Annotated in this window: 32 protein-coding genes (2 of these 32 cut by a window edge); 25 read left to right on the top strand and 7 right to left on the bottom strand. The window is 44.7% G+C overall.

Features of this window, described 5'->3' with window-relative positions; genetic code table 11:
• From HMPREF0868_RS06730 to HMPREF0868_RS06715, 4 genes are all read left to right on the top strand, one after another.
• Positions 1-2,652 carry the 3' portion of a thioester-forming surface-anchored protein gene (locus HMPREF0868_RS06730; protein ID WP_012993981.1) on the top strand. It extends 825 nt beyond the left edge of the window, so the window shows 2,652 of its 3,477 coding nt (coding positions 826-3,477); the start codon falls outside the window, past its left edge; it ends in the stop codon at positions 2,650-2,652.
• 261 nt (positions 2,653-2,913) lie between these two features.
• Positions 2,914-4,020, top strand: coding sequence for an ABC transporter substrate-binding protein (locus tag HMPREF0868_RS06725; protein WP_012993980.1), 1,107 nt, complete (start codon positions 2,914-2,916; stop codon positions 4,018-4,020).
• 120 nt (positions 4,021-4,140) lie between these two features.
• Positions 4,141-5,280: an ABC transporter ATP-binding protein gene (locus HMPREF0868_RS06720; RefSeq protein ID WP_012993979.1), complete on the top strand. Its 1,140-nt coding sequence runs from the start codon at positions 4,141-4,143 to the stop codon at positions 5,278-5,280.
• Positions 5,267-6,931, top strand: coding sequence for an ABC transporter permease (locus HMPREF0868_RS06715; protein ID WP_012993978.1), 1,665 nt, complete (start codon positions 5,267-5,269; stop codon positions 6,929-6,931). Before HMPREF0868_RS06720 ends, HMPREF0868_RS06715 begins: the two co-directional genes overlap by 14 nt.
• Positions 6,932-7,216: 285 nt before the next feature.
• Here HMPREF0868_RS06715 and HMPREF0868_RS06710 read toward each other — a convergent pair whose 3' ends face one another.
• The 4 genes from HMPREF0868_RS06710 to HMPREF0868_RS06695 all read right to left on the bottom strand — a co-directional run bounded on the left by HMPREF0868_RS06710 (position 7,217) and on the right by HMPREF0868_RS06695 (position 9,902).
• Entirely contained in the window at positions 7,217-7,855 is a 639-nt protein-coding gene (locus tag HMPREF0868_RS06710) for an ATP-binding cassette domain-containing protein (protein ID WP_012993977.1), read from the bottom strand.
• A 3-nt stretch (positions 7,856-7,858) separates the two neighbouring features.
• Positions 7,859-8,644: a hypothetical protein gene (locus tag HMPREF0868_RS06705; protein WP_012993976.1), complete on the bottom strand. Its 786-nt coding sequence runs from the start codon at positions 8,642-8,644 to the stop codon at positions 7,859-7,861.
• Between the two features lie 4 nt (positions 8,645-8,648).
• A complete protein-coding gene (locus HMPREF0868_RS06700) occupies positions 8,649-9,422 on the bottom strand; it encodes a hypothetical protein (RefSeq protein ID WP_012993975.1) in 774 nt (257 codons plus the stop codon).
• Positions 9,423-9,503: 81 nt separating this feature from the next.
• The gene (locus HMPREF0868_RS06695) at positions 9,504-9,902 is read right to left on the bottom strand and encodes a hypothetical protein (RefSeq protein WP_012993974.1); all 399 of its coding nucleotides are present in this window, start codon (positions 9,900-9,902) and stop codon (positions 9,504-9,506) included.
• 450 nt (positions 9,903-10,352) lie between these two features.
• On the opposite strand from HMPREF0868_RS06695, the gene HMPREF0868_RS08090 reads away from it, so the two are divergent.
• The 17 genes from HMPREF0868_RS08090 to HMPREF0868_RS06605 all read left to right on the top strand — a co-directional run bounded on the left by HMPREF0868_RS08090 (position 10,353) and on the right by HMPREF0868_RS06605 (position 39,830).
• Entirely contained in the window at positions 10,353-12,455 is a 2,103-nt protein-coding gene (locus HMPREF0868_RS08090) for a histidine kinase (protein WP_180978043.1), read from the top strand.
• Positions 12,456-12,492: 37 nt separating this feature from the next.
• Positions 12,493-13,272: a response regulator transcription factor gene (locus HMPREF0868_RS06680; protein ID WP_012993971.1), complete on the top strand. Its 780-nt coding sequence runs from the start codon at positions 12,493-12,495 to the stop codon at positions 13,270-13,272.
• A gap of 216 nt (positions 13,273-13,488) precedes the next feature.
• Positions 13,489-14,358, top strand: coding sequence for an AraC family transcriptional regulator (locus HMPREF0868_RS06675; protein WP_012993970.1), 870 nt, complete (start codon positions 13,489-13,491; stop codon positions 14,356-14,358).
• Between the two features lie 317 nt (positions 14,359-14,675).
• Entirely contained in the window at positions 14,676-16,565 is a 1,890-nt protein-coding gene (locus HMPREF0868_RS06670; RefSeq protein ID WP_012993969.1) for a carbohydrate-binding protein, read from the top strand.
• Between the two features lie 11 nt (positions 16,566-16,576).
• A complete protein-coding gene (locus tag HMPREF0868_RS06665) occupies positions 16,577-18,784 on the top strand; it encodes a glycoside hydrolase family 3 N-terminal domain-containing protein (RefSeq protein ID WP_012993968.1) in 2,208 nt (735 codons plus the stop codon).
• Positions 18,774-21,089, top strand: a complete 2,316-nt coding sequence (locus HMPREF0868_RS06660) for a glycoside hydrolase family 3 C-terminal domain-containing protein (protein ID WP_012993967.1) — start codon at positions 18,774-18,776, stop codon at positions 21,087-21,089. Before HMPREF0868_RS06665 ends, HMPREF0868_RS06660 begins: the two co-directional genes overlap by 11 nt.
• Before the next feature lie 44 nt (positions 21,090-21,133).
• On the top strand, positions 21,134-23,953 hold the full coding sequence (locus HMPREF0868_RS06655; RefSeq protein WP_012993966.1) for an extracellular solute-binding protein: 2,820 nt from the start codon (positions 21,134-21,136) through the stop codon (positions 23,951-23,953).
• On the top strand, positions 23,950-24,846 hold the full coding sequence (locus HMPREF0868_RS06650; protein WP_012993965.1) for a carbohydrate ABC transporter permease: 897 nt from the start codon (positions 23,950-23,952) through the stop codon (positions 24,844-24,846). The genes HMPREF0868_RS06655 and HMPREF0868_RS06650 overlap by 4 nt, the downstream gene beginning before the upstream one ends.
• Before the next feature lies 1 nt (position 24,847).
• Complete coding sequence (locus HMPREF0868_RS06645; RefSeq protein ID WP_012993964.1) at positions 24,848-25,720, top strand: carbohydrate ABC transporter permease; 873 nt, start codon at positions 24,848-24,850, stop codon at positions 25,718-25,720.
• A gap of 4 nt (positions 25,721-25,724) precedes the next feature.
• A complete protein-coding gene (locus HMPREF0868_RS06640) occupies positions 25,725-27,776 on the top strand; it encodes a tetratricopeptide repeat protein (protein WP_012993963.1) in 2,052 nt (683 codons plus the stop codon).
• Between the two features lie 2 nt (positions 27,777-27,778).
• Complete coding sequence (locus tag HMPREF0868_RS06635) at positions 27,779-30,040, top strand: DUF5696 domain-containing protein (protein ID WP_012993962.1); 2,262 nt, start codon at positions 27,779-27,781, stop codon at positions 30,038-30,040.
• Positions 30,041-30,042: 2 nt separating this feature from the next.
• A complete protein-coding gene (locus HMPREF0868_RS06630; RefSeq protein WP_012993961.1) occupies positions 30,043-31,017 on the top strand; it encodes a carbohydrate ABC transporter permease in 975 nt (324 codons plus the stop codon).
• Positions 31,018-31,021: 4 nt separating this feature from the next.
• Positions 31,022-31,993, top strand: a complete 972-nt coding sequence (locus HMPREF0868_RS06625) for a carbohydrate ABC transporter permease (RefSeq protein WP_012993960.1) — start codon at positions 31,022-31,024, stop codon at positions 31,991-31,993.
• Between the two features lie 203 nt (positions 31,994-32,196).
• On the top strand, positions 32,197-33,567 hold the full coding sequence (locus HMPREF0868_RS06620) for an ABC transporter substrate-binding protein (RefSeq protein ID WP_012993959.1): 1,371 nt from the start codon (positions 32,197-32,199) through the stop codon (positions 33,565-33,567).
• Between the two features lie 21 nt (positions 33,568-33,588).
• Positions 33,589-37,599, top strand: coding sequence for a carbohydrate binding domain-containing protein (locus tag HMPREF0868_RS06615; RefSeq protein WP_012993958.1), 4,011 nt, complete (start codon positions 33,589-33,591; stop codon positions 37,597-37,599).
• A 195-nt stretch (positions 37,600-37,794) separates the two neighbouring features.
• Complete coding sequence (locus tag HMPREF0868_RS06610; RefSeq protein ID WP_012993957.1) at positions 37,795-38,631, top strand: hypothetical protein; 837 nt, start codon at positions 37,795-37,797, stop codon at positions 38,629-38,631.
• Between the two features lie 14 nt (positions 38,632-38,645).
• Complete coding sequence (locus tag HMPREF0868_RS06605) at positions 38,646-39,830, top strand: M20 metallopeptidase family protein (RefSeq protein ID WP_012993956.1); 1,185 nt, start codon at positions 38,646-38,648, stop codon at positions 39,828-39,830.
• Positions 39,831-40,339: 509 nt separating this feature from the next.
• Here HMPREF0868_RS06605 and mgtA read toward each other — a convergent pair.
• Together mgtA and HMPREF0868_RS08490 are read right to left on the bottom strand one after the other, a co-directional pair.
• Entirely contained in the window at positions 40,340-43,102 is a 2,763-nt protein-coding gene (mgtA, locus tag HMPREF0868_RS06595) for a magnesium-translocating P-type ATPase (RefSeq protein WP_012993954.1), read from the bottom strand.
• Between the two features lie 279 nt (positions 43,103-43,381).
• Positions 43,382-43,522 (bottom strand): hypothetical protein, encoded by a 141-nt coding sequence (locus HMPREF0868_RS08490; RefSeq protein WP_012993952.1) that lies wholly within the window; start codon positions 43,520-43,522, stop codon positions 43,382-43,384.
• Positions 43,523-43,838: 316 nt separating this feature from the next.
• Between HMPREF0868_RS08490 and HMPREF0868_RS06585 the strand changes: the two genes are divergently transcribed.
• The 3 genes from HMPREF0868_RS06585 to HMPREF0868_RS08565 all read left to right on the top strand — a co-directional run bounded on the left by HMPREF0868_RS06585 (position 43,839) and on the right by HMPREF0868_RS08565 (position 49,808).
• Positions 43,839-45,854 carry a hypothetical protein gene (locus HMPREF0868_RS06585; protein ID WP_012993950.1) on the top strand — a complete coding sequence of 672 codons (2,016 nt, stop codon included), beginning with the start codon at positions 43,839-43,841 and terminating at the stop codon, positions 45,852-45,854.
• A gap of 500 nt (positions 45,855-46,354) precedes the next feature.
• Positions 46,355-46,963: an ECF transporter S component gene (locus tag HMPREF0868_RS06580; RefSeq protein WP_034574907.1), complete on the top strand. Its 609-nt coding sequence runs from the start codon at positions 46,355-46,357 to the stop codon at positions 46,961-46,963.
• Positions 46,964-47,042: 79 nt separating this feature from the next.
• Positions 47,043-49,808 carry an ATP-binding cassette domain-containing protein gene (locus tag HMPREF0868_RS08565; protein WP_012993948.1) on the top strand — a complete coding sequence of 922 codons (2,766 nt, stop codon included), beginning with the start codon at positions 47,043-47,045 and terminating at the stop codon, positions 49,806-49,808.
• 537 nt (positions 49,809-50,345) lie between these two features.
• On the opposite strand, the gene HMPREF0868_RS06565 is transcribed toward HMPREF0868_RS08565, so the two are convergent.
• Positions 50,346-52,196, bottom strand: a complete 1,851-nt coding sequence (locus HMPREF0868_RS06565) for a DUF438 domain-containing protein (protein WP_012993946.1) — start codon at positions 52,194-52,196, stop codon at positions 50,346-50,348.
• A 312-nt stretch (positions 52,197-52,508) separates the two neighbouring features.
• On the opposite strand from HMPREF0868_RS06565, the gene HMPREF0868_RS06560 reads away from it, so the two are divergent.
• A protein-coding gene (locus tag HMPREF0868_RS06560; protein WP_012993945.1) for an InlB B-repeat-containing protein crosses the window boundary here: on the top strand, positions 52,509-57,671 show its 5' portion. Its footprint extends 2,193 nt past the window's final position; 5,163 of the gene's 7,356 nt are visible here — the first part of the coding sequence; its start codon is at positions 52,509-52,511; its stop codon lies off the right edge, out of view.

The raw sequence follows: 57,671 nt of genomic DNA, 5'->3' as shown, positions 1-57,671 counted from the left end.
ACGGACAAAAAACCGGATACGTATGTCAGACTTTTGAACGATAGAAAACCGGTCATGGTCACTGATCCAGGCACCGGTAAGCAAAAGGAAGCAGTCCAAAAAATAGACAGCGAAGCGGATCAGGCGGTGTTTGAAGGCGAGTTTAATCTTGACTCGGGAATTTGGGAAGTTGAAGAGGTGATGCCGGACGGCAAAGGTGGATGGAAGCACTGGGAAGTGCCCGGATATACTTCTGATAATCTGGTAAGATTTGACGGCAGACATTGCACTATAACGAATACGAAGCAACCGAATCCTAAAGTAGTCAAGGTGAGGAAATTCTGGTTCAATATGGGCGAATCAACCGCTGTGCCGGATGATGTCTATTTCACTTTGTATAAAAATGGCACGAAAGTTGCAGACCCTAAAAAGTTGGAAAAAAATGCAGTTAGTGTAGAATTCCCAATAGACAATTCGGCTGATATTAAGCAGTATACGGTCAAGGAAACTGATGCAACTGGTAACCCATGGAAAAAAGACGGCTATGACGAGCCGGTCATAACAAAAGTCTTGGATGGGGTATTTGAAGTTTCCAATGAAAAAAAAGATCCGCCTAAAATTAAGGTTAAGGTAAAAAAGGTAGATAAAGATCAACCCGATAAATTGCTTGTTGGGGCGAATTTAATGATAGAAAAAATATATAAACAGGATGTTCCAAGTAAGTATCCGGATGCGGACTGGCAAACGACAGGCAAAGTGGATGAAGTTGAACTTCCCGTCGGTGACTATAAACTTTCCGAGCAAGAACCTCCTTTGGGGTATAAAAAAGCCGCAAATATTTATTTCAAAGTTGATGATCAGGGTAAAGTCACCGTTTCAGGAACTGATCCCAAAGGCCTATACGTGGCAAGCATTGACAAAACGATAACCATGGCGGATGAAAAAGATACAACAACTGGATCAAAATTAACTGACGTTACGCTGTCGAAAAAGGCGGTTAATGGTACGGATGAACTGCCTGGGGCTAAGCTGCAAGTAGTGCAAATTGTATCTAAACAAGGTCAAAAGCCATACAGCAAATTAGTTGCGGAATGGACGTCTGACAAGGACAAGGGTGCTAAGACGATTAAATTGCCGGAAGGCGAGTACATGATGGTAGAAACGACTGCGCCAAATGGTTATGAAGTGGCTGAAAGTATTACTTTTAAAGTGGATGCTAAGGGCAAAGTTTCGGTACGCGGGGAAAACGGCAATTTTGTTAATCAGGGGGACTCTACTGTAACGATGATAGATAAGCCCAAGCAGCCGGAAAACACTTTCTTTGTCAATCTATCAAAGAAGGCGGTGAACGGTACGGCCGAACTGCCGGGTGCTAAGCTAAAAGTCCTCAAAGGATATAGCGAGAATGGGCAATTAGTTGAAAAATGGACTTCCGGTACTCCCAGTAATTCCAGTAAGAAAATACGGTTGGCACCGGGTGTTTATACGATGGTAGAAACGACTGCGCCAAATGGTTACGAAGTGGCTGAAAGTATTACTTTTAAAGTGGATGCTAACGGCAAAGTTTCAATAAAGAGCGCGGACGGTAAATTTGTTACCGCGGATAAAGCTGAAGTTGTGATGTTTGATAAGCCCAAGCAGCCGGGTGGAGAAAACCCGCAACAGCCTGGCGGAGAAAATCCGCAGCAGCCGGGGAAAAAATACAAGGTTACCTTCCCGAAAGGCGCAGAAACCAGCGAAGATGACCCAGATGGTAAGAACACAACGTTGAAAATAGTTGAAGGTGAAGATCCGAACGGCCAAACAACCGTAGGAAATCCATGGAACCCGGGAACCGAAGACAAAATTACCGATCTGAAACCGGGAACATACACCTTGGTGAAGGTTGTCAAAAAGGATGGCGGGAAAGATGTAACTGAAACTGTTACTTTCAAAGTAGACAATAACGGTGAAATTTCGGTAAAAAATAAAGATGGCGATTTTGTCAAAAAAGATGACAAAACCATAACGACAAAAGATAAGGAAAAAACGACTCCGCAGCAGCCGGGCGGAAAACACAAGGTAACCTTCCCGAAAGACGCAGAAACCAGCGAAGACGACCCTAAGGGCGAGCACACAACGCTAAAAATAGTTGAAGGAGAAGACCCAAACGGTAACACAACCGTAGGCGAAAGCTGGAAACCGGGAAAAGAAGACAAAAACGTTGATCTGAAACCGGGAACATACACCTTGGTGAAGGTTGTCGAAAAGGATGGCAGGCAAGAAGTAACTGAAAGCGTTACTTTCAAAGTAGACACTAACGGTGAAATTTTGGTGAAAAATAAAGACGGCAAGTATGTCAAAAAAGATGGCAACACCATAACGACAAAAGATAAGGAAAAAACGACTCCGCAGCAGCCGGGCGAAGAACCGAGCCAAAATCATGGCACCTTGTTCCCACCGGTGATCCTACAGCAGCCTGGCAGTACTGACACTTCCCAACAGGCTGAAGTGACAAAGAAAACGGCCAAGCTTAGTTCAACGCAAGGTGAAGTGACGCCGCAGGCCGACGTGCCCAAGACGGGTGAAGCGACGACACAGCCCATCTTGCCGGTGTTCCTGACTTTGGCCGGCCTGATCCTGGTAGGCGTAGTTGTCCGCCGCCAAAAGAAGCAGGCACCGACAAAAGATTGAGACATACCGTATAAAACACGGCCTTAGACGACAAAGTCAATACGGCGCTACAAAACGATGCCCCCGCACCTTATAAAGGAAGGGGACATCGTTTTTTTTTTGCGTAAGATAAGACAGACGGGCTAGTGTGCGGTATTTCGGATATTTTAATCGCTAAATTATGTTACTTTTGTGCATAATAGCTGCTATATTGGAGATGAAATAAGGTAAGTTGCACAAATAATTATGAGTTCAATATTTACGCGATATAAGGAGGCATGTATGAAAAAAATATTAGGATTAGTATTGGCTGTGGCTACCACACTGACAATGGTTGTCGGTTGCGGCTCCGAAACGGCAAATCCGAAAGCAGAGACAAGTAAGGCTGAACAGACAACTGCCGCTGATAAGAGTGCCGGTGAGAAAAGCGATTCCAAGGCTGGACAAGCAGGCAAGGTTGTCGTGTACACGGCCCGTAGCGAAAGCTTGAACAATTTGGTTATTCACGCCTTTGAGGCCTCAACGGGGATTAAAGTTGAAACAGTTGTTGCCGGTACCGGGGAACTGCAAAAACGGGTTGAGTCCGAAAAAGATAATCCGCTGGGAGATGTCCTTTGGGCTGCCGATGAAACCATGCTTTCACCTTACCGTGATTTGTTTGAAAAATATGTTTCGCCGGAAGACAAGAATATGCAGGAAGCTTTCCGTAATAAATCGGGTTACTTTACCCCGGCTTTTTCCGATCCGACCGTTCTTATTGTGAATAAAAACCTGATCGGCGATATTAAGATGGATTCTTGGGCTGACTTGCTCAATCCGGCACTTAAGGGCAAAATCGCTTTCGGTGACCCGGTGAACTCTAGCTCGGCATTCCAGTCTTTGGTAGCAATTTTGTATTCGATGGGCAATGGCGACCCGATGTCAGATAAAGCTTGGGATTTCGTGGACAAATTTTTGAAAAACGTTGATGGCAAAATTATCGGCAGTTCCGGTCAGTTGCACAAAGGTGTAGCGGACGGTGAATTCCCGGTCGGTCTTACTTGGGAGGATCCGGCTGCCAACTACATAAAGAACGGCGCCCCGGTAAAAGTTGTTTTCCCGAAAGAAGGGGCTATTTTCCCCGGCGAATCGGTACAAATTATTAAAGGTGCCAAAAACATGGAAAATGCTAAAAAGTTTGTCGATTTCATGTTGTCGGAAGAAATTCAGTCGAAAGTTGGCGCGGAATTAACCGTACGGCCATTGCGTAAGAATGTAAAACTGGCGGATTATATGACACCGCAAAAAGATATTGTTCCGGCACCTAACTACAGTGAAAAATGGGTTTCTGAAAATAAAGATAAGATTACCAAGAAATTCACCGAACATTTGGAAAATTCGATGAATTAACCGCGGGGCGGAACGCAGCGTGGTAAGACGACGTTCGCAAGCAAAATGACGGCAGAGTGAAGCAGCTGAACGGAGGAGAGGACACTCTCCTCCGTTCATATAGTCAAAGGAGAAGGGTTAATGAGTGTTCCTATATCAATAAAAAATGTCAGTAAAAATTATGGAGAGACTAGGGTTATCAACGGCTTGTCTCAAGAAATTAAAGCGGGTGAGTTATTTACGTTACTCGGCCCTTCCGGCTGCGGCAAAACAACTTTGCTGAGGATGATTATAGGCTTTAATACAATTGACGGCGGCGTAATTGAGGTTAACCAAAGCCCGATTAACGATATTCCGATAAGTAAGCGCAACATGGGTATGGTCTTTCAAAACTACGCGGTTTTTCCTCATTTAACCGTGCGTGAAAATGTGGCTTACGGCTTGAAAAATCGTCATTTGGGGAAAGAAGAGATAAGGCGCAAGGTTGATCACATGTTGGAGGTAGTTAAAATCAGCGATTTTGCCTCACGCAAGCCGGAACAACTTTCGGGTGGGCAGCAGCAGCGGGTGGCTTTGGCCAGAGCGATTGTTATTGAGCCGCAAGTTTTGTTGATGGACGAACCTTTGTCAAATTTGGATGCGAAATTACGGGTCGAAATGCGTGAGGCGATCAAGCAGATTCATGATGAGATAGGGATCACAACGGTTTATGTCACTCACGATCAGGAAGAAGCTTTGGCAATTTCCGATCGCATCGCCGTCATGAACAAAGGTGTAATTCAGCAGACAGGCACGCCGGAAATGTTGTATCGGCGCCCCGCCAATGTGTTCGTAGCGAATTTTATCGGCAATACCAATAATATTGAAGCCATTTTGGTTGAACAGCGTAACGGACTGACGACTTTGGCGGTAGGGGATTACCAATTTAGTGTGCCATCTTTGCAGCCGGGCTTAAAGAAGGGCGAAAAGTATAAATTGTGCGTCCGTCCGGAAGATTTTTGCTTCAGTGATGATGCTGACGGAATCCCGGCAGTGGTCAGGGACAGTGTTTTCTTGGGTCTTAATATTCACTATTCTATTGAACTGTTTAACGGTACTGCCATACATGTTTTGCAGAGCAATGACGTCAGACAGCGTCTGGTTAAAGGCGAACATCTAAGTTTGAAAATTAAAGGCGACAAGATTAATGTTTTTGATCCGGTAACCGAAAAGAGCGTGGTAATGGAAACTTGCGTGCTTAAGGTTGGCGGACCGGAGGAGGCAGAGCATGAAGAAGCGTGAAAAAGGAACAAGTGGAGTTTGGATCTGGGTTTCTCTGGCAGTTCTGCTTGTTTTTCTGATTTTTTTGCTGTATCCGTTGGTTTTGATTCTCTACAAGAGTTTTGTCGATCAGGGGACGGCGCAGGTCACCTTAAGTAACTTCGCGCGCTTTTTTGCCAAAAAGTTCTACTGGGTGAATATTTTGCACAGCTTTAAAGTAACGTTGACGGCTACGATAATTTCTGTGCTCATTGGTTTGCCTATGGCTTATCTGACAAGGATGTATAAGATAAAGAATATCAGTTTGATCAACATTCTTTGCATCATCGCTTATCTTTCGCCGCCGTTCATCGGGGCTTATGCTTGGATTCAGTTGCTCGGGCGTAACGGGATAATTACGCGTTTGCTGAGCAGTGCTTTTCACATACATTACGGGGGTATTTATGGGTTCGCTGGCATCGTTTTGGTCATGTCAATGCAGTCATTCCCGCTAGTGTTCATGTACATTTCGGGGGCTATGAAAAACATGGACAGTTCGCTCAGTGAGGCGGCGGAAAGTCTAGGAAGTAGCGGCCTGAAACGGTTCTTTACGGTAATCGTTCCCTTGGTCATGCCCAGCTTGTTAGCCGGAGCGTTGTTGGTGTTTGCTCGAGTATTTGCCGATTTCGGTACGCCTATGCTCATTGGTGAAGGTTATAAAACCATGCCGGTTTTGATTTATAACTCGTTTATGAGTGAGGTCGGCGGCGATGATGGCTTTGCCGCAGCTTTGTGTGTGATTGCAATTATTGTTGTCGGGGTAATATTTATTGCTCAAAAGATTGCCGGTAACATTTTTTCCTATTCGATGACGGCTTTGCGGCCGATTCAGCAACGTAAATTGCACGGAATCTCGAATGGCGTGACTCACTTGTTCGTGTACTTGCTGACTTTTATCGCCATCTTGCCGCAGATTGTCGTTATCGTCACTTCTTTTTTGAAGAATCGCGGCGGTCAGGTGTTTTTGCCCGGTTTTTCTTTGCAAAGCTATCGAAATATTTTGGGCTCAGGGCAGGCTTATGTTATAAGAAACACTTATTTGTTTGGCTTGGCTGCGATAATTCTCATAATCGTTTTCGGTGTTTTAGTCGCATATATGGCTAAGCGGAAGCGTAATGCGTTGACGGGGGCTTTGGATACGATATCCATGTTGCCGTATATTATTCCAGGCTCAGTTTTGGGTATTTCTTTTATTTTCGCGTTCAATGCGCCGCCGATCATGATTAGCGGCACGGCAATAATTATAATCATCAGCTTAATGATGCGGCGGTTGGCTTACACTATTCGTTCAAGTTCGGCGATTATAGCGCAGATCAGCCCAAGCATGGAAGAAGCGGCAATCAGTTTGGGATCCGGGGAGTTCAAAGCTTTTGCGGATGTTACCTTGCCGATGATGCTGCCGGGAGTTATTTCCGGGGCCTTGATGAGTTGGATTACGGTAATCAGTGAGTTAAGCTCGTCCGTTATTTTGTACACTAGCGGTACTAAAACGCTCACCGTCGCTATTTATACTGAGGTCATCAGGGGTAATTATGGCAATGCCGCCGCTTTTTCGACGGTCTTGACCTTGACATCTGTCATATCTTTGCTGTTATTCTTTAAGTTATCAGGACGTAAAGAAATCAGTATTTGAGCATACATAAGCATATGATAATATGTTCGTACGGAAAGGATGGAGCGGGCAACAGGGGCGTTCGCGGTCGCGTTCGATGATTCTGACTCTCTGATGACTCACGCCGCTAATGAAAACTATGCGACAAAAACACACGTCAGCCTCATTCCCAGCTCCCCTTCGGCCCACGTTCGGGCAGGAGGTCCAGCGACTGTTTCTCCTAGTGGGAAGAGAATCAGGTAACAAAAAATCCTCCGGCGGAGCGAAGTAGATGTGGGAAAGAGATGAATAATTCAGCTTATATCGTTAAACAAGCTGATGATCACGAATATACACAATTTTACTATTGAAAAAACGGATATCATCCTCGTTATGAGAGGTAAGCAAAATTGTGGCATCATATTCTTTTTGATAGTTGAGAATTACTTGGCGCAATTCAGCAACGCCTTCCTTATCGATGCTATTAAAGGGTTCATCAAGAAGTAAAATACGAGGGTGCTCCAATAAGGCTTGTGCTAACGCCAAACGCTGCAACATTCCCAACGAATAATTTTGGGTTTTTATATCCATGGATTCAGACAAGCCAACTTTTTCAAGCATTTGCTTAATATCACTGGCACCAACTAAGCCTCTAATCCCAGATAATATCTCTAAATTTTTAAAACCGGAGAGTTCAGGTAAAAAACCGGGATTCTCAATTATGTAGCCAATACTCTCTGGCAAAGAACCCAATACTGCTATTTGTTTTCCTTCAACAAAAATTTTACCTAATGTTGGGAGTGTTAAACCGGCAATCAGTTTAAAAAGTACGCTTTTACCGGATCCATTAGGACCAACGATTCCGTAGCTTTTCCCAGTCTCAAAAGCATATGAGGTGTTTTCAAAAATGTTTCTTTTCCCATAGTTCTTAGATAATCCCTTGAGCTCAATTGCAAAATTATCCATCGTTCACTCCGTTTCATAATTTTTGTTAGACTTTGGTAGAACCAAGTCGCGCTTACAAATTAGCAAGATGTTAAGGCTTAGCAGTAGTAAGATTCCACATATACCTATCAGTACTTCTAGACTGAAATGATGTGTGCTCTGTAGAGGAAGTAGGAGAGCAAAGAGATTGGCATTACTAAAAATATTGCCAAAAAAGCCAAGACAAGCAAAAGCGTTTATCATGATGGTTACACTGAAAACAGCAAAAATAGCTGCGCCATTTAATTTGGTCTGCGTTAGTAACAGGAAGAATAAGACTAAAATTATTATCACCATCAGATAAGCAAGTCCACTCTGTAGAGCGGTTGAAAAAACACTTTTAGAGATAGTGGCAGGCTTGGTTGTAAAAGTTTTCGCTAGCTCTTGAAATGCATCAGATGTTTTGCTATTAAACAGTGAATTGCTAATACACGATAAGATTGACAAAAACAATATGATCGCATAGTATTTCAAAGCAATAATCGAGCAATTACTTATTCGTTTAAGAATATATACTATACGGCTTTTATACCTCGACATAATAAAATAAAGATTTGACTCTTTTTGCGTTTGATTAACTAGCAAAGCACCCAAGCAAAAGGGAAAAGTGAAAAATCCTGTATAGCTATCATTTAAAAAATAGGCAGTTAATTCGCCATATGAGAATTTACCATACTTGCTTATAATTCCAACAACTTGGCTTAAGCTAAATAACAAAACTAACCCGGTGAAGCTATAGATCAGGAATGAAAATACCTTTTTGCTTTTCATGATCTTACTCTCCTTGAATGTTCTTGGTTGTCATGAATTTTAGCCAAGCGAGAATGACGCTAGCTAAAATGATGATTAACCAAGAGCACCACACTAAAACTGCATTAAGATGCCCAACCTTGGTAAATGCAAACATCACACTGGGCTCAAAGTGAGTCAGGTGTAAAAACATGGCCACCAATGATAAAAAGATGGAAATTAAGGCGGGTGAAACCCAAGCAACAAATTTTTTAGGCACGTAAAAAGTCAACGCTAGAGCCAGTGTTGCAAATACGGCACTAAAGATTGACCCGTGTAGAATGGCCATCAATACATACATAGTAGGTGAAATCAGATAGAGAGAGGCGTAAGTATATTGTTGCGTATGGTTCAGTTCCAGATCTAAATTAGGCTTCCCTGTACACAACAGAACTGAAATAAGCACCCAAATAGAGAATGCTATAAACAATGCTACAAAGGCACATATGGCATTGATGAGAAAAATTTCTATGAAATAACGTTTCCTCCCTGTTCTAGTGATGAAATACCGTAACATCCCAGATGACTTGTGAGATGCGTATATGTCAGCTGCCGGAAGAGCGCAAGCAATGAAAACCATAAACGGAAGTAAAGAGTTAAAGTAACCATCACTAAAGGCTATAAAACTAGTCTTATTTTTGAAATATTCTTGCCCGGCATTCTGGAAAGAAACAATGCTCATTGATAATAAGCAAAGAATGATACTGAGCAACATTCTAAATCCAAACAAATGCTTAAACATCAACTTCTTGTTTTTCATGTAATTCCCCCAAAAAACAATATGGAATTAAAAAGGGGAAGGTGGAAGCCTCCCCCTTTATGTACTATTGCTTGCCCGTGATTAATTCTCATCAGGGCTCCAAGAACCACTTGCTGCAACTTTTACATAAGTCGTTAAACCAGTCCACATGCCAAGCTTTACATTGCTATCAACAAAGTTATATGCTTCATTGTAAGGAATCAGAATGCGTGATCCGGATGTTAATGAGTAATCCTCAGTAATCTTGTCACTTCCCCAATAAACCGCACAGTTCATTTTGTAACCACCACCAATAGAACCATTGTTATTTACCGCACGACTTTGATTTGTTTTGGTAAGTGTGTCAGTATAAGTGGCACCACCAAATCTTGGCATCACCACGTCATATTCAGCTATGTTTCTAGCAGAAACAAATGTTGCTCCACCGATAAATAACATCAGAGCTAAAGCTACAGCTGAGTACTTCATAAGCCTTTTCATAATGAATCTCCTTTCCGCATTTTGAACATGTTGTACTCTTGAACATGTTGTATAACTGAACTTATTGTACTGCTGTAATTTCTAACAGTCAAGCATTTGATTAATCAAATCAATAAAAGGTTTGAATATCGATTCAAACTACGTGCATTCCCAAAAGGTGATCCATCCACTGTTTCACCTCCTTGATCTGTTTCTGAATTCTCTGCCTTTTGTCCGCTTCTTCGGCGATTACACATCCAGTTTGGAGCCACTTTTTTGACGGTTTTGACCTTGACATCTGTCATATCTTTGCTGTTATTCTTTAAGTTATCAGGACGTAAAGAAATCAGTATTTGAGTACAAGCATATGATAATATATTCGTACGGAAAGGATGGAGCGGGCAGCAGGAGAGTTCGCGGTTGCGTTCGATGATTCTGGCTCTCTGATGACTCACACCGCTAATGATAACTATGCGACAAAAACACACGTCAGCCTCATTCCCGGCTCCCCTTCGTCCCACGTTCGGGCAGGAGGTGCAGCGACTATTCCTCAAGTATGTGAGCGCGGCGATTGCTGCGGCCATGCTGATCTATTTTTCCGTCAGTGCTTTCTTTTACTTCAATGAGTTGCAAAGCCGCTTACAAATCAGTAATCAAGCGTCGATTGCGGCCTTGACCCGGGCGGCAACCGCTCAGGTAACAGCTGGGAAGGTAGCGGCGGCCAAGATAGCTCCGAATATTTCCCAATACGCTTTAGCAGCGCCCGGAAGCAAGGCTGAGCGGGAAGCGGAGCATCGGCTATATAATCTGATGTATGATTTTCGGCGGAACAGTGGACTCGACTGTAATTTTTATATTTTGGATGGACACAAGCAGGTTATCGCTACGAATTTGTTTGAGGCGGTGCATCGAAAATTCCCCGAAGGTTTAACCGGGGCGGATATCGCACGCAAGGCCGAAAACTTTTCTGGCACTTATTATAGGGAAAATTTGCCCGTGACCGTGCAAGCGGTGCCGCGTTCTCTGCACGCCTCACTTCCGGTCGAACGCCGCGAAACGGATGGCTACGCGGCAAGACCTGGCCTGCTATTGTTGCGTTTCCCTTGTGGGCAAGGAGAGCTGATTTTGGAACCTTTGGCCGGTACGGTGATCGAGCAAGTCCGCGCCGCCAAAGTCGATCTCCTGCTTACCGACCGTTTCGACAATGTGATCTTTTCCTCGGATCAATCGGCAACAGATTCGATCGGTAAAGCGCGCCTTGCCCACCAGCAGTCTGGCAACCGTATTTGGCGGCATTTGACTACCGTGCGCAGCAGTTTTACTTTGGCCGATACTCGATTGCAAATTCTCAGCTATGCGGATATTGCCGAATACGCCGGTAATTTAAAGGTCGGATTGTTGCTGATGACCATATTGGAGATTTTATTAAGCTTACTTACCTTCTTTATTTCCCGCCGCCTGTCCCAGAAACTTACCGAACCGATTCGCGAATTGAATTTGGCTTTGCACCTGGGCGGTAAGTCCGGTGATGGAGATGCCTACCATATTACCGCGGAAACTTATCCGGAATTTCAAACTTTGTTTAATGCGTATAATGCGATGGCCGGCGAGATCAAGACCCTTCTTGAGCGCAATTGTGCTTTGGCGGAAGTAAAACGGGCGATGGAGATCAAAGATCTTGAGGCCAAATTTAGCCCGCATTTTTTATTTAATACTTTGGAAACTATAAGGTATGAAATAGATTTTGACCCGGCAAATGCGGTGGTGATGATGGGGTGTTTAGCTAGACTTTTGCGCTATTCGGTCAATTATGGGTTGGCGGAGGTCAGTCTTTCTACCGACATGGGTTATATTGAAGCTTATCTGCAATTGCAAAAAATGCGTTTCGATGAGCGGCTGGATTATCGCATAGAGTTGCCGGCCGAGCTGTCGAATATCGAAATTCCTAAATTATTGATTCAGCCGTTGGTGGAAAACGCGATTACTTATTCGATTGATGAGGTTGACCGAGTGCTGATAAATATTTCTGTAATGGTTGAATCTGAATATCTTATAATAAGGGTGGAAGATAATGGTCCCGGCATTTCGCCGGCGAAACTTGCTCAGATCTGTTCGCTGGATATTCAGAGGGATACGCGGCCGGAAACCGGGTGGGATACGTCACCGGACATCCGGTTAGCTCCCAGAGCGGACACGCAGCAGGACGCCGAGACGAATATGCGGACAGAACCCCGACCGGAAACCGGGATAAATACGCAGCCGGACATACGTCCAGCTCCCGGAGCGGACAGTCGGCCAGCTCCCGGAGCGGACAGCCGGCCAGCCTCCGGAGCTGACACGCGGCAGGATATCCGGCCAGACAACGTGGCAGACATGCGCCAGGCAACCTCGCCAGCATCAGCGCAAGAAAAAACCGTCCCCCCCGGAAAAAATGATGGCAAACATTTGTCCTTCGGGCTTTATAATGTGTTTAAGACAGTTGATTTGCGTTACGGCCGGCGTGGACGGGTTCAAGTAAACTCATCGCCCGGCAAAGGCACAACAGTGACCATATATTTACCTCTGTCCGATTGAACGACGGGAATTGTCCTGAAAGGCGGTAACTTGATAAATGTACAAAGTTATTGTGGTGGAAGACGAAAAAATTATTCGCAAGGGCATAGTGTTTACGCAAAACTGGGCTTTGCACAACTGCATAGTTGTCGGTGAAGCTGGCAACGGGAAAGAAGGCTTAGATTTAATCAGAAGCGAAAACCCCGATATAGTAGTTACCGACATTCGTATGCCCCACTTGAGCGGCGTGGAAATGCTACGCTTGGCACGGGAAGAAAATCGCTGCTTTGCCGCGATTATCCTGACCGGTTATTCTGAATTTGAATATGCTCGCCAAGCAATTAAGCTAGGGGTCGCCGATTATTTGCTCAAGCCGATCGACCATCAGGAACTCTCGGATTTGCTGGCCAAAATTGTGTCCGGTCTTGACCTACAACGGGCAGCGGAGATGAAGTTGGCGGCCGTAGACACTAACCCGATCCCGGATTTGCTGCCGGTTGAACATGAAGCGCGAAATAAACTGGTCAAGCAAATTATTTTGTATATTTCCAAGAATTATATGAAACCGTGCGGTTTAAATGATCTATGCCGAGAGTTCAATATCTCAGACACATATATTAACCGCCTTTTCAAAAAAGATACCGGCTACACAGTTAATGATTACCTGAATCGTTACCGTATCAGCGTAGCCTTGCACTTGCTGCGCAACACAGATATGCGCGTCTACGAAATAGCCGAACTTACCGGGTTCAGTGACTATAAATATTTTTCCGCCGTTTTTCGCAAGTATCTTGACATTTCACCGTCATCTCTGCGGGAAGGCACTCGAAATCGGTGAATTTATCTTTACGGGGTAACATTATTGAGCATGAGATATTGCGCGAGGTATTACGCACTATTTGTAATATATGTTGCTGCGCTATTATATCTAGGCCGCTTGTACATTTGTTGTAATGGTATAGAATTAAGGTTGCCGGGATATGTGATATGCTTTAAGTCAATGCCGAATTACCGGATGAAAGGAATATAGCAAATTAAGTTTAAAGGTACAGCCATGGCCAAAAACTCTAGCTTTCAGTTGCATCAAAACAAGAAATCAATACCGTACTGCCTATTTTATGACACATTAGGTAGCTATGTTCCTTATCATTGGCACAGGGAAGTTGAACTTATTTTGTGCAAAAAAGGCAGAGTCAATATGATTATTGACAACAAGCCTTATGAAGTTACGGAAGGAGATATTGTAATTATTCCTGACGGCAGCAGTCATCTTTACATGGCAAGCGAATGCAACGAACGCTTAGTTATTCTTTTCGGTTATAAATTGTTCGAAAAAGGTGACAATTTTCTTGGTGTAAATGCGCAGGAATTGCACAAAAAACTTATTAACATTCCTTATTCAAGCCGCGAATGGAGCACAGCCGACTATAAGCGCGTCCGGACGTTGATCGACGAGCTTGAAGAATTGCGATATCCTGATGTATTTGCCTGGGATCTAGCGGTGCGAGCAAGAATATTTGACTTGATATTTTATCTATGTAATTACGTAGAACCTGCCGGGAGTAAAAACATAAAGACGGAAAATTTAGACATGATTATTAAGTTGGATGATTTTTTTGCTTATATTGAAGAAAATTACAAAAAACCTCTCAGCTTGCAGCAGGCCGCTGAAGCATTCAACTTCAGTCCGGGCTATTTTGCCCGATTTTTCAAGAAGTATTCTGGTCAGACATTTTTAAGCTATCTCAACACCTATCGTATCAATAAGGCTCGCGACCTTTTGCTGGCCGGCAGCGACATGACCATAGTCGAAATTAGTGAGACGGTAGGGATAAATAATGTTAAAACCTTTAACAGATTGTTCAAACAGATTAACGGTGTGTCCCCGGGTCAATATTGTAAATCAAGCATCGTTCAGAAATAATTATATAAGTGTATGCGGTGAGGCATAGGACGAATGACGTAGCCTAATCAAAGTTAATATAATTTGTATGTTTCTAAATATATGATTTTTAATTTCTCGCAAGTGAAGTCAGTATTTAAAAAATTGGGTTAGTATTATAAATTCCCTAAAATAATGGCCCAACTGTAGCTCTCTCACTAACTATCCCAATAACTCTGTCGCAATGTCAATATTTGAGAATAACTGAGCGATTTTAATAATTGTTAAGCATATTCACACTATCTATAATCGAAACGTATGACAGTAAACCCTGTTATCTCAAAGGAGAGGGGCGTAATATGAAAAAAATTATATTACTTGTGTTGATTATGGCAATGATTTTTACAGAAAATAATTATGTTTCAGCTTTAGTTATGACACCGTATAGGCAACAGGTAAATGCAGATGAATTTGTCTGTGGTGCCACTTTCGTTTTGGAAAATCGCGCGGATTATGCGGCTTGGTTAAACCGTGAATTGAGTCGGGCGAAAAATACTTATCATCTTAACACGATTACGGTTTACGGTTTGGAAAGTTATGATCCGGCCTACCGAAGCGCGTTGTTTGACCTTTTGAACAAGCTTGATATAAAAATTGTGGTGAGAATTGAAGGTTATGACAAAACATTCGCTTTTTCCAAAGACGATGTCGGTAAAATAATAAAAAGGCACGAAGATCTGATTCGTTTCACCTGTAAGAAGGAAAATAGGGGAACTGTTTTGTATTATGCGCTTAATATGCCCATTGATGATCCTGTCGTTCAAGCGAATCTTGGTGGTGTGAATTCAGATTTGAGTAAAGACCGACAGAAAACTTATGCCGAAGAATTGATCAGGCGGATGCGTGAAATAACTGCAGCTGAAGGGAATTCCGGTGCCAAACTGTATTTGAGTGTTTTTTACGGTTGGGACGATTCCTTTGAGATACCGTCTTATGTATCCGCACATGCGGATGGCTATTTTATTAATAACTACGCATATCCTGCCGGGAAGAAATTGCCGTCTGTTTCGGAAGGCGCAGAAAATGTGTTCAATTTAGCAAGCCTAAAAGGAACTATGGATCGCTTTTTGAAGGATTATCCCAATAAGCCTAATTTGGTAGTTGAGTGCGGATTCCATACTTTGGAATACAACAAAGGTGTTTGGCCCGATCAGACAGCCGGATTGGTTTTGGACAGGGCAGCCAAAGAAGCCGCTATGAAAGGGACGGTAGATTTTTATCGCCGCAATTATCCTTTTGTACGCGGCATAATGTATTTTGGCTACAACCTTTTTAAAGAGGAAGGAAAACCGCTTACGGTGCTTGACTGGGCTATGCAATATCCGGCTCAAAACGGGGAAGAAGCGGAACAGGCTGCGGAAAGCGAAAATGATATTGTAAGTGATAAGACGGCAAGCCAAGGCGAATCGGTCCGGCTTTCCAAGGGCCAAAGTATATTTTTTGATAAATGCAAAATGGCCCAGCAACTTGTTTTGACCTATAAGGCAGACGTAAAGGTTGAAATTGAGCTGAAATCAGGCGATCGTTCTAAAGGTAAGGTGGTTTTGCCGGCAACTTCAACTTATCGGGGCTATGGTATACCTTTGATTCTAGCAGAAAACAGTGAGTTGGAAATCAAGTGTAATGCAGGAGAGCTTTTGCTGGACAAGATTGCGCTAAATGATCGACTTGAGGCTGAATGGGCGCAACTTGTTGGAGATGCTAAGGTAGTTGATTCTCAAGGGGCATCTGGCTGCAAAATGGTTACGGGCTTGGCTGGTGCGGGAAATAAGCTGTGTTTCTCTGGCGTGCGTGGTGGAAACAAGATGGAAATCTGTTATATTAGCCCGAAAGGTTCTGAATTGCATTTGATATTAAACGGGGAAGAATACAAAGTCAATTTGCCGGCGAGCAAAAATATGAGGGAAGCAGACTTATCTTTGGCCTTGCCAGATGAGTCAAGTATAGAAATATATGAAAACCAGCCCGGCGACTTGAAACTTGATTACTTGAGGTTGAACGGTACTCCGGCGGTAAAAAAAAAGGACAGCGCGAACAGAGAAATAGCTGGCGTAAATAATGGTGGACACTCATATTTAGCTATTAAGATTTTGTTGCCTGTCTTTGCTGCTATTGTAGCGGCGATTGTTACAATGATTACAAAGTTGCTGAAACGCCAATCTGCTAAAGAGAAAAATGAAAGAAATTAAGGATGATAGTCGTGAATTATAAAAAAAAGCCTAAAAATGATCGAGAGATTCAACAAGCAGTGCAGGAATTGCTAGCGAAAATGACTTTGTCGGAGAAACTAGGACAAATGACTCAGGCGGTTGGTGCCGAGATAAGTTACATCGGAAGCACTGGTAAAGGAGAGCCGGTGGAGCAGCGGATTAGAGAAGGAAAGATCGGCTCAATGATTCTGGTTGACGAGCCTACCGCATTGGCAGCAAAAATAAAACATTTCCAGAAAATGGCGGTTGAGGAGTCTCGCTTGGGCATACCTTTGCTGTTTGCACAAGATGTAATACATGGCTTTGAAACTGTGTTTCCTATTCCATTGGCATGGTCTTCGAGTTTTGATCTGGAGTTAATTCAGGGAGCGGCTGAGATTGCGGCTAAAGAAGCTGCTGCCTGCGGTATAAATTATGTATACTCCCCGATGGTTGATCTGGTACGCGACCCGCGTTGGGGCAGGGTGGCGGAAAGTGCCGGAGAAGATCCGTTTCTCGGTTCAGCTATTGCGGCCGCATTGGTGCGAGGGTACCAAGGTGAAAAGATTGGTTGTACAAGTCATAGCGTGGCGGCGTGTTTAAAGCACTTTTTAGGCTATGGGGCTGCTGAAGCCGGGCGCGATTACAATACTGTTGATTTCAGTCCAACAACTATGTTTAATCATTATTTATTGCCTTTTAAGGCGGGAATTGACGCGGGGGCAGCTTCAATTATGGCTGCTTTTAACGTGGTTGACGGAGTCCCAGTGACAGCAAATTATAAGCTTCTTACTGAGATCTTAAGAAATAAACTTAATTTTGCCGGTGTGGTGATTTCTGACTATAACGGCGTTTTGGAATTGATTGCGCATGGAGTTGCCGTGAACGAGAAGGAAGCGGCGGCTAAAGCGTTAAAAGCCGGATTGGATATTGAAATGACAACGAACTTCTTTACCCGTTTTGGTGAGGAACTATGCCGTGCGAGCCAAGCTATTACGGATAATGTTGATCGGGCCGTGACAAGAATTTTGACACTAAAATATCAACTCGGGTTAATGGATGATCCATTCCGTTCGCTAAACAGTCCCGAAAAAATCAAATCCACGGTTTTTTGCCGAGAATATTTGGCTTACAGCCGAAAATTGGCGGAAAACAGCGTTGTTTTGCTGAAAAATGATTCTATCTTACCTATTAAAGCAGAGCAAAAGGTCGCGCTAATAGGGCCTTTTGCCGAAAGTAAGGATCTCTGCGGCTGTTGGTCATTCAGTACGCGCAAGAATGAAACGACAGATCTCAAATCTGGTTTTGAATTATTGGGATGGAAAGTTATGACGGAAGCCGGTTGTGCGGTAAATGAAAAGATAAATGGCGGTTTGCAACGGGCGAAGCTGCTGGCTGAAAAATCGGACCTGGTAATTTTAGCCTTAGGCGAGAATGATGTTATGAGTGGAGAAGCATGCAGCCGTATGTCGATTTCTTTGCCAGCCGTACAGCAGGAGTTGGCGGAATCTTTGGCTGAAATTGGTGTTCCATTGGTGCTTTGCCTTATGAACGGACGACCGCTACTGCTTAATTGGTATGCTGAGCATTGTCAGGCAATTCTTCAATGTTATCAACTTGGAAGTCAAGCTGGATTGGCTATTGCTAAAATTTTAATTGGCCAAGTTAATCCTTCCGGTAAGCTGACAATGAGTATTCCATATGCGCAAGGACAGATCCCAGTTTATTATAATCATTTGTCTACAGGCCGACCGTTGCTTGACGAAAGCAGCGAAGAACATTTCCTTTCACGTTATTTGGATGGGCCGAATCATCCGCTATATCCTTTCGGTTTTGGACTGTCCTACACTGAGTTCCGGATGCAAGAAATTGAGCTGGATAAACCGACGATAGCGGTTAATGAAGAGGCTGAGGTGGCGGTGACCCTAGCTAATATCGGCAAGTATGAGGGCAGTGAAGTTGTACAGCTTTATATCAGAGATCCCTCAGCATCAATTGCTCGACCAGTTAAAGAATTAAAAGGTTTCAAGAAAATCAGCTTGCTACCGGGACAGAAAAAGCAAGTTAACTTTAAGGTCAATAGAGAGATGTTGAGCTTTTATGATTCTGATGGGGAGCTGCGGTGCGAGCCCGGGTTGTTCATCCTCACTCTGGCTACATCTTCAGATGACGCGCACAGTTTAAACATTAACTTGGAGGTTGTCGCAGATGAAAAATGACAATACGGGGGCTGAATTTAATGATGATTTATCGTCAGTAAAAATTGAAGAAATTTTGCGAAAAATGACGATCAGTGAGAAGGCCGATTATCTTTCAGGCAAAAATTTTTGGGAAACTATGGATTTCCCTGCTTACGGTCTACCGTCTATGGAAGTGGCTGACGGGCCTTACGGCCTGCGTAAACAAGAGGGAATTTCGGATCATATGGGTTGGAACAAGAGCCGACCGGCTGTGGCATATGTTTCCGGTCCAGGTATGGCGGCGACTTGGGACAGAGACCTTGTCAAAGAAGCTGGGCATCATCTGGGCATAGAGGCTAAGGCCAACGGCATCTCTATACTTTTAGGTCCGGCCGTAAATATTGTGCGCACTCCTTTATGCGGGCGTTGTTTTGAATATTATTCAGAGGATCCTTTTTTGGCGGCTGATATTGCCACTGCCTATATTCAGGGCGTCCAAGGGGAAGGCATAGGGTGTTGCATAAAACACTATGCTGCAAATAATCAGGAAACAGATCGCGAATTTATTGATGCCGAGATTGATGAGCGAACCTTACGCGAGATATATCTAGCTGCCTTTGAAAAGCCAATAAAGATAGCACAACCATGGTCGGTAATGACGGCTTTAAACAAGGTCAACGGTAGCTATTGTTCGGAAAATAAATATTTATTGGAAGACGTCTTGCGAAATGACTGGGGATTTAAGGGCTTTACCATGTCTGACTGGTCCGGGATAAACAATCGTGTAAGAGCTATTAAAGCTGGATTAGATTTAGAAATGCCTTGCAGTCATGGAGTATCTCATGAGCGCATTATGGCGGCTGTTGCTTCAGGTGAATTAACCGAAGAGGATTTGGACAAGTGCTGCCGGAGAATTATGCGTCAAGTATTCAGAGCACAGGCTCAGGCCGATCCGCAGGCGAAATGGAACGAGCCGAAACACCATGATTTTGTCCGTAAATTATGCGAAAACTCGATGATTTTATTGCAAAATGAGGACCATATTCTTCCACTCGACTCCAAGCAAAACATTGCAGTTTTCGGTGAATTTGCGTCAGAGCCACGTTTCCAAATGGATGGTAGTGCACTGGTAAATCCTACCCGCCGAGATATTCCGATTGATGAAATTAAGAAGCTGGCTTTCGGCAGAGTCGATTATATTCCGGCTACGTCAGATTCCTTGGATGATCCGGAGGAACTTGAGAAAATTATCAATTTTGCAGGTCGGGCCGATGTTGCCTTGGTAATGGTGGGGCTACCAAAAGGAATAGAAGCTGAGGGACACGATCGTAAGGATCTAAAGATACCGGCTTATATGAACAAATTAGTTACTACGGTCGCTGCCGTTCAACCAAATACAGTCGTTATACTCTCTAACGGCTCACCTGTGGAGATGCCGTGGCAGAAAAATGTTAAGGCCATTGTTGAATGTTTTTTGGGTGGACAAGCCATGGGATCTGCTTTGGCGAAACTGCTCTACGGTGCAGTTAATCCGAGCGGTAAGTTGCCGGTTACTTTTCCGAAAGCTCTTGCTAACACGCCAGCGTATTTTAATTATCCTGGTCAGGGTGGCAAGGTTACCTATAAGGAAGGTGTGTTTATTGGGTATCGCTATTACGATACGAAAGAGATCGAGCCGTTATTTCCTTTTGGACACGGACTGAGTTACACGGAATTTACTTACTCTAATCTTAGTTTATCAATGGAGGAAATTAGTGATTATGACGTGGTTACAGTAACTCTTACGGTTACAAATTCGGGTGAACGTTACGGAAGTGAAACGGTACAAATTTATGTGGAAAATCCTTGTGGAGAAGTACTTAGGCCGATCAAAGAATTGCGCGAATTTACTAAGGTTTCTCTGGCTCCGGGGCAAAGCAAAACTGTAAGATTTGAACTTTCGGCGCGTAGCTTCTCTTATTACGATAAGGATCTGAATCGGTTTTATTCCCCGGCCGGCGAATATCAAATTTTGGCAGCGGCTTCTAGTCAAGATATCCGGTTGAAAGCACCGATCCGGTTCAAACCCACCTTTGTTAAAAAGAAGGAAATAACTGGTTGGTCGACCATAGGGCAATTAAGAAGCAGCGAGGCTGGCCGGGAAATGTTTGAGAAAATTAAACGTTTTTTGATTTCCACCGGCAAAGAGCAACTTTTAACCTTGCCGATCTTTGATGAGAGTGAAACCAATCGGGTTAGAGTGAACGATCTGCCATTGCGTATACTTACCCTACTGAGCGAAAATGTTCTTAATAATGATATTTTGGACAGGCTGATTGCTGAATGCAATCAAAAATTGCACTGAAGTAAAAGATAACTCGGTAGGCGTTAAATAAGCAGACGGGCAAAATGAAGGAGATGAAGGATTTGGCCAAATTAAAGCAATGTATGTCAAGACATAGACTGTTGTTTAATTGTGTGCTGGCATCACTTGTATTTTTGACAGCGCTCGTATATTTGGATTTTGGCAGCATTAAGGTATTTGCTTCTGATTCCGATATAGTCTTCGATCTCTCAAAACCGGTTGCTGTCCATGGCAAATTCAAGGCAGAGGCGAAAGGACTTTACTGGGAAAGTGAGTTGCGTGACATTACTTTTCAGGCTGATGTAGGTAAAGCGGGGGATTACGCCCTTGAAATAATTTATCAAGCCGAGGAATCAGTCAATGAGGTCATTCAGCTTAAAGCAACGTTGAAGTTTGGCGCAGAAAAAAAAGGCGTTTTTTTGGAATTGGCGCGACCGGTAAGCTACGGGGCAATCAGAACTGACAGCAATGGTGACCAAATCAGACCGGTTTGTAAGATATCGCAACGTGAGAATAAATTGATATACCGTCTTAAAAATAACGTAAGCAACGATCCCTATCGACTGGCGTTGCCGGCCGGTAAGATACAACTCACTCTTGAAGGGATTCGCACCGATTTCCGCTTAAATGGTTTACGTCTAGTTGCCTATCCTTCCTATCAAACATACAGTGATTTGCGCAATAGCAAACGCTATCGCGAAGCCGCTCCATACACCGGATCTTCGCTTTACTTCCAAGCTGAGCATTTGACAGCATCCTCTTCAGCTTCGCTTGGATCAATGTACAGCCGTTCTGATCCCTTATTACAACCCGTAAGTCCAGAAAAAATGCTGCTTAACATTGCTGGTGGTCTGAATTATAGCAATGATGGGCAATGGATGGAGTGGGAACTCGATGTACCGCAAGACGGGCTTTATTTGCTTGATTTTAAAGCCAGACAGTCTTATAAAAGCGGGCTAAGTGTCAACCGGAGGATTTACATTGATGGACGGCTGCCTTTCAAAGCTGCGCAAAATTTGGCTTTCCCTTATGCATCGGACTGGCAATTCATATCGCTTAAGGACGAAAAAGGCAATCCTGCTCAGATCTTTTTGACCAAGGGCAAGCATAGTTTAACCATGGAAGTTGTACCCGGCCCTGAAGCTGCGGTGATTGTTGGATTAACCGATTTAGTATCGGAGTTGACTGATACATATCGGAGCATAATGATGATCACGGGCATAAACCCGGACCATAACCGAGATTATTTCATCGAACGAGACCTCCCGGATTTGCATGGCAGATTAAAAAAAATTAAAGAAAGGCTAGTAATGCAAAGGAATTGTCTAGAAAACAGTGCTGCCGGGCAGGGGGCAGGCAGTGATAGTTCAAGGAAAAAGGATGGTGATACTCATAGCGGCGAAGCGACTGCGATAACTAGCCTTGAAGTTCAACTGGACTCTTTCCTAAAAAAGCCGGACTCAATTCCGGCCCGACTGGGGAATTTTAAGAGTAATATAGACGCTCTTTCAGCCTTTATGCTTAATATCAGCAATCAACCTCTTGATTTAGACTATATTATGCTCCGTTCACCGGCTGGTAAAGTTCCCATGGCTAACGGTAATTTTTGGCAAAAATTATGTTTTGAAAGTAAAGCATTGCTTGCGTCATTTATTCCCAAGAAATATGATTCTAAGGATGGTTTAACTGTGTGGGTGGCGGCCGGCCGTGAGCAGTTACAGGTGATAAAAGATATGGCCGATAATGAATATTCCGGAAAGAACGGCAAGAAGAAAATCAATTTTAGTCTGGTTCAGCAGGGAATCACCGAAGCTATTCTTGCCGGTAATAGTCCAGATGTCGTTCTTTATGTTCCAAACGGGGAAATTGTTAATTTGGCAATGCGCGGCGCGTTGTTTCCTTTGGATGATAATGCTGCTTTCAAAAAATTGAAAACTGAGTGCCAAAGCCAAGCCTTCCGACCTTATTATTATCAAAACAGGTGTTTCGGCCTACCATTGACCCAATCTTTTCCTTTGATGTTTATTAGGACCGACATATTTACTGAATTGGGGCTGAAAATTCCCCGAACCTGGGATGACCTTTACGCGCTTATCCCAAATATTCAGCGTAAAAATATGCAAGTTGGAATACCGTCAGGAGACAGCAGTTTTGCTACTATGTTATGGCAGCGCGGCCAGTCTTATTACAGCGATAATTTAGAGCATACCGATTTTAATAATCAGACGGCAATTGAAGTCTTTCATCAATATACTAGGTTATTTACTGATTATGATTTGCCGGTAGCTTATGATTTCTACAACCGTTTTAGAAGTGGCGAAATGCCTTTGGCCTTGGCTGACTACACAGAATACAATCGCCTTTTGTTGGCAGCACCGGAAATAACCGGTAAATGGACAGTATATCCGATCCCAGGTAACGAGAGTTCTGGGAGGATCGATAACAGTGTTCAGGCGTTGTCCGGTTTGGGAACCTATGTGCTTAATTCCAGCAAGCATAAGAGTGAAGCAGCTGACTTTGTGTTCTGGTTCGCATCTGCCCGTCAACAGGCTGAATACGGCAAAAAAACTGAGGACCTTCTGGGGGCAATCGGGCGATACGCTCCGGCTAATCAAGTCGCATTCGCCTCTTTGCCGTGGCTGCCAAAAGAGCAGAATGTTATTTTATCTCAATGGAATAAAGTCAAAGAGCAAGCGCAAATGCCTGGCTCATACTATACGGCTCGCAACCTGACCAATGCATTCAGAGCTACAGTTTACGATCGCATAAACCATCGCGAATCTCTTTTAAAATATGCGGCGGAAATTGATCGTGAGCTTGAGCGCAAACGGGAAGAATACAGGGGAAGGGGTTACAGCAAATGAAGAAGACAACTGTTTATTATTTGTTACTTTTACCTTTTGGCCTACTTTTTCTGTGCTTTCTTGTTCTTCCCATAGTTTCGTCTATCGTGTTAAGCTTTACTGATTTCAATATGGTCCAATTCCCAAATTTCAAAGGCCTTGACAATTATATACGAATGTTTTTTGACGATAGCGTTTTTACGATTTCTTTGAGTAATACAATTGTTTTTGCTTTGATTACTGGCCCGCTGAGCTATGTGACCTGCCTTTTTTTTGCTTGGCTGGTTAATGAACTTAAACCGGCCATAAGATCAGCGTTTACATTTATGTTATATGTACCTTCGTTGTCAACAGCGGTTTATACTGTATGGGCCTTCATCTTCAGCGGTGATCAATATGGCCTTCTAAACAGCTTCCTAATGCCCATCGGTTTAATAAATGAACCGGTTCAATGGCTTACGGATCGCAGATATATCATGGCTTGTATCATTGTTGTTCAGTTGTGGATGAGCTTGGGAACGTCGTTTTTGTCATTCATAGCTGGATTTCAAGGTATAGATCGGCGACAGTATGAAGCTGGAGCGATAGACGGAATTTCTAATCGCCTTCAGGAACTAATTTACATAACTTTGCCGAATATGAAGCCGCAATTGCTTTTTGGGGCGGTTATGCAGATTGGGGCAAGCTTTGCGGCGGGAACTGTCGGACAAGCCTTGTTAGATGTTGCCGGAGCGACAGCAAATGGGGTGTCAACTGGTTATGCCGCCTCAACATTAATCACTCACATGAATGACATGGCTGGGGTGCGAAATGAAATGGGTTATGCTTGCGCTATTGCCGTTTTACTCTTTTTTATGATGCTGGTTTTCAACGGAGTGGTTCAAAAACTGCTAAAAAAAGTGGGGGATGATTAGAATGAAAAAAATCCTGTTATCAGACCAAAGAACCAGAGGAGTAGGATCCAAAACCGGCACATTTTTTATCTTTTTGATTTTGTTGGCAGCCGGTATATTTTCTATCTTGCCGCTAGTGTATTCTGTTCTGCAATCTCTAAAACCGGTGGAAGAACTTTTTATTTTCCCTCCGCGCTTTTTCGTACATCATCCTGTTTGGGAAAATTACCGTGAGCTTTTCCGTTTGACGGATACGCTGTGGGTCCCCTTTTCCAGATACCTGTTCAATAGTATTTTTGTTTCGTTGGCCGGGACTGTGGTATACGTGATTATCGCTTCTATGGCGGCGTACGCGCTTGCCATCGGACGATTCCGTGGTAAGAACGTGCTGAATCAGATAGTGGTTAAAACATTGCTGTTTTCTTCTCCAGTTCTTATGGTTGCTCAATATTTAATATTATCTAAGACGGGTATGCTTAATACCTACTATGCTATGATTTTGCCCGGTTTGGCGGCACCGTTAGGCTTATTCCTGATGCGGCAATTCATGGAGCAGATGGTACCAATGTCTATAATCGAGGCCGCCAGAATAGATGGTTGCTCGGAATGGCAGATAATATGGCGGGTGGTTATGCCAATGGTCAAGCCGGCTTGGTTAACTTTGAGTATTTTTAGTTTCCAGGGGTTGTGGGCAGGTGCCGGCGCGGCATACATATACAAAGAAGAATATAAGGTTTTGCCCACGGTCTTAAATCAAATTGCTGCCGGAGGTATTGCTAGGGCCGGGGTGGCTGCCGCTGCTGCCGTTGTTTTAATTATTCCGCCGGCTTTTTTCTTCCTTTTGGTTCAAAGCAAGGTAATTGAAACTATGACAAGTTCGGGAATAAAGGAGTAAAGTTGTGAAAAAATCCTTGGTTGTTTTTTGCCTGTCATTGATATTTTTATTGGCATGGCCGCTTGAAGTGACGGCTACATATGGTCATTCGCAAAGCTATACCTACGACCGTAACAAAAACGAACAGCCGTCACCGGATTATTATGTTCCTGATTTTGCTAAAAATTTCGGATGCAGCGAACAAAAATCCGATTTGACCGATATTTTTTTCTATGAAGAACAGCTGTACGGACTTGATGCAGCCAAGAGCCGGGTTATCATACTTGATCAGGCATTGAATATGAAAGGGCAAATAAATTTTTACGATGCTTCAGGAAAGCGCATGAGTTTTGCTTCTGCTGGAGGTTTTTTCCTCTGCCCGGCAGGAATTTACATCGCTGACCGTCAGGAAAGATGCGTTTATCGTTTTACTTGGACTGGTAAGCTGATAAAACGGTACGAGCGGCCGAATTCACCGGCCTATGATGCAGCCGTTCCATTTGCCGTCAACAAAGTTATTGTGGACAAGGCACGAAACGTCTATGCCTTGGTTGATGGACTTTATTCTGGGGCTGTAATGTTGTCTGAAACCGGAGATTTTCTTGGCTTTTTCGGCCCGAACGAGGTGGAAATGACCTTGGATATGTTGATCGATCAGAACTGGAAAAAACTTTTGACGGATGAGCAAAAGAAGGCGATGAACCGCTTTGTTCCTATAGCTTATACGAACTTCGATATAGATACAGAAAACTTTGTTTATACATGCTCTGCTAACTGCATCAGAGAAGCAAGACGAGTACGCAAATTGAATCCGTCTGGTAAAGGCTTGTGGGACGGCAGGGATCTTTTATTCGGTGATTTTATCCCGGAAGAGCAACAAATTGACGGCTTGGCGAATTTGAGCCGAATTGTTGATGTCGATATTTCCGATACAGGCGTATTAAGCATTTTGGACGCGGCACGGGGGAGAATTTTTCAGTATGACCGTAACGGGCAGCTGTTAGGCATTTTTGGCGGAAGCGGTAAACAACTCGGTTGTTTTACCAAGGCGGCAGCTATAGAAAGTATTCGAGAATATGTATATGTGCTTGACGGCAAAAATGGTATGATTACTAGGTTTTCAGTAACAGAGTACGGGCGTTTGCTTAAGCAGGCTGATCGTCTTTATAACGACGGCGAATACGCGGTGGCCCAACCGATTTGGGAAGAAATAATTGCGCGTAATTGCTGTTGCCCTCTTGCTTATATTGGCCTAGGGAAGGCGGCGGCTCAGCAAAAAAATTATGCTGAGGCCTTGAAATATTTCCGCTTGGGCGACAGTCGGGAAGATTATTCTGCCGCTTTCTCGGAACTGCGTTTCTCTTTTATGCGGACGAATTTTCCTTGGTTGATACTTATAATTTTGATAGTGATGATGTTGATAAAACTTTATCGTTTGAAATTCAAAAAGCATGGAAAATTTATGAGAAATCTAAAAAAGCATCTAGTTGTGGCACTGTCACCCTCAGACGGTGTAGACGAGCTTATCTATACGAAGAGCTTATCTTACAAATTTTCAACGGCAGTGGTCGTGTTTTGCTTCCTACTAGAAGTAGTCAAATATTTTGCTGCTGGTTTCCCGTTTAACCCTAATAATCCGGCTGAATTCAATGTTTTCCTACCACTTATGACGACAATAATAATTTATTTAATATTTGTTTCGGTCAATTGGAGTGTGGCTAGTCTTTCATACGGCCGAGGCACCGCTGGACAAATATACTGTGTTTCCGCCTATGCGCTTCTGCCGTACTTGGCGACGCAAGTTTTGATACTGCTGCTAAGCAATGTCCTTAGCCTAGAAGGCAGGCCGTTTTTGCTGATGTTGTCTGTGGTTGGCTATATTTGGTCCTTAGGCGTACTTATCGCGGTTATCGGTCGTTTGCACGACTTTACTCTCAAAGCAACTATAGCTAACTTGTTCTTGACCTTGGCAGGAATAGTTATTGTATATTTCCTTTTGTTTTTATGCGTGATCCTTTTTGAGCAAGTAAGCAAACTAGTTTTGATTGTATATAATGAGTTAACTTTGAGGTCGTAATTATGAAACATAGAAAAAATATTATCCGTTTAAGCGTTTTGCTGATATTGACAGTGTTTTTGACTACAGGTTCTAGTTGCCGTTCAACAGTGGCCAAACAGAAGGTGGGGATGGCTTACGATTCATCTGAACAAGTTGCCAAATCTTGTGTGCCAAGTGCAAGTGAGGCTGTTGTTGCTTCCCAGACGGCAACGGCCGGTAACAAAGCGGCCCTGAGTTTAAAAAATGATTCTTTGGAACTTCATCTGACTCCAGATGGTAAAAATTTTTATTTGCGAGACTTTGCTAATGGTAGTGAGTATTTTTCTTCTATAACTGATGAAAATATGGCCGGACTTAAAGGAGTAATGAAATTAAAGCTGAAATCAATAATTTCCGGTTCTTATTACGATCGCAAAATGAACAAAGAAACGGAGTTTTACAGTGCCGCTGAAAATGTTCAGATAAAAACTGAGCTGACTAAAAAGGACGGCCGTGATTTGCTCCGTTTGCGTTCCTCTCTTCCAGTTGGGTTGAGTTTCGCCATGGATATTGAACTTGTACGAGATCGTCTGTTAGTACGAATTGATCGCACTTCAATTAATGAAAATGATCGGTTTGTATTTAAAAAATTCACTTTGATGCCAAACTTATTTGTCGCCGATTCGAGAGATAACGGATATTTTTTGTTGCCAGACGGCTGCGGCGGATTGTTACGTTTTAATAATGGCCGCAAAGGTATTTATAATGAGCCTGTTTATGGTATAAACCGCGCCTTTGTCTATCCCGCCTACGCTGGAAGACGTGAAAAAATTTATTTGCCGGTTTACGGTATGGAGAGAAATGGCGACACTGCTTTGGCTGTGATCAGCCAAGGAGCCGGTTGTGCCGAAATTTTTGCTTCTACCGCCGGGAACAGAAGTAAATTCAATCAAGCCTATGCCGACTTTGTTGTTCGGGCGTCGGACAAACAATATATAACACCGGATAGTTTTCAAACGATTTTGGAAAGAAGCTTGAATTTGAGCTCAGATTTAGAAATAACCGTTTTGTTTTGTCCACGAAAAGGTGGTTACCCAGCTATGGCCAAACGATTAAAAAACGAGATTGATCCCAGCAGTAGAAAAACAGCTATTACGAATCCGATTTTAATCAGCATTTATGGTGGCGTCGCGACAAAAGGAACCGTACTTGGCGTGCCATTGTATGAAAAAATTGAAAAAATTTCTTTGCCGAATGCAGTAAATGAGATAGTTGATAATTTTACTGATTGGTCAGGATGCCGCCCTCAGCTCAGGCTGGCTGCTTGGGATAAAAATACAATTCTTGGGTATTCGGCAGGGGAGTTTTGCCCGATTCAACCGCAGAGAGAAATGAAAAAATTTTTAGCTGACTTAAAACTAAAACAAATAAATACCTATATGTCGTTGCCACTACTTTATTTTTCCCGTTCAGGCCGAGGCATAAGAATCAAAGGTGATGCTATTCGCAATTTGGCGAATGAGCCGTCCAAACAATATGAGTATTATCGAGCAAGTAGTGTGGCAAGGCAAGATAAAAGCGAAAAATATTTGCTGAATGCCGCGAAACTAGAGGCAAGAATGGCAATTTTGCAAAAATCTTTGGATAAATGGAAGGTTGACGGTATAGCGAGTGAAGATCTGGGTGGCATGGCTTATTCTGACTATCGGAAAGACTACACCATAGACCGAGACAGGGGAATTTCTTATTTCCAAAATGAGTTGACCAAGCTGAGTGAAAAACAAAAACTGGCGGTTGCCGGCGGTTGCTATTATAGTATTGCTGCCGCAGATCTAATATACGATGTGCCGATTAGCGGAAGTCATTATGAGATAATGGATGATGAGGTTCCGTTTTACCAGATGGTATTGAGCGGAATAAGGGCTTATTGTGGGCCGAGCATAAATCAAGTCGGCAATCGTAAAAAAGTTATTTTGCAGGCGTTAGAAACCGGTTCTTGTTTACAATATTCTTTGGCTGGAGAAATCAGCCGCCCGGATTATGTAACCGTGAAAGAATTATTGTATGGTGGCAATTGGTTGACCTGTCGGAAGCAAATAAAGGATGAACTTAGTCGATACGGGCGTGATTTACAACGTGTAGCAGGCGTTCAGATAGATAATCATGAGATTTTGCCCTCAGGTCTGCATCGGACGACTTTTGCCGGTGGTGTGGTTGTTCTCGTCAACTATACTGACAAAATCATAAACTGGGGAACGCGTGAATTCGCTCCTTTAAGTTATGTTATAGAAGGAGGGAAGTAGCTATGAAATTTGTGCGTGTTTTTAAAACTACCAGGTATGAAAGTGAAAACCGGCCACGGAGACATTTTATCTGCTTACGATGTGAACACAGTAAAAAACTTTCTTTTACCCGGCGTCAGGCAAGAACGGGATTAAAATTTTGTCTACCGTTCCTCTTGGGATTTATATTATTTTTTTTCTTACCGATGGTTCAGTCAATAACTTACGCTTTTTCGGCTTTGCGTATAACAGAAAATGGCATGAAGCTTAAATTTGTCGGCCTTAAGAATTTTACTGATGCCCTCTTGGCCGATCCGAGATATATTAGGTCAATATTAGATAGTTTCGGCAATATGATAGCCCAAACTATCCTTATTTTGCTTTTGTCCCTATTTTTGGCTGTGATTCTGAACCATAAATTTCGCGGAAGTACAATTGCCGGCCTTATATTTTTCTTACCGGTTATCATTATGTCAGGCGCAGTTATAGAAATTTTAACTACTGATTATTTATCAAATCAAATTATGGGCAATCAGGCCGAGAGGGGCTTATTTTACGGCCGTGGCAGCTACGATTTGCTCCTGACGATGGGAATACCGTATAAAATCTTGGAAACGGTAATGCCTTATGTGTATGAAATATTTAATCTTGTCTGGCATACCGGCGTTCAGATCCTAATATTTATGGCCGGTCTGAAAGCTATACCTGATCAGCTCTATGAAAGTGCGAAAATAGACGGCTGCACGGCTTGGGAGTCATTTTGGAAAATTACTTTTCCATTGCTTACCCCCATGCTGCTTATGAACACTGTGTACAGTATTATTGACTATTGCACGAGCAGTCGCAACTCAGTCATTCAACTGGTCACTAAGCAGACATCCGAGATGAATTTTGGCTATGCAGCTGGACTGACGTGGATGTATTTGCTCTTAGTGATCATATTTATCGCTTTAGTTTACCGCTTTGTCAGCCGTAGGACAATTTACATGGAGGGATAGATTTATGGCAATAAATAAAGTGCCGTGGCAAACATATTTTGCGTTCAATAAATCGTTTAAACTGGCAGAGACGATTTTCCGGAGCTTACTGCTGACCGGGTTAAGTGTGATCATTTTATATCCACTTTTTTATAGTATAAGTATTGCTTTCAGACCGGCGGCCGAGTTATATGATCCATTGGTTGTTTTGATCCCTAAAACCATTGTCCTGACTAATTTGCGCAATGCCATTCGCTATCTTGACTATCGTGAGGCCTTGGTTAATTCTCTGCTACTGGTTGTCATATCAACACTTTTGCAAGTGTCATCCTGCGCGATGGCCGGATATGGATTATCCCGCTTCCGTTTTCGAGCCGCTAAATTGATTTTTTTGCTGGTGATAATTACGATGATTGTGCCGCCGCAAACGGTTCTGATTCCGACCTTCGTTAATTTCCGCTTTTTTAATCCGCTCGGGCTGGTGAGTTTGTACAATTATCTGACCGGCAGCCATATAAATATCAATTTGGTTAATACGCCCCTGGCCTTTTATTTGCCAGCTATGCTTGGTAACGGTATCCGTTCTGGGGTGATAATATTTATTTTTCGTCAGTTTTTTCGCGGTTTGCCGAAAGAACTCGAAGAAGCCGCATATCTTGACGGTTGTGGGCCGTTTAGAACTTTTGCACGAATCATTTTGCCGAATGCCGGCGGGGCGGTTTTAATTACGGTTTTGGTTTCGTTTGTATGGTATTGGAACGACTTTGTTTATACTACATCATTGTTGAATAACTATAAAACAGTGATGAATCAATTATATGCCTTAAAAAATCATATATCTCATATTATGCAATATGATGTTGGGGCAAATCCGCAGGAGGGGATTTTGATTCTGCAGGCAGGCGTACTTTTATCTGTATTGCCGCCCCTGATCTTGTATCTTTTGTTGCACAAAAAATTTAAAAACAGTGTGGATAGATCAGGCTTGGTTGGTTGAACGTAATCGCTTATTCGACTCAAATAAGCAAATCTGAATCCGGATCAAAAATCAAAATTTAAGAATAACTGGTAAAAAAAAAGGACTGTTTAGTTAGTCCACACAAAACTACAATTAATATATAGGGTAACAACCATGCAATATCACAAATCATATAAACAGTAGATGAAAATGCGAGATTCGGCTTGAAAGGAGCGTATGACATGAATAAAAAACAATTTTTAGCTTTCGGATTGGCTTCGCTACTCTGTCTCAATGCAGCCTGCAGCGGCAACAGCGGCAACAACGGTAATGCTGCTGGTAATTCTCAAAAATCAACACAAACCACTAGTGAACGGAAGTATGTTGATGGCACACGTATTGATGTTACGGGTATGCCGGAGGGGAAGTTGGAAGATGACACGGTGACGGTCTATTGCTGGGGCGAATATGTGCCGAAATTTAAGACTGATTGGGAAGGTTACCGTTTTCAAGATTATTATAAAGGCAAAGTTAAGGTAATAGTATCATCCGGGGATTATTACGAAAATCTGTATAAACTGATTGCTGCCGGTGATATTCCGGACATTGTTATCGGCGATGCCCAAAGTTTCCCGCAATTAATCACCAAGGATTTGGTTCAGCCCTGGGATGAATATGTGAATTTTTCTGACCCGGTATGGGAAAAGACGGGAGCTATGGCTGATATCAGAAAGATGACCTATAACGGAAAAATTTACAATATTACGCATAAGGCACATAATCTCGGTGTTTTGTTTTATAACAAGAGGTTGATTTCCGAGGCTGGTCTGACCGATCCTATGGAGCTTCAGGCAAAAGGAGAATGGACTTGGGATAAATTCCGCGAATATTTGGCGGAGACCACAACGGACAGTAATGGTGACGGAGTGACCGATATTTACGGCTTGGTAAATACGGGGGACTTTCTTACGGCCATTTTTGCCAGCACGGGAGATCTTTATATAGAATATGCCGATGGTAAATATACCAATAATATTAAAAGCGAAAAGATTCAGGATGCGGCCAATTTCGTTTATGGTATCGGGCCGAATGGCGACAAGTTGGTAAGTTTGGGAAATGCGACATCGGAATTCCAAGCCGGCAAGGCTGCGTTCGTTTACACCAATGATTATCGGGGCTATGTTGACTATGCTGACCTTTGGAAAACTGACGGTATAGGAATAGTACCACTGCCCAAATATCCAAAGGCGGATAAGCAATATCAAGGCTCGCTGACGGATCATTTTTGGTTAATGAAGGGAGCTAAAAATCCAAAAGGAGCTGCGCTTCTGGTTCTGGCTGAGCAATATGACAAGATGTTGAATGTTGACCCGGATGCGGCGGATGCCCGGGAAGCTGCGATTAAGCAATGGCAGTCACACGGCTTTACAAAAGAAGCGGCCGCAGCGGTGGTAGATATTCAGAATATGCCGAGCAAAATATTGTGGACGAGAAATATAACTTTGCCGGATGGCTATGTTGAATTCAAGGCTATGGACACGCCGTGGATTACTTTGGCGGATACGGTAAGTGGATCCATTGACCAAGCTATTGCGGCCTTAAAGAAAAAATAAGCTTGTCAGGAGGGCAGTGAGGTGAATAAATTAATTAAGCATCTTAGCGTCTTGTCGGCTTGGGGTTTAAGTGCGATTATGCTTTTGACAGCATTGCCATTGCAACAGACGAATTGCATTGCTTTTTCCGGGTCGGCGACAGCTGATGAGGTGGCCGGTGATTTGCCACGTGGGAGCTCGATACATGGCGGTTCGTTACCTGCCGAAGCGATAGTTGAGGCCAAAGGATTTAATCTTTTGGAAAATCCGGGAATGGAAAAAGATGCCAGTGGGTGGGGCAGAAATGAAACTCTGGTAACTATTAACACCGAAGTTGGATTTACACACAGCGGAGAAAAAAGCTTTATGGTGGCAGCTGGAGCAGACAAGGAGGCTTTTGCTTATACGATCACGCCGGAAAACTTGACTTACAATCGACAGGCCTCTTTCACCGCTGGAATGTGGGTGTATCTAAGCATGGAAGAGGATGCCGATAAGGTTACGATTCACCTCGAACGCCCAGATTCTCCGCTCGGCACAATTACTGCTCATCCTAGGCCGCAAAGAGGTTGGCAAAAAGTTTCAGTTGATGGAGATGCTTCAAGCAAGGTTTTGCGCCATGCAGTTAAATTTACGGTTTCTCCTGGCAACAAAGGCGCTATTTATTTTGATGACGCGTATTTTTACTGCTCTGACCTGACTGGGTTCAGCCTTATCCGTAATCCCCGTTTTGAGAAAGGAAAGGAAGCTTGGGGCGGTGAGTTTGAGGTCACTACGGTGGAAAAACACGACGGGAGTAATTCTGCCTTACTCAGAGGCCCCCGCGATATTTTCCAAGCCAGTGGATGGTGGTTAAACCGAGAAATAATACAGACTGACAAAGATTTATATTTGTCTGCTTGGGTCAAAAGTGGCGGAAATTCCGGTTCCTGCAAATTACGGGCGGAAATTAAGAAAGCAGGCGTGCCCGACCAAAACATCGAATCAGATACTGTTGCGGCAACGCAAACATCTTGGCAAGAAATAACAGTTAAAATTCCGGCAAATATTCCGCGTGACGAGATTCTGTTCCATTGCACCACAGAAGGTACGGCAAGTTTGTTTTATGTGGATACGGTCACTTTAGCTACGCGAGAAAGTTTTACTCCGGCACAGTCAAGCGCGATTTTACGTAACTCCAGCTTGGAAAATTTGAACGCTGATGGCTCAATAACGGATTGGGATGTGTGGCCGGGCAACCCGCAAGAAGGCGTTAAGCAAGCAAGATCAGTTACCGGGAAGGCACACAGCGGAAAAAGATCTCTACTTATCGAGCCTGTGGCAGGCAACAATCATGCAGTGTATCAATATTGCATAGATAAAACTAAATTCGATTTTAATGAAAGCTACACGGCCTCAGTTTGGGTGAATTTAGAAAACGTTAAGACTGATAATCTGAGTTTAGGCATAAAGCGGCGGGCAGATGATGGCAAAGAGTACAATGTTTACAAAAATATCGATCAAACTGCCGGTAAAGGCTGGGCTAAGGTGGAACTTGATGTACCTGGGATAACCGACAAACAAATTAAACAGTATGATGTAATAGTAGATATAGGCAAAGGTTCAGGAAAAATATATTTAGACGATTTCGATTTAACCAAATCTGATACACCTAAGCGATCCGTGAAGCTACCTGAGTCGAGCCATGATAAAGACAACGTTTTGCGTAACCCGGGGCTGGAAACTTTGAATGATGACGGCTCGGTGCGCGATTGGGATGTGTGGCCAGGGAATCCTAGCGAAGGTGAAAGACGTTATAAATCGGTTACCGCTCCGATCCATGGAGGGAAACGTGCCATTATGATTGAGCAGGTACCGGATAATAAGCAGGCCATATACCAATATTGTGTTGACGCTTCGGCGTTTGATTTTACTGCAAGCTACATGGTTTCTGTTTGGTTGAAAGCCGAAAATCTGACTTCAGGCAGAATCACGCTAGGGATCAAACGCAAAGACGCTTTGGGGCATGAGTACAACTTATCTACTCAAGTAGCAGAAAGCGGCGACATTGGTTGGAAAGAAATTAAATTGGCGGCCCCAGGTATCGAAGGAGCTAATATTGGACAATATGATGTGATTGTTGATGTGCCAGCGGGCAAGGGCAAAGTATATTTAGATGATTTCAAATTAAGCAAAGTTTCTTTACCTAAAGTAAAGGCTTCTGATTTGATTGATAAAATTCATTTTAGTAATGATGAGTATGCTTCAGAGGCCCATTCGGCAGGGACAGAGAGTCGCCTGAGCGATTCAATCTTGCGTAACGCCGGTTTAGAGATCATTAATCCTGATGGTTCAGTACGCGACTGGGATGTATGGCCGGGCAAACCGGAAGAAGGAACACGACGGTTTAAATCGGTAATGAACCCGGTACACAGCGGGCGACGATCCTTACTGATTGAGCCGGTCGCCGAAAATAAACATGCTGTATACCAGTATTGTATAAATCCCTCATTTTTCGATTTCAATGCTAGCTATATCGCTTCAGTTTGGCTCAAAACGGTAGACCTACAAGTCGATGAATTGACGTTGGGTGTCAAACGGAAGAATGCTGCCGGCGAAGAAAATAATTATTATTTAGATATAAAACGTCCGGCAAACGCCGATTGGTTTAAGGTCGAAATTCCCGTCCCTGGCATCAGTGACACGGATATAGTTCAGTATGATGTTATTGTGGACATCGGCCGTGGCAGAGGAAAAATTTACTTGGATGATTTTGACTTGCGTCCGGCTGATATCGGAAAGCAGCCTTTTGCCGTAAAACAGCTGAAAAAAACTGTCTCATCAGCACAGAATGGCGACTTGTTGCGCAATGCTGGTTTAGAGATTCTTAATGCTGACGGTACAATACGTGATTGGGATGTTTGGCCGGGAAATCCTAAAGAAGGTGTACGTATGTCCAAGGTGGTAACCGATCAACATCATAGTGGAACCAGATCTTTGCTGATTGAACCGGTCTCCGGAAATAAACATGCGGTGTATCAATATTGTACAGATCATGCAAAATTTGACTTCAATGCCAGCTATGTAGCTTCTGTATGGGCGAAGCTGGAAAATGTAAAGGTAAGCGAACTGACACTTGGTGTTAAAAGGAAAACTGAAGACGGCAAAGAAAGCAATATTTATACTAAAATTAAGCAGGCAGACACGAACGGCTGGGTTAATTTTAAAGTCGAGGCCCCTGGCATAAGCGATAAAAAAATAGTTCAATATGATGTTATCGTGGATATAGGGGAAGGTTCCGGTAAGATTTATTTGGACGATTTTTCTTTAAAGGCGGCCAACTTGCCGAAAAAATCAATCAAAGACGGTAAGAATGGTGCCGGTATTCTACGCAACCCAAGTTTGGAAAATTTAAATCCTGACGGTTCGATTTTGGACTGGGACGTTTGGCCGGGCAAACCGGAAGAAGGGAAAAGAAATTACGAAGTTTGTTCGGATGCTCATAGCGGTGAACACGCGGTTAAAATTAATCTGGAATTTTCCAATGCGCAAGCGATATATCAATACTGCGTTGAGCCAGATAAATTTGATTTTAATGCCGACTATATTCTTTCGGTGTTCATGAAAATGGATAAGGTGTCTATATATGATGGGAGTGGGATAAGTTTGGGCGTAAAGCGGACGGATAGTCAAGGAAATATTCATGTTACTAAAACCAATATACCGGCTAGTAGTATTGGTGACTGGAAACAATTCAAATTGGACGTACCCGCTTTTGACGGCATCAAAATTGTTCAATATGATGTAATTGTTGATATTGGAGCTGGAAAAGGCTCAGTTTATTTAGATGATTTCGACCTTAAACCAGCAGATTTAGCCAATCTGCCGAATCCTAATGTAAAAAAAGATACGGCCGAAAACAATAAAAAGTTGGATTTGAAACCCGTCAAGGTTCAGACCCGAGAAGGTCACAGCTATGCGACGCTGACGTGGTGGCTAGTGTCGGCCGGCTTGGCCGTTCTGATATTGGGCGGCGCGGCTATTTATCTTAGAAAGAGTTTAAAGGCTAAGTAGTTAATTTGACTAGGCGATAAGTAAAGATCGTAGATTTTATCGGCAAAAGTTTTATGAGTGTCTGTCTCAGTGTTTGTTGTATCTGAGTCGACACTCATTTTCTTTCATTATAGGGTAGGATTATGAATTGCTTGAGCAAGCAAAATAGCATAAAATATATGCATTACTGCATTAAATGGAATCTAGGTGAATAGAGTGGAGACAAACATAGTTAAGTGCGATGACGGGTACCAGCTTGAGCGGCAGGGACAGCCTGTGGCCAAAATTACGACCTACCGCAACCCGTATCACCTGCAAAACTGCTATTTGAAATTTGACCAAGCTGAAATAACCGCTTGGGAAAAGGCCTACCAGGCGCAGCATGAACAGCATGAAGGCGAAGAATCGTTTGACTTATTTCGCTACATAGCGACGGCGGAGAACAGCCCGTTGCAGGTTATGCTATCTTCCGGGGAAAAAGAAAAAGCTGAATTTTTGGCGGCGCATGGATTCAATAAGCTTAGGATGTGCTATGAATTGAGCGTGAAGCAAAGTGACCTGAAGCCGGCGTGCCAACGTGAGAGAACCGGGAGGACTGGGAGAACCCGGGAAACAGGGAGAATCGAGAGAGCCGAGAGTGAACGTGTTGCTATTAAGCGGGCGATAGCGGGTGAAACTGCTTATGCGGCGTGTGGAGAGCTGCTGTACGAGTATTATCGTGCCACCCACGCACCGATAAGCCCTTTAACGGTAAGTTTGGAACAGTTTATCGAAGATTTGCCGCTTGAGGTTTTTTATAGCAGCACAGACGGGCAAGTAAGTCAGGCAGCTTTTGTTGAAGAAAATGAGATCGCCTATGTTTGTTCGCGTGACATGGATAAGTTTACCTCTTTTGCGCAAAATCTGGTGGACAAGCTCTTCAATAGTTATCAAAGTATCTTTTTTGAGGCGGATGATGTCGACCCGGCCGGAATGGCGTTGAAGGGGCTTTTTGCGGTTGCCGAGCAGGAAACATTCGATACCTGGGTTTATCGTGTTGCAAAATTAAATTGATAAGGTGGAAAAATATGGATTTTTGGACCAGTTCTAAAGAAATTAAAGATTATATGCTGGACATTCGCCGGCGGATTCATCGCAATCCCGAAATTGGTTTTAACCTGAGCAATACCACTGAAATCGTCAAGGAAGAGCTACGAAAACTTGGCATAGCTTACCAGTCGCCGATTGAAAATTCAGTATTAGCAACTTTGGGGCAGGGTGATAAGGTAATTTTGTTGCGCGCGGACATGGATGCATTACCGATAGTTGAAGAGACTGATTTAAGTTTCAAGTCTAATAATGGTTGTGGCCACATGTGCGGCCATGATTTTCATGTGGCGATGTTGTTGGGGACGGCAAAACTGCTTAAGAAAATTGAAGCTGATTTAGACGGGGTGGTAAAACTCATGTTTCAGCCGGCAGAGGAGATTTTGCAAGGAGCGGAAAAGATGATTGCGGCGGGGGTATTGGAAAATCCCCGGGTCGATCGGGCGATTATGTTGCACATGGATACGACACGTGAGGTCGGCATTTATGCCAAGCCTGGCCCGATGGCCACGTCGAATAACAATTTCCGTATAACGGTTAAAGGATCATCCTGTCATGGTGCTATGCCGGAAAAAGGTGTTGACGCAGCTTTGGTTGCCGCCCAAATTGTGAATGCTCTCCAAACCGTAGTGGCTCGGGAACTTCCTTTTACTCAGGGTGCGGTGCTTACCACGGGACATATTCAAGCTGGTTCGGCTCCAAACATAATTCCGGGGGTGGCGGTAGTCGAGGGAACAACCAGAACTTACCACGCAGAGAGTAAAAGGCATATTCGGGTCAGGCTACCGGAAATCGCGGAATATATTGCCAAGGCTTATCGCGCTGAAGCTGAGGTCAAGATCCTCTCGGATGTGCCGGCACTTGTGAATGTTGTCGATTTTTATGCGGAAGCGGTGCGGTGCTTACGGCAAGTTAAGGCGGAAAATCCGGAATTTGCCATGTTCGAAGATTGCGAAGCGGTAACGGCGAGTGATGATTTTGCCAACATCGCCAAGGTCGTACCGTCTTTGATGCTAATGGTAGGCTGCCGGCCGACAAGTGGTGAGGCTTATCCGTTACATAACGGTAAAGCGATTTTTAATGAGGACGCCATTGTATACGGGCCGGCTGTATTGGCTACATTGGCTTATGGTTATTTGGGGAATTTGCCTCATCGTCTGGCGTAGCGGAGCTCGACTTCTTGGGCGTTGCGTCAGCCGGGTGAAGCGGTTTGCGTGTCCAAAATACTACATTCATCAATATGACCAATAGAATGACTAAACCCAGCGCGACAAAAAAGCCGATGTCGAGTCCGAGCCATTCATCCGTTCCAAATAAAGCCAACCATATTTTTTTAAAATTCATATATATTCTCCTATGTGTTTTAGTAAGGCATCTCTACTGCTGTTCTAACGCTCTACGGTTCCATCGTCTGATACCCATTGCCTGCCCAGACGCAAGGCTGATTTGGGCAAGGTGTTAGAGCCGGGCGAAGGACGAAGGGTGAGGCGCGATGAGCGAGGCCGAGGGGCGGGAGGCGATGTTTAAATCCAAATGGTGAGGCTGGCCACCGCCTACTGCGTCATCGACCGCTGTATCACTGGCAGCCGTGGCCACCGCCCAGCGCACTGCCCAACCAATGCACACGTCGCACGCACGATCTTTCCAGCTGACTTATCGCTCATAGCTATAGCTTTTATAATAACTCCCCGTACCGCCTGACATAGGCCTTTTTCAGGCTGGTAGCCAGTAGCATGTACAAGATAATGCAAGGAATCAGATAAGCAAAATACGCGCCCGGCAGGGGGACAAAGCCCAACGCTTTCCCGATGAAAGTAAACGGGATGACAGTTAGAGCGAGGATGCCGCAGCCGGTCAAGGCAGTAAGACTCGCCGAAGCACGGCTTTGGATGAACGGCAATTTGGGCGTACGAATCATATGAATGACCAATGTTTGACTCCACATTGACTCGACAAACCAGCCGGCTTGGAACAACCCGATATACATTGCTTGCATATGCTCCAACTCCCTGCCGCTGAAATGCATGGCCAAGTCATTGAACAACACCCCGTGTGACACGAACATCGGACACAATATGAAGTACAAGAAAATGTAAGTTGTAAAGTCAAAAATTGAACTGGTAGGCCCGATCCAGATCATAAAATTACCAATGCGGGAAGCGTCCCATTTTTTCGGCTTAAGGATGAACTCCTCATCCACGTTGTCCCACGGAATAGCGGTGCAGGAAAGATCATAGATAAGATTCAATAAAATCAAGTGTAGACTCATCATCGGCAGGAAAGGCAACAAAGCACTTGCCGCCAAAACCGAGAACATATTGCCGAAATTGGATGAGGCAGTCATTTTGATGTATTTAATCATGTTGGCATAAGTTTTGCGGCCCTCAATGATGCCCTCCTCCAAAATCATCAGATTTTTTTCCAAAAGGACGATATCGGCGGTTTCCTTAGCCACATCGACCGCTCCGTCTACCGAAATACCGATATCGGCGGTTTTCATTGCCTCAATGTCGTTTATCCCGTCGCCCATGAACCCGACAATATGGTTGTTTTTCTGCAATGCAGCGACAACCCGGGCTTTTTGGTCAGGGGTAAGTTTGGCAAAAACATCTGCTTTTTCGACGACATGCGCCAATTCGTCATCAGACATTGTTTCCAGATCCGGCCCCAAAACCATGTTTTTATAATTTATATTTACTTGCTTGCAAATGGCGCGGGTAACCTTATCATTATCGCCGGTTAAAATTTTCGTTCTTACTCCGTGAGTGAACAGGGCGCGGATAGCGGTAACGGCAGATTCTTTGGGCGGATCCAAAAAGGCCAGATAGCCGAGCAAAATCATGTCGGCCTCGTCTTTTACCTCCAGATTGCCGCTCGTCGGCGGATTATCTTTTTTGGCCAAAAGAAGAACACGGAATCCTTTGTCGTTCAAGGTGGCGGCGGTGTTTTGGACTTGACGACGATCTTCATCCGTCAAGGTCGATACTTGTCCGTCGATTTCATAATAGCGACAGATCTTCAGCATTTCTTCAACCGCACCTTTAGTTATCATTAGGGAGCGGCCGGAGTTCCCTTTAACCACAGTGGTGAGACGACGGCGGGTAAAATCGAAAGGAATTTCGTCCACTTTGACATAGTTTTCCGAAAGATCTAGCAAGGCCCGATTTTGTTCTTCTGCTTCTTCCGTTTTTTGGATAATCGCGAGATCCATTAAATTTTTGTAGCCGGTTTGAAAGTAGCTGTTGAGATAAGCCTGCCGCAGCACGTACAAGTCGTCTTTGCCTTGCATATTCCAGTGATATTCCAAAGCGACTTTGTCTTGCGTTATCGTGCCGGTTTTATCCGTACAGAGGATATCGATCGCGCCGAAATTTTGGATCGAATTCAGGTTTTTGACAATGGTTTTCTTTTTGCTCATGGAAACTGCGCCTTTGGCTAAGCAGGTCGTTACGATCATAGGCAGCATTTCCGGGGTTAGCCCTACCGCAACCGATATACCAAAAAGGAAAGCGGCTGTCCAGTTACCTTTGGTCAGGCCGTTGACGATGAAAACTAGCGGTACCATTACCATCATGAAACGTATGAGAACCCAAGATACAGCGTTAACGCCTTTGGTAAAATTGGTTTCTACGGCGGGTTGGTTGATGCTTAGAGCCATGGATCCGAAATAGGTGTGGTCACCTACCGCAATAACGACTGCGGTGGCGCTGCCGGAAATGACGTTGCTGCCCATGAAAGCGATATTGGCGTAATCGGTTAGATTGCCGGTGCCGCAACAGGCCGCGGCGGTTTTTTCAACCGGCAAACTTTCGCCGGTCAGGGTGGCTTGGCTGATAAAAAGGTCTTTGGCGGCGATGATGCGCACATCGGCAGGTATCATATCCCCGGCCGAAAGAAAGACTATGTCGCCAACCACCGCTTCATCAAGGGGGATTTCCGTTTTGGCATTGTTGCGCATTACGGTGCAGGTAGTGGTAATCATCGATAAAAGTTTGGCCGCGGCGTTGCCGCTTTTCCCCTCTTGGACGAAGCGCAGCGTTCCGGAAATTATGACCATGGTAAATATGATGATGACCGTCAGGGGGTTGAAGTCAGATGGATCGCTATCAAAGAGGGAAAAGTAAGGGAAGATCATGTCTGTGAGGATGGAGACCAGTGCCAGAAAAAATAAAATTGCGGTAAACGGGTTGACAAAAGCGGTGACCAACTGTTTGCCGAGGGATGGTTTTTCACGGCGGGTGACAGCATTGTCGCCATGCACTTTTCTGCTCTCTTCCGCCGCGTCATCATCAAGTCCGTTGGTATTGCTGTTTAGGCGGGTCATGAGCTCGGGCGTGTCAAGTGTCGCCATCTCTCCGACAACGCTTTTTAGCTCGGCAAGAATTGCGGCTTTGGCCGCGGCGCTGGGGTTTGGCTTGGTTTTATGTAATTTGGTCATATTTGATATCTCCTTGGATTTTGGTGCAAGCTATGGCGGCTATGGCGCGTTGCTACTATTGATGAATGCGGCTATGGATGGTTGACGGGCGGTAGCCTGGTTTCACATCTAACGGTCTGACCGGTTGCCGGGTTTCTTCGTTCACGATAATGAAAATAATGAAAACAATAAAAACAGGAAATATGAAGGAATACCGGGTGGTCGCTTCAAGAAAAATAGGAATACCGCATCAAAGTCGTTATGCGTCTAATTATGTAAGTTCAGCGACACGACCCGTATTTAAAATAGGCCGCGGAAAATCGGCTGCCACGCCGCAGTGTAACCGTGATGAGCGCAGATATTGCCGGCCGAAACGCTGTAAAGTAGCTGTAAGTTAAATCCGACATAAGCCTTTCCTCCCACAGTAAATTCTATTGCCATTATACCGCCGGGAGGGAAAAAATCCAGTGCAATTTTATCGGCGATGTACCGCCGATTTTATCGCCGGGAGGTGTAGGCAGGGAGGTGTAGGCAGGGGAGCAAATGACGGCACGATTTTATTTATTTTACGGTTGCAGGAGACGCTGGCTGACTGGATGATCGGCTATACTGAGCGGCTATGTTACACCGAATATTTCAAAATATTACAAGTCGGTAACTGCAGCTGATTGCAATTGACAAATAATTATTAACGATATATATTTTCTGCATATTAATGCAAACTGATATAGTGAGAATTACGAGTGAGTGAAAAAACATGAATTCTTTTAATTATTATTTTAAACAAGTTAAACAAGTGAGCGTTTGCCGCGTTTTGGCGACAATTGCCGGGATTGCTGTGGGGCTGACAGCTCTGACCGCGGGGGCGACCGTCCCTGCCTTGGCGGTAAATGCGCTGGAAGATGATCCGGTCTTCCCGCAACCGGCTGTAGCGGCAAATGGGGGAGTTCTGGGCGATTTCACGCGTGTCAGTGAAACCGACAGCGATATTACTTATAACTTTAAAAGAGCCAAGACTGCCGGGCCGGTAAAAAATCCTTTCCCGGACGTTATATCCGATGCGGAAATTGAGAAAGCATTTAAACATGGTGATGTCAGCTTGCTCAAAATGCTATTTACACCGGTCCCGACGGCGGATGATCCCCATCCGCAGGCGCGTTTGGTTAAAAAATATGAGATGCCGGCGCAAAAAGGAACCTACAAACTTTATGCGGTGTTCAAATTTGAAGATTATGCCTATCCGACCGGCCTTTTTACTAGACCTTCGCAGACGCGTGATGGCCTGCCCCTGCGTGATGGCAGCATCTATGCCGGATCGTCTGAGACTGTGAAGTATGTGGATCATCCGGTAACTGTTAAAGCGAATGGTGTGACGCTGGCGAGCGAGACTATGGAACGTGTACTTATTGACATTAAAGAAAAAAGTCCAGCGAATATTTTTTACTTAGAGTTTACTTGGCAGATTACTAAAGAGCCTGAGCGTGTACTTTTTAATGCCGGCACGTCAATTGTAAGCGGAGGTTATACATATACTTTTTGGTATTCAGAATTTGGCGTAATGACCGATGCACAATTCCATGCGGTGGACGACCTGCAATATCGCCGGGCGACAAGCCTTGCCTTGCATGCCACCTTGCCCCAACGCGGTAACAGCGATACCCATCCTTTGCTGAGTGAAGTGGAAAAAACCAAAGCACCAATACTTTCATCACGTCCATTTTATGAAATACCTTCCCTTGCCCCACTGCAAGGACTCCCGACGCTTACCACGGAGAAAACTGATTTTTTGCGTAGTACCGGCGGCGATGTAAAAAAGCCCATACTGTCTTATGACGGAGACAGTTATCAAAAATCTTACAAACGTCCGACAATGGCAGAACTAACGAGCCGAAGCACGCCGGGCTATGTTTACTGGGATAACGACCTAGACAAACCGAATAATGCGACCCACGAGTTCAAAAATGATAGTGCTACTAAAGAGACTCCCGGCAACCACTATCTTTCCTTTGCCTACGCCGTGGACAAGAACGGCCAGCCGCTCAAAAGACTCACCCGCAAACATTACTACCTCACCTACCGCGCTTTGCCAACGCAACTGGCCGTCGAATATAAGAAAAATGACGGTAGCTACGAAATCGGCAAGCCGTTTGAATTGCGGGCAAACAATGCCGTGATTCAAGGAAAATTCAGCTCGATGCAAGCTGGCAAAGAGCCCACCCGTCAAGAACTTATTGAAATGATGCGGGCAAATTCCACCACTTTAATTGCCCCCGACCTGGGCTATGCGGCAACGACCGGCACTTACCTTCTGCCGGGGAAATACACGGTAAAACCGCTGCTCAAGGCACCGGCCGGCTACGAATGGGTGGCTGACGGCCAAAGCGAACCGTCATTTGCGATTGAGCTGCAAAAAACATCGCAAGCCAAAACGCAGAAGATAATCACTTTCAAATTGCAGAAAAAGCAACGTGCCTATTTCCCACCGATAGTGCCGCCATGTCCGTCCTGTCCACCGGGATCACCTTGCCCAGCACTGACTGCGGCTCCGTCTAGTTCCGGCTCCGTACCGAACGCCCAGGTGGCACACAAAGGCGCAACCGATTCAATGGCGCAGCAAACAGTCGGCATTGTCAAAACAGGGGAGGCATTCAACTACTTCCCGGAGCTAGGCGCGGTGACTGCGCTGGCTGTTTTGACGGCTGAAATTCGCCGGTGGCGGCAGCGGTTTGATGGTCGGAAACACGTGGTCAAAACTGGACGCGGCAGGCGCTGAGGCACTCACGGCGCGGCAGACGCGATCGCTAAGTTATGGCCTGTGAGCTAGGTTACCGCCGGCGAGTTATCGGTTGTAGGTTGCCGCCGGTGAGTGACAGCCCACAGGCGCGGCAGGCGCTGAGGCAGTCGCGACGCGGCAGACACAATTTCTGGGGGGCAGCCGCTAATTCAAAATATTCAATATCCCACCAATTTATATTGAACAATTTTTATATGCGTGCTAGAATATCGGCAGTATAATACAAATTTTGAATGGAAGTTGAATTTGGTCGGGCATTGATTAGCGCATTGACTAGAATCTCGTTCAGTGCATCGTTCAGTGGACCGTTCAGCACATCGTTCAGTGGACCGTTCAGTGGATCGCTCAGTGCATTTTTTGCGTAATGCCACCGCGTAATGCCACCACCTTGCTTGGCAATCGTGTCATGGCAGATGAAAACGACTGAGCGGCAAATTGCAATCTACCCCGTGAACTTAACTTCCGAGAAAGGTGAAAGTATGTCTGACGTACAAAAAAATTTCAGATGGCGTGTTGTTGATATTGCTGTTGCTTCAGTTATCGGCGTGGTTTCGGCGTTCATTTATTGGGCGGCGGCTATTGGCTGGTCAGTTCCGAGCCACTTGCTGAACGGTGTTTTGCCGGGAATGAACGGACTTTTGAACGGACTTTTCCTGTTTGCTGCCCCTTTAGCAGCGGTCATCGTTCGCAAACCCGGTGCAGCGATCTATGCTGAAGTTGTGGCCGGAGTTTTGGAAGCTTTGATGGGAAATCAGTGGGGCGGCGCATCAACCGTTATTATCGCTCTTTTGCAGGGCTTCGGCGCGGAGGTCGGGTTCTGGGTTTTCGGCTATCGTCGCTGGACTTTGGGAACGGTCGTTCTTTCGGGTGCTTTAAGTGGAGTAGCTGCTTGGGCTTACAGCTTTGTCAAGCATTTGCAAGGTATTGATATTTTCGGCAAATACGGCGTTGCTTATTTGGTCAGCACCGTGGTGTCGGGAGCTATAATTGCTGGTATTTTGATGTGGTACATATATTTAGCAATTGCGGCCACCGGCGCGTTGGATTCATTCGCTTCCGGGCGAGCAATTAGGGCACAAAAAAGCTGATATTGTGCAAGCTACATAGGTTTTAAAGGCGGCGTTCGGCTCCGGTTGAATGTCGCCTAACTTTTTTTAAGGATCGTAAATGGGTGAGCAATATTCTTTAAAACCGGCGGCGTTGCAATTCGTCAACTGGGGTTATCGTCATGCGTGCAGAAACTGTTTCGCTGTGCGTAATTTGAATTTGAAAATTGAACCGGGGCAACATGTGTTGCTTCTGGGGGCTTCCGGCATCGGCAAATCTACTATTTTGAGTGGGGCGGCCGGGCTGATCGGGAACAGTAGCGGTAGCGGAGCGGCAACCGGTGTTCCAGAGCCTGTAGAGGACGAGGATGGCGGCACTAGTGAAGGCGGAATTTTTTGCGATGGGCAACCTTTACGCGAGGCACGCGGGAAGATCGGCTTGGTTTTGCAGGATCCGGAAGCGCAGATGATTTTTGATCGCTTAGGGGACAATGTCGCTTTCGGCCCGGAAAATCTTGGCGTTGCCCGTTCGCTGATCTGGCCACGAGTGAGTGCCGGTTTAGAGGCAGTTGGACTAGATGGGTTGCAACTATCAAGACGAACGGCACATTTAAGCGGTGGTCAAATGCAACGTTTGGCCTTGGCCGGAGCCTTGGCGATGCAACCGCGGATTTTGCTTTTGGACGAGCCTACGGCCAATTTGGATCCTGACGGGGTACGGCAAATTGTCGCGGCGACGAAGCATGTTCTGCAAAAAACCGGGGCGACCTTGGTTTTGGTGGAGCATAGGATCGAGCCGTGGCTTAATATTATTGATCGGGTCGTCGTTTTGGGTCTGGGGGCTACTGCCGGAGTAGTAGCCGGTTCTGAAGAGGTCAATGGTGGCGCGGTTGAAACGGTCAAGGCGGGTTTAGCTTCTGCACCGGTCGAAAATAAATTCGCCGTGAGTGGGTTTGAGTCCGGAACTGATTGCCTCAACGAGCGGGCCGGTGAGAGTGAGTGGGCCGCCGCGTCCCCCACTAAAAACATAGATGAATATAATATAGTGCATGACGATGATGTCGTAAGAGCGGCTAATTCCCATACCTGTATTGTGGCGGATGGTTCGCCGACCGCGGTTTTTAACCGCAAAGATTTGAACTGGGCGGAACTTGGCATTTGGCTGCCGCGAACTTACCGAACTAAGTTGAGCGGGGAGGTTGCAACCGCGTTTAAAATTGGCTTGGAGGCAAAAACTTCGCCTGGCAATTTCTCTGAAACGGCGGCAACGGCGGCTGACTCGGTAGCAACGGCGGCTGACCCGGCAGCAACGGCGGCTGACCCGGCAGCAACGGCAGCCGAGCCGCCTGAAACAGCAGCCTCAGACAGAGACCGACCAATCGTTTTACGAGCGATCGATTTGGCTATCGGACGCAGCGCAACCCCTATCGCCCAACACATAAATCTGACTTTCAAAAAAGCTACGGTTTATGCTTTGACCGGCGAAAACGGAACCGGCAAATCAACTTTAGCACTTACTTTGGCCGGACTTTTGGCCCCGGTGGCCGGGAAAGTAAAAGCAAGCCGCGAACTGACCTATCCGTTAAAATCGGATGATCCGCTCGCTTGGCCATCGCGCGAACTGACCACACGAATTTCCTATGTTTTTCAAAACCCCGAACACCAATTTGCCTGCAAATCTGTTTTGGACGAAGTGACGCTCGGCCCTACTCGCGCTGGAGCCCCCTCCGACCAAGCTGTGACGGCCGGCCAAAAACTGTTACGGGAGTTCAATTTATCTCGCTATGCAACCTCCAACCCCTACACTTTATCCGGCGGCGAAAAAAGGCGACTCACCGTGGCAGCAGCACTGGCTACCCGCCCGACTGTACTTATTTTGGATGAACCGACTTTTGGGCAAGATTTCAAAACTTGGCAGCAGATCGTAAGGCTTTGTGCGGAACTCAAAAAATCCGGCACCTGCATCATCGTGGTCACGCATGACAGCGACCTTGTCCAAGCCCTCGCAGCCGAAGTAATTGAGCTGCGGCAAAACTTCGTGTGCGATCCTGAGGCTGACTTTGCCGCGAAAACCACCCTTGCAGTGAGCGAAGTAAATGCTAGAGAGGAAAAGTCGCGAAGTACGAGTGAATCTCCCTACATCGCGCAGCTTAATCCGGCCTTTCGTATGTTTGGAGCATTGCTCATAGCAGTTCCGCTTATTTTTACTTTGGATTGGTTGTCCGCCCTAGTTGCACTCGGCCTTGATTTTCTTGTCGCCGCGGCCGTCAAGCTGAAACCTTGGCGTGTTATTAAACTTTCGTGGCCGGTTTGGGTTGGTGCGCCGAGCTCGGCCTTGGCGGTTTGGCTATATGGTAAAAGTGGGGGAGCGGTGTGGTTTGACTGGGGTTTTATCCATATAACCGATTTGTCCGGCGAATTGGCCTTAGCAACCGGGTTGCGTATTTTGGCTTTGGGCATTCCGGCGATTATCGTTGTACTGGGAATTGATGCTACAGATTTGGCTGATGCTTTGAGTCAATTGTTGCACTGTCCCGATCGTTTCGTCTATGGAGGATTGGCCGGCATGCGGTTGTTCGATGTGTTGCACGAAGATTGGGCGGCTTTGCAGGCTTCTCGACGGTCCCGGGGGCTGGGGGATGATAATAAATTAAAAGCTTTTTTCCCGCAAATGTTTGCGTTGTTGGTGTTGTCCATTCGGCGTTCGGTGGCTTTGGCTAAGGCAATGGAGGCACGGGGGTTCGGAGGAAAAACTGTCCGTTCGCATGCAAGAATAAGTCTTATTCACAAAAAAGATTATGTCTTTCTGGGAATATGTCTGTTGATTCCGTGTTTGGCGATAGCGGCGGCCGTTTGGGGTGGTACTTTCCGGTTGTTCGGCGGTTAATTCGTTGGTTGCTTGGCGGTTAAGTCGGCGGTAGTTGTAATTTCTGGCAACTTAGCGCACCGTCTCCGAAAAACAACAGCTGCAACTTGGCGTCGTAGTGTTTTACATAGGCATAGTCAGTGTTGGAGTTTTGCCATAGTCGTTGGCACTGCCATATGGAGCTACCATAGGCGTTGGCGGTTCGGCATGGCGGATCCCGAGCGGCCGAGTTCGCAGCTCGCAGCAGGCCCCGAGCGGCCGAGTTAGCAGCTCGCAGCAGGCCCCGGGCGGCCAAGTTTGCAGCCCGCAGCAGGCCCCGGGCTGCCGAGTTTGTAGCCAGCAACAGGCCCCGGGGCGGCCGGGAAACACTTGCCAACAAATGTTGTCCGTTGTTAGCAACTCTGCCAGCCGCCTAGCAGCAACCTACGTATATAGGACGTCGATCCGTTAGCAAACCAACCGGCATAGGATAGCTGACCTACTGTAAAAACTCGCCCCATAATTAAGAACATCTGAATATCAGTATTGGATCAGCATTGGGATCGGAGCGAGACTGATTCACTGCTTGTGCCTGACAAAAAACGCCTCCAATTTGCCGATTAATTCGCTGAGTGGAATACCGGTGCGCTCGCTCATATCCTGTACTCTGGCCTTGGGAAGCATGATTCGCGCTAATGGAGTGTTTAAGGCACGAAATTTGGGATTAAGCTCGATGAGATAAGCCTTTAATTCGGGGTCTACGGCCAATAAATCTTTTAAAAAAGTTTCCGGGGTTATTTTTACTTCCCCGCCAGTACGATCAGCTTCAATACGTTCCGCGGCCGGAGCGTTTGAACCGGCCAATTTGGTGGAATCAGATTCTGCCGGCGCGGCAGGTTGAACCGCCTTGCCGTGGGTGCTGGATGCATCAGATTTCATTGAAATGCCGGCGGCATCGGACTGACTGCCTTGCTCGTCCTTTGGCGCGGCCCAAGTCAGCAGTGTTTGCGAATCGGTCAAAGACCGAATATGCGTGCAATCTTGCATCATCTCCAAAACGCCACGGAAACGCCCGTCACGGTCACGCACGGCAGTATATAAAATATAAATAAAAATATCTGGCTTATTTATCCAAAACTCAGCTTGATCCTGCTCACCACTGCGAAATTTGGAGATAATCTCTTCAACGATGTGGACACTTTTACGCGGATGACAATTTTTGACATCACGCCCGATTACGTTCGACGAACGCGGGAAAACCCGATGAGCGGAGTCATTATAAAATTTGACGATTTCATTTTCATCGACATAAGAGAAATCAACCGGCATATGTTGAAAAATCAAATTAATTTGCTCCAAGGTCAGTTTGCCGTTGGTCACATTGAGTTCCTGTTGTGAGTCGGTCGCCTCCGGTGATTGATAACCGTATTTGCCGAGCAGGGCGGCTATTTCGGATGCCAAAGCATTACTTGTTACACCCGGTACTTTGGCCGAGTTTGGGTTAGAGGATTGCTCGGCCGCCGCCTGCGATGTCGCTACGCCATTCGGACTTGGCCGCCCGGTTCTAAGCCCGGTTCCAAGTCCGTCTTGTCCCTCAGTTCCAACCCCGGCTCCCACACCGCCCGCTTGCAAGCCATCTTCCCAAGGCGTACTGAGCGGTTCCGGCGTTATATTGGCGAAACCAATTTCAAAATCCCCCTGCCGCATCGCGTCAAACTCCTGCGAACTGATCAAGGCGAGTGAAGTAGGATATAACACCGTCTCCTCTTTTTGTATCAAATCGAGGATGTCGGCGACCAAAGTCGGCTGTAGCTTAATAAAAGCAGTTTCATCCGCCTCACTCATCAGACTTAGCTCACCATTCCCCCCATTTAATGAAGTAACGTCAGCCTTTTTGAGAAGATTATAAGCCGCCGAGATTTCATCTTTGATGAAGTCGTCCAAAGTCCACATAGTCGTGGTCGGACGGGTGAACCCTTTTTTCTCCAAAACCGGATAGAGCTGATTTTGTTTGCGCTGCAAATGCAAACGCCAACGGACAATATGATCATAGATTTCCAACCATTGGTTTTTGATTGCCGGATATTGCTGTAAGTCTTCCACTTGTTTCAGCAGATCACGCATGACATCATTTTCCCGATAATAGTTGAGTATCGGGTGATTAAGCGGCAGAGTCGGACGGGTGCGGTCGAGTACATCCTCAAAAAGAGCGATCATACCCTGAATATCTTCTTTGCGACATTCATCCTCAACTTCCGGTTTCAACTCCTGCTCGATCAAAGCCACCTCGTAGGGGTGCAGCACCTTAACCCGGTTTTTCAGTTCGGCTTTGGCTGCTGCGAGACTCAGCTCTCCGTCTTCATAGGCTTTTTTTATTTCAAAAGCGGCCTGCAATTTTACATTGTCTACATCAGGTAAAAATTCGCGCATAGTGCCTCCTCGTAATTTTTGTGTTGTTAGTGATATCTAACAGATTAACAAATTTTTTGCTTGCTGAACACTGCCGGCGAATGGTGGAGAACAAAAAATGTACCTAGTCTTACATTTATTAAGACGATCACTGATATTGTTTCCTTGTTACGAGTATTAAATTTGTGTTAAAATATGATGCTGCAAAGGACTCAAAGCGCAACAAGCGCGTAATCTTTGCCTTATAATTTTGCTGCCAGGCGAGACGCAGCACCTTGTAATTTTGCTACTAGGCGAGGTGAAACTGTTATATCGCCGAAAATGGAGAGGATTATGAATAAATATTTACGTAAAATTGCCGCCGTGCTCAGTTTGACCCTTGTGCTTACTTCTTTTGACTGCACGGCTTTGCGAGCTGTAAATACGGCTGAAATAAATGCGGTAAGCAGTGATTATGACAAGCTGACTAAGCAGGGCGATGCGAATAAGACTGATCAGACGGACACTGCGGAACCGAACACTGCGCAACCGAACACTGCGGAACCTAACGCAGCCAAGGCAGACGGTGCAGCGAAGAAGCAAGCTGCGACAAAGCAGGACGAAGGCAAGGCGGAGTCAGCCGAAGCAACAAAGACAGCAAAGGAACCGAGTACTGCGTCGGATGCCGATGCGCAACCGAACTACATCGTGGCTGAACCGGTAACCGGCAATAAAAACGACAAAGGTCGTTCTAAACGCAGCCGCCGGTCCGTAAGTGACTTGGATCGTGCTGCTTACGAAGATCGCTCCGAAATAGGCATGGATCGTTCAGCCCCTGAAGCAGGCAATGATACAACCTGTCCGTCTAAGCCGGCTCCTGAAGGAAACGGCTTATTAACCTACGGTTCTGCCCCGGCAAAAACAGACGGCGGTCTAGAGAAAGGCGAAGAAGCTGATCCGAAGATCACAGAACCGGATGGTGCTTATCTCAACCGCCACCTGCCATTGCAAGCACGCTATTTAGGCGATCCGATCAAGCAAGATGCAGCCAATAAACAGGTAAAAAACGAAGCACCTCCAGCGACTTACAGCTATAAGATGCATTTTGTGCTGATACGTACCATATATAAATCCGAGGGTGAGGGCGAAAATAAGAAAATTGTTCCCACATTTTTGGTAAAAGAGTTCCATAAACCATATCAGATTACTGTTGGTGAAGACGATTTGGCCCCATCGGTAAACGGTACGAGGTTTGTTTTGCCGCAAAAGGAAGGCTATGCAAAACCAGTAGTGTATGACGGTGATCTTACGAAGCCGGAAAAAAACGATAAACATGCGGAGGCGAAAGAGAACGATAAAAATGAGGAAAAAATTTTTATAAAGGAAGAAATCTATAAAAATTTGGAAGCCAAACAGAAAATAGATTATGCGGAAATTGTCTTTCAGCACGACGGAACTTCATCCGTAGATGAAGGAAATAAAGTCAGAAATTTGCCCATCAAAAATGAGGTAACGGATCATGAAGGCAAAAAAGGATACGATAGTAATCCGAGCACAAAACAAAATAAGTTTGAGCAGACCTTTGTCTATATGCCAAATGATGCCACGGTAACCATTAGGTATCAGAAGCAAAGCACGAAGAATATGAACGAGTTTGAAGCTGTCGACGAAACAGATAACATAACAATTAACTCAAGCATAGGTGCCGATTATGTGCTCAGTCATAATGAACTGTATCCTGCCGCTAAAGGGAATAATGATATGGAAAAAAAGAACAATTATAAAGAATTACGTGAGGGCTATAGACCGGAACTAGAAAATGTGCGTTTTTTGGTGCCGGAGGCTAAAGCAGGTGAATTCCAAATTACCTTGCGCCTACTTCGTAATACTGGTTCGGCTGTTTTCGACGCTAACGGTGGCGATCCTCTGCCGACCCGTACCTTCGCTTATGATCAGCCCATAATTTTCCCGCCAGAACCGACACGTGAAGGCTACACTTTTTTAGGCTGGCGACCTAATAAGGACGTCGCTTACACGAATAAAGGCGAAAATAAGGGACCTAAAAAATTTTATAAGGTTACTGGAGATAATGCGATCGAAACATTCGAAGATGAATTGATTAAAAATAGCTTTAAACCTGAGGAAAAAAAGACTATAGAAGAAAATACTCGCGCTAGAATCGAAAAAGAGGTCACTAACGAGGTTGTCGAAGATCTTAAATATAAATATAAGCAGGAAGTTGAAGAGAAAGTTAAAAAAGAATATGAACAAAAGATTAAAGAAGAAGTAAAAAAAGAAATTGAAGACGGAAGTCTGAAGCCTGAAGACGAAGAAAAGGAAGTGAAAAAAAGGTTAGCAGAAAAGCAGGCAAATAAAGTAGCAGAAATTTTGCCAAAGCGAGTAGCTAAACACTTGCCGGATGAGGTGGCAAAAAGAAAAACGGAAACGGAAAATGAAATAGAAAGAAAAACCCGTCAAGAGGAACTGGACAGAGCCTATATGAAAAATCCGGCCTCGCGTGACGATTATAAAAATAAGCTGCTTGATCTTAAATATGAGTATCTCATGCCATCGAATGGGGTAACTTTTGCCGCAGTCTGGGCAACGAATCCAACAGCCGAATACACCTACAGCTACTGGCTGGAAAAACCGGATGATCCACTATTTGATACATTCGCTGATAAATATGTGTATCTGTATTCGAATACAGATACACAAAAAATTGAAAAAAATGGAGAAGTTAAGGATGTTCCGATTAAAGTAGATACGTTTACTTCATTCAGCTCCCAAGATTGGAATACAAAACTTGCTGACAAAGCTGAGGCTGTTAAGAAACATGCAGACGGTGAAGACGGCAGCGGACATAAAAATATTGACACTAAGTTCTATGAATGGGATGCTTTGGCTAGTAAGTACAAACCAATGGCCAAATTTGAGGACTTCTTTCAGCTCGACAAAGCTGCAACTACGGAAGCAAACAAGGGAATGTACGTAACGGGTGATGGCCGGGCGGACTGCAAGATTATCTTCAAGCGGCGGCGCTATACGGTGGTGTTTACAACAAAAAGAGATAACGAACCAGAGAATAAGATACCTACAGAACCATATCCAGACGGGTTCGTATTGAGCATTAAAGGTAGCGGTTACGACAAGTTGGGTAATCACATTCTTAGTGATTTTACTTCAAAAGGCAAAAAGACCCCGTTTAAAGCACCGAATATGGAGTATAAAGATGGGAAAACATTAGTAGATGCTAAAGAAGTAGAACCGCAACCAGATTTGCAACTGAGTGAGGAGGAAAGGAAGAAGGCACCTTATCAGTTTACGGCGCGATTTGGCCAGAATCTAGACAAAGTTTGGCCAAATCCTTACGAAAATTGTTCTTTCTATTATCATAAAAAAGGAGAAGAGTATTTCTTGGGTTGGAAAACCTGTTCGGATAATACCCAATATTTTGATACTCCACCATACTCTATTTCTCCCAAGCTTCTTTACGGAAATGGCAAATATTATTTGGCCGATCGCCGGGGATATTACACTGCTAAAACTGATTACGAAGATAATGTTCCAGCTGTGCTAGCCATGTTACCTGATTTTACTAATCAAAGTGGTAAAGTTTTTCCTATTTTTACACTCTTTTGTAATCAGTCACTGGATGGGACAAAATATGCAATTAATGATATACCTTGGAAAATTAAAGTAGATACGAATAACTCTGATTTTGAATATATCGTGCCAGACTTAATTGGGTTCACTGCTATACCTAAGGGTAAGGACGACATTAAAGAGTTGGGACTTAAAAAGCCGCAAGAAAAAATAAATGAATTAATGGGAAAAGAAGAAGTTAAACTAAAAATAACGGATACAAAGGATAGCACGGATATGGGTCAACTTATCTCAGATACCAATGATGAGATTGACGATGTGGAAAAGAAATTAGACGGTAAGAAAATTAAAGAAAAATTTGAAAGATTTAATTTTGAAGTGGAGTTGGATGATGAAGATGAAAATTCGAGCGAAGATGAAAATTCGAGCGAAGATGAAAATCCGAGCGAAGATGAAAATCCGAGCGAAGATGAAACTCTGCCGAAAGGATTCGAAAAAGATGATGAATTTCCGCCGAGCAAATTTGAGACTGAATATGAAGAAATAGGAATTTTAAAAGTCCATTACGCTCGCAACCGCTACCCCATCACGATAAAAAGCATCGGGAAGCAGGAGAAAAAGCCGGATGAAGAGCCGGATGAAAAGCCGGAGGAAAAGACGAAGGAAGTGCCGGCATTTTATGATGACAAATTTGAGCATGCCTTACCTGATCCTTCAAAAATGACACCAGAACAATTAGATGACTTGCGACCGAAAGGAATACCGCAAACTTGGAAAATTGAGTGCTATACCTTTGATAAGAATAACAAATACCCAGTCGACGGCTACACCATGCCCGACAACCCGATAACCGTTTTTACCAAATGGGTCGATCCCAAAATCTACGATTTTACAATCGACTTAGATGGAGGATGGTTCGAAGGCTTGCCACCTCAAGAAGAAGTGACGGACGCCAAGTTCAATAACACGCTATACAAAAAAGATGAACACAAGATCAATATCCAGACTGTTAATGAGGACGGGAAAAACATCGGGGATGGAACTGTTGATTGGGATAAAATCGACGATTATGCTAAAAATCATACTCGTATTGGGAAAGTGACCTATCAAATTAAGTCAGGGGCTAATATTCGCAAAGAGCTTGAGCAGTACCTTAAGGAGGACTCCAAGGATGATTCCAAGCTGTGCCTTAAGCAAGAAGCTAAGAAGAAAATTGTGCCGGTGAAACCGGGGTACAAATTCGTCGGTTGGAAAACTGTCCGCTACAAGTCTGATGGAGATAATGGCTGGGTTGAAGATACCTCCTATGAAAAAGAGCATAATTCAGAAGAACTCTTCTCTTTCGGCTCACCGGTAGCTGGGAAGATGGGTATGCGCGCGAAATGGATTGAAGACGAACGCGTTCCCGTCTATTTCGAGCACCATTATTTCAATAAGCAAGGCGTAGAGCTTGGCTCGAATAATGAGAACCCCAAAAAGCCGGTTTTTGTAGATCTTAGTGATGAAAATTCTGAAGATTTAAAGCAGGTGCGGGAAAAACTGCAGAAGGATTACAAAAATACTTATCCCAAAGATAAGATGGCTATGCTCCAAGTTAAACCGGATGCTTTGCCCAAATCCAATATAGCCGGGATGGCCGAGGAAGATACAACCTGGGTTTTAGTCAGCAACGAAAAAGATCCCAAGAATGCTGACAATAAAAGTGACTTGGAGCTCCTTTTAAAGGATACATATAAAAATGGCTTGCCTCAGGAGATTACCAATAAGTTTATCCAGAATAAACTTGTAAAGGGTATGGAGAAAATTGGTGATAAAAAGGTGCTACCGCCACCTACCGTCTTTAAGTTCTACTATCAACCGTTCAAGCACCGTTTCTACTACAAGACTTACAAATGTGTCGATGACAGCGGT

Source organism: Mageeibacillus indolicus UPII9-5, assembly GCF_000025225.2.
Lineage (GTDB): Bacteria > Bacillota > Clostridia > Saccharofermentanales > Fastidiosipilaceae > Mageeibacillus > Mageeibacillus indolicus.
This window is presented reverse-complemented; position numbering and strand designations above follow the sequence as displayed.

Coding starts and splice junctions, on each gene's coding strand:
- HMPREF0868_RS06675 (WP_012993970.1), top strand. CDS start 13,489: ATGGCCAAAAACTCTAGCTTTCAGTTGCATCAAAACAAGAAATCAATA.
- HMPREF0868_RS06705 (WP_012993976.1), bottom strand. CDS start 8,644: ATGAAAAGCAAAAAGGTATTTTCATTCCTGATCTATAGCTTCACCGGG.
- HMPREF0868_RS08565 (WP_012993948.1), top strand. CDS start 47,043: ATGGGTGAGCAATATTCTTTAAAACCGGCGGCGTTGCAATTCGTCAAC.
- HMPREF0868_RS08490 (WP_012993952.1), bottom strand. CDS start 43,522: ATGGCAATAGAATTTACTGTGGGAGGAAAGGCTTATGTCGGATTTAAC.
- HMPREF0868_RS06725 (WP_012993980.1), top strand. CDS start 2,914: ATGAAAAAAATATTAGGATTAGTATTGGCTGTGGCTACCACACTGACA.
- HMPREF0868_RS06670 (WP_012993969.1), top strand. CDS start 14,676: ATGAAAAAAATTATATTACTTGTGTTGATTATGGCAATGATTTTTACA.
- HMPREF0868_RS06635 (WP_012993962.1), top strand. CDS start 27,779: ATGAAACATAGAAAAAATATTATCCGTTTAAGCGTTTTGCTGATATTG.
- HMPREF0868_RS08090 (WP_180978043.1), top strand. CDS start 10,353: ATGCGACAAAAACACACGTCAGCCTCATTCCCGGCTCCCCTTCGTCCC.
- HMPREF0868_RS06695 (WP_012993974.1), bottom strand. CDS start 9,902: ATGAAAAGGCTTATGAAGTACTCAGCTGTAGCTTTAGCTCTGATGTTA.
- HMPREF0868_RS06625 (WP_012993960.1), top strand. CDS start 31,022: ATGGCAATAAATAAAGTGCCGTGGCAAACATATTTTGCGTTCAATAAA.
- HMPREF0868_RS06620 (WP_012993959.1), top strand. CDS start 32,197: ATGAATAAAAAACAATTTTTAGCTTTCGGATTGGCTTCGCTACTCTGT.
- HMPREF0868_RS06630 (WP_012993961.1), top strand. CDS start 30,043: ATGAAATTTGTGCGTGTTTTTAAAACTACCAGGTATGAAAGTGAAAAC.
- HMPREF0868_RS06710 (WP_012993977.1), bottom strand. CDS start 7,855: ATGGATAATTTTGCAATTGAGCTCAAGGGATTATCTAAGAACTATGGG.
- mgtA (WP_012993954.1), bottom strand. CDS start 43,102: ATGACCAAATTACATAAAACCAAGCCAAACCCCAGCGCCGCGGCCAAA.
- HMPREF0868_RS06645 (WP_012993964.1), top strand. CDS start 24,848: ATGAAAAAAATCCTGTTATCAGACCAAAGAACCAGAGGAGTAGGATCC.
- HMPREF0868_RS06715 (WP_012993978.1), top strand. CDS start 5,267: ATGAAGAAGCGTGAAAAAGGAACAAGTGGAGTTTGGATCTGGGTTTCT.
- HMPREF0868_RS06720 (WP_012993979.1), top strand. CDS start 4,141: ATGAGTGTTCCTATATCAATAAAAAATGTCAGTAAAAATTATGGAGAG.
- HMPREF0868_RS06655 (WP_012993966.1), top strand. CDS start 21,134: ATGAAGGAGATGAAGGATTTGGCCAAATTAAAGCAATGTATGTCAAGA.
- HMPREF0868_RS06700 (WP_012993975.1), bottom strand. CDS start 9,422: ATGAAAAACAAGAAGTTGATGTTTAAGCATTTGTTTGGATTTAGAATG.
- HMPREF0868_RS06680 (WP_012993971.1), top strand. CDS start 12,493: ATGTACAAAGTTATTGTGGTGGAAGACGAAAAAATTATTCGCAAGGGC.
- HMPREF0868_RS06585 (WP_012993950.1), top strand. CDS start 43,839: ATGAATTCTTTTAATTATTATTTTAAACAAGTTAAACAAGTGAGCGTT.
- HMPREF0868_RS06580 (WP_034574907.1), top strand. CDS start 46,355: ATGTCTGACGTACAAAAAAATTTCAGATGGCGTGTTGTTGATATTGCT.
- HMPREF0868_RS06650 (WP_012993965.1), top strand. CDS start 23,950: ATGAAGAAGACAACTGTTTATTATTTGTTACTTTTACCTTTTGGCCTA.
- HMPREF0868_RS06605 (WP_012993956.1), top strand. CDS start 38,646: ATGGATTTTTGGACCAGTTCTAAAGAAATTAAAGATTATATGCTGGAC.
- HMPREF0868_RS06565 (WP_012993946.1), bottom strand. CDS start 52,196: ATGCGCGAATTTTTACCTGATGTAGACAATGTAAAATTGCAGGCCGCT.
- HMPREF0868_RS06660 (WP_012993967.1), top strand. CDS start 18,774: ATGAAAAATGACAATACGGGGGCTGAATTTAATGATGATTTATCGTCA.